This is a genomic window from Bradyrhizobium australiense, assembly GCF_013114825.1.
In the GTDB taxonomy this organism is placed as follows: Bacteria; Pseudomonadota; Alphaproteobacteria; order Rhizobiales; family Xanthobacteraceae; genus Bradyrhizobium; species Bradyrhizobium australiense.
In genome coordinates, this window is sequence record NZ_JAAVLX010000006.1 from 340,247 (window position 1) to 389,225 (window position 48,979).

46 protein-coding genes (1 of these 46 only partly in view) are annotated in these 48,979 nt (G+C 63.4%); 13 read left to right on the forward strand and 33 right to left on the reverse strand.

The window, feature by feature from the left end; genetic code table 11:
- The 7 genes from pstA to HCN58_RS20330 form a co-directional block, all read right to left on the reverse strand.
- Positions 1-255: the 5' portion of a phosphate ABC transporter permease PstA gene (gene pstA / locus HCN58_RS20300; protein WP_171581151.1), read on the reverse strand. The gene continues 591 nt to the left of window position 1, outside the view; 255 of the gene's 846 nt are visible here — the first part of the coding sequence; it begins with the start codon at positions 253-255; the stop codon falls past the left edge of the window.
- 1 nt (position 256) lies between these two features.
- Positions 257-1,255, reverse strand: coding sequence for a phosphate ABC transporter permease subunit PstC (gene pstC, locus HCN58_RS20305; protein WP_171581152.1), 999 nt, complete (start codon positions 1,253-1,255; stop codon positions 257-259).
- A gap of 205 nt (positions 1,256-1,460) precedes the next feature.
- Positions 1,461-2,471, reverse strand: a complete 1,011-nt coding sequence (gene pstS / locus HCN58_RS20310) for a phosphate ABC transporter substrate-binding protein PstS (protein ID WP_171581153.1) — start codon at positions 2,469-2,471, stop codon at positions 1,461-1,463.
- A gap of 139 nt (positions 2,472-2,610) precedes the next feature.
- The gene (locus tag HCN58_RS20315) at positions 2,611-3,912 is read right to left on the reverse strand and encodes an ATP-binding protein (protein ID WP_171581154.1); all 1,302 of its coding nucleotides are present in this window, start codon (positions 3,910-3,912) and stop codon (positions 2,611-2,613) included.
- Between the two features lie 44 nt (positions 3,913-3,956).
- Positions 3,957-5,015: a lysylphosphatidylglycerol synthase domain-containing protein gene (locus HCN58_RS20320; RefSeq protein WP_171581155.1), complete on the reverse strand. Its 1,059-nt coding sequence runs from the start codon at positions 5,013-5,015 to the stop codon at positions 3,957-3,959.
- A gap of 277 nt (positions 5,016-5,292) precedes the next feature.
- Positions 5,293-5,589: a hypothetical protein gene (locus tag HCN58_RS20325; protein WP_171581156.1), complete on the reverse strand. Its 297-nt coding sequence runs from the start codon at positions 5,587-5,589 to the stop codon at positions 5,293-5,295.
- A 2-nt stretch (positions 5,590-5,591) separates the two neighbouring features.
- Entirely contained in the window at positions 5,592-6,986 is a 1,395-nt protein-coding gene (locus HCN58_RS20330) for an OmpA family protein (protein ID WP_171581157.1), read from the reverse strand.
- 167 nt (positions 6,987-7,153) lie between these two features.
- On the opposite strand from HCN58_RS20330, the gene HCN58_RS20335 reads away from it, so the two are divergent.
- Together HCN58_RS20335 and HCN58_RS20340 are read left to right on the forward strand one after the other, a co-directional pair.
- The gene (locus tag HCN58_RS20335; RefSeq protein ID WP_171581158.1) at positions 7,154-8,212 is read left to right on the forward strand and encodes a polysaccharide deacetylase family protein; all 1,059 of its coding nucleotides are present in this window, start codon (positions 7,154-7,156) and stop codon (positions 8,210-8,212) included.
- Positions 8,213-8,377: 165 nt separating this feature from the next.
- Positions 8,378-9,178 carry an SDR family oxidoreductase gene (locus HCN58_RS20340; RefSeq protein WP_171581159.1) on the forward strand — a complete coding sequence of 267 codons (801 nt, stop codon included), beginning with the start codon at positions 8,378-8,380 and terminating at the stop codon, positions 9,176-9,178.
- Between the two features lie 166 nt (positions 9,179-9,344).
- On the opposite strand, the gene HCN58_RS20345 is transcribed toward HCN58_RS20340, so the two are convergent.
- The 5 genes from HCN58_RS20345 to HCN58_RS20365 form a co-directional block, all read right to left on the reverse strand.
- The gene (locus HCN58_RS20345; RefSeq protein WP_171581160.1) at positions 9,345-9,617 is read right to left on the reverse strand and encodes a hypothetical protein; all 273 of its coding nucleotides are present in this window, start codon (positions 9,615-9,617) and stop codon (positions 9,345-9,347) included.
- Between the two features lie 27 nt (positions 9,618-9,644).
- Complete coding sequence (boxB, locus tag HCN58_RS20350) at positions 9,645-11,081, reverse strand: benzoyl-CoA 2,3-epoxidase subunit BoxB (RefSeq protein WP_171581210.1); 1,437 nt, start codon at positions 11,079-11,081, stop codon at positions 9,645-9,647.
- A gap of 156 nt (positions 11,082-11,237) precedes the next feature.
- Complete coding sequence (boxC, locus tag HCN58_RS20355) at positions 11,238-12,926, reverse strand: 2,3-epoxybenzoyl-CoA dihydrolase (protein ID WP_171581161.1); 1,689 nt, start codon at positions 12,924-12,926, stop codon at positions 11,238-11,240.
- A gap of 321 nt (positions 12,927-13,247) precedes the next feature.
- Positions 13,248-14,066, reverse strand: a complete 819-nt coding sequence (locus tag HCN58_RS20360; RefSeq protein ID WP_171581162.1) for an alpha/beta fold hydrolase — start codon at positions 14,064-14,066, stop codon at positions 13,248-13,250.
- A 176-nt stretch (positions 14,067-14,242) separates the two neighbouring features.
- Positions 14,243-15,790: a benzoate-CoA ligase family protein gene (locus HCN58_RS20365; protein WP_311966842.1), complete on the reverse strand. Its 1,548-nt coding sequence runs from the start codon at positions 15,788-15,790 to the stop codon at positions 14,243-14,245.
- 12 nt (positions 15,791-15,802) lie between these two features.
- Here HCN58_RS20365 and HCN58_RS20370 point away from each other — a divergent pair, with 12 nt between their 5' ends.
- From HCN58_RS20370 to HCN58_RS20385, 4 genes are all read left to right on the forward strand, one after another.
- Entirely contained in the window at positions 15,803-16,822 is a 1,020-nt protein-coding gene (locus HCN58_RS20370) for a helix-turn-helix transcriptional regulator (protein WP_311966845.1), read from the forward strand.
- Positions 16,823-16,989: 167 nt separating this feature from the next.
- The gene (locus HCN58_RS20375; protein ID WP_171581164.1) at positions 16,990-17,349 is read left to right on the forward strand and encodes a PilZ domain-containing protein; all 360 of its coding nucleotides are present in this window, start codon (positions 16,990-16,992) and stop codon (positions 17,347-17,349) included.
- Between the two features lie 5 nt (positions 17,350-17,354).
- A complete protein-coding gene (locus HCN58_RS20380) occupies positions 17,355-17,576 on the forward strand; it encodes a hypothetical protein (RefSeq protein WP_171581165.1) in 222 nt (73 codons plus the stop codon).
- A gap of 99 nt (positions 17,577-17,675) precedes the next feature.
- The gene (locus HCN58_RS20385; protein WP_171581166.1) at positions 17,676-18,218 is read left to right on the forward strand and encodes a P-loop nucleotide/nucleoside kinase family protein; all 543 of its coding nucleotides are present in this window, start codon (positions 17,676-17,678) and stop codon (positions 18,216-18,218) included.
- Here the strand turns inward: HCN58_RS20385 and HCN58_RS20390 are convergent.
- Positions 18,199-18,990 carry an IclR family transcriptional regulator domain-containing protein gene (locus HCN58_RS20390; RefSeq protein ID WP_171581167.1) on the reverse strand — a complete coding sequence of 264 codons (792 nt, stop codon included), beginning with the start codon at positions 18,988-18,990 and terminating at the stop codon, positions 18,199-18,201. The genes HCN58_RS20385 and HCN58_RS20390 overlap by 20 nt on opposite strands.
- Positions 18,991-19,087: 97 nt before the next feature.
- Here HCN58_RS20390 and HCN58_RS20395 point away from each other — a divergent pair, with 97 nt between their 5' ends.
- Both HCN58_RS20395 and HCN58_RS20400 read left to right on the forward strand, forming a co-directional pair.
- Positions 19,088-20,446: an aromatic ring-hydroxylating dioxygenase subunit alpha gene (locus HCN58_RS20395; protein WP_171581168.1), complete on the forward strand. Its 1,359-nt coding sequence runs from the start codon at positions 19,088-19,090 to the stop codon at positions 20,444-20,446.
- 142 nt (positions 20,447-20,588) lie between these two features.
- Positions 20,589-22,025, forward strand: a complete 1,437-nt coding sequence (locus HCN58_RS20400; protein WP_171581169.1) for a glutamine synthetase family protein — start codon at positions 20,589-20,591, stop codon at positions 22,023-22,025.
- A gap of 44 nt (positions 22,026-22,069) precedes the next feature.
- On the opposite strand, the gene HCN58_RS20405 is transcribed toward HCN58_RS20400, so the two are convergent.
- From HCN58_RS20405 to HCN58_RS20435, 7 genes are all read right to left on the reverse strand, one after another.
- A complete protein-coding gene (locus HCN58_RS20405; RefSeq protein ID WP_235983747.1) occupies positions 22,070-22,798 on the reverse strand; it encodes an ABC transporter ATP-binding protein in 729 nt (242 codons plus the stop codon).
- Positions 22,791-23,558 carry an ABC transporter ATP-binding protein gene (locus HCN58_RS20410; RefSeq protein WP_171581213.1) on the reverse strand — a complete coding sequence of 256 codons (768 nt, stop codon included), beginning with the start codon at positions 23,556-23,558 and terminating at the stop codon, positions 22,791-22,793. Before HCN58_RS20410 ends, HCN58_RS20405 begins: the two co-directional genes overlap by 8 nt.
- 4 nt (positions 23,559-23,562) lie before the next feature.
- On the reverse strand, positions 23,563-24,510 hold the full coding sequence (locus HCN58_RS20415) for a branched-chain amino acid ABC transporter permease (RefSeq protein WP_171581170.1): 948 nt from the start codon (positions 24,508-24,510) through the stop codon (positions 23,563-23,565).
- Positions 24,507-25,424, reverse strand: a complete 918-nt coding sequence (locus HCN58_RS20420) for a branched-chain amino acid ABC transporter permease (protein ID WP_171581171.1) — start codon at positions 25,422-25,424, stop codon at positions 24,507-24,509. The genes HCN58_RS20415 and HCN58_RS20420 overlap by 4 nt, the downstream gene beginning before the upstream one ends.
- Positions 25,425-25,566: 142 nt before the next feature.
- Complete coding sequence (locus HCN58_RS20425; RefSeq protein ID WP_171581172.1) at positions 25,567-26,742, reverse strand: ABC transporter substrate-binding protein; 1,176 nt, start codon at positions 26,740-26,742, stop codon at positions 25,567-25,569.
- Between the two features lie 308 nt (positions 26,743-27,050).
- Entirely contained in the window at positions 27,051-27,938 is an 888-nt protein-coding gene (locus HCN58_RS20430) for an RNA polymerase sigma factor (RefSeq protein ID WP_171581173.1), read from the reverse strand.
- Positions 27,939-28,268, reverse strand: coding sequence for a hypothetical protein (locus HCN58_RS20435; RefSeq protein ID WP_171581174.1), 330 nt, complete (start codon positions 28,266-28,268; stop codon positions 27,939-27,941).
- A gap of 309 nt (positions 28,269-28,577) precedes the next feature.
- Here HCN58_RS20435 and HCN58_RS20440 point away from each other — a divergent pair, with 309 nt between their 5' ends.
- Entirely contained in the window at positions 28,578-29,852 is a 1,275-nt protein-coding gene (locus HCN58_RS20440; protein ID WP_171581175.1) for an NAD(P)/FAD-dependent oxidoreductase, read from the forward strand.
- A 36-nt stretch (positions 29,853-29,888) separates the two neighbouring features.
- On the opposite strand, the gene HCN58_RS20445 is transcribed toward HCN58_RS20440, so the two are convergent.
- The 4 genes from HCN58_RS20445 to HCN58_RS20460 form a co-directional block, all read right to left on the reverse strand.
- Entirely contained in the window at positions 29,889-31,469 is a 1,581-nt protein-coding gene (locus tag HCN58_RS20445) for a tannase/feruloyl esterase family alpha/beta hydrolase (RefSeq protein ID WP_235983765.1), read from the reverse strand.
- Between the two features lie 293 nt (positions 31,470-31,762).
- Positions 31,763-32,977 (reverse strand): ABC transporter substrate-binding protein, encoded by a 1,215-nt coding sequence (locus HCN58_RS20450; RefSeq protein ID WP_171581176.1) that lies wholly within the window; start codon positions 32,975-32,977, stop codon positions 31,763-31,765.
- A gap of 88 nt (positions 32,978-33,065) precedes the next feature.
- Positions 33,066-33,389 carry a 2Fe-2S iron-sulfur cluster-binding protein gene (locus HCN58_RS20455; RefSeq protein WP_171581177.1) on the reverse strand — a complete coding sequence of 108 codons (324 nt, stop codon included), beginning with the start codon at positions 33,387-33,389 and terminating at the stop codon, positions 33,066-33,068.
- 10 nt (positions 33,390-33,399) lie between these two features.
- Positions 33,400-34,635 (reverse strand): cytochrome P450, encoded by a 1,236-nt coding sequence (locus HCN58_RS20460; protein WP_171581178.1) that lies wholly within the window; start codon positions 34,633-34,635, stop codon positions 33,400-33,402.
- 80 nt (positions 34,636-34,715) lie between these two features.
- Between HCN58_RS20460 and HCN58_RS20465 the strand changes: the two genes are divergently transcribed.
- Positions 34,716-35,246: a MarR family winged helix-turn-helix transcriptional regulator gene (locus HCN58_RS20465; RefSeq protein ID WP_171581179.1), complete on the forward strand. Its 531-nt coding sequence runs from the start codon at positions 34,716-34,718 to the stop codon at positions 35,244-35,246.
- Positions 35,247-35,487: 241 nt separating this feature from the next.
- On the opposite strand, the gene HCN58_RS20470 is transcribed toward HCN58_RS20465, so the two are convergent.
- Positions 35,488-36,699 (reverse strand): ABC transporter substrate-binding protein, encoded by a 1,212-nt coding sequence (locus HCN58_RS20470; protein WP_171581180.1) that lies wholly within the window; start codon positions 36,697-36,699, stop codon positions 35,488-35,490.
- A gap of 112 nt (positions 36,700-36,811) precedes the next feature.
- Here HCN58_RS20470 and HCN58_RS20475 point away from each other — a divergent pair, with 112 nt between their 5' ends.
- Positions 36,812-37,327 (forward strand): MarR family winged helix-turn-helix transcriptional regulator, encoded by a 516-nt coding sequence (locus HCN58_RS20475; RefSeq protein ID WP_171581181.1) that lies wholly within the window; start codon positions 36,812-36,814, stop codon positions 37,325-37,327.
- A 192-nt stretch (positions 37,328-37,519) separates the two neighbouring features.
- Here the strand turns inward: HCN58_RS20475 and HCN58_RS20480 are convergent, their stop codons facing one another.
- Complete coding sequence (locus tag HCN58_RS20480) at positions 37,520-39,382, reverse strand: feruloyl-CoA synthase (protein WP_171581182.1); 1,863 nt, start codon at positions 39,380-39,382, stop codon at positions 37,520-37,522.
- A gap of 114 nt (positions 39,383-39,496) precedes the next feature.
- Here HCN58_RS20480 and HCN58_RS20485 point away from each other — a divergent pair, with 114 nt between their 5' ends.
- Positions 39,497-40,030 carry a MarR family winged helix-turn-helix transcriptional regulator gene (locus tag HCN58_RS20485; RefSeq protein WP_171581183.1) on the forward strand — a complete coding sequence of 178 codons (534 nt, stop codon included), beginning with the start codon at positions 39,497-39,499 and terminating at the stop codon, positions 40,028-40,030.
- Between the two features lie 207 nt (positions 40,031-40,237).
- Positions 40,238-42,046 carry an allophanate hydrolase gene (gene atzF, locus HCN58_RS20490; protein ID WP_171581184.1) on the forward strand — a complete coding sequence of 603 codons (1,809 nt, stop codon included), beginning with the start codon at positions 40,238-40,240 and terminating at the stop codon, positions 42,044-42,046.
- Positions 42,047-42,201: 155 nt separating this feature from the next.
- Here the strand turns inward: atzF and HCN58_RS20495 are convergent, their stop codons facing one another.
- The 7 genes from HCN58_RS20495 to HCN58_RS20525 all read right to left on the reverse strand — a co-directional run bounded on the left by HCN58_RS20495 (position 42,202) and on the right by HCN58_RS20525 (position 48,868).
- Positions 42,202-42,936, reverse strand: coding sequence for a GntR family transcriptional regulator (locus HCN58_RS20495; protein WP_171581185.1), 735 nt, complete (start codon positions 42,934-42,936; stop codon positions 42,202-42,204).
- Entirely contained in the window at positions 42,933-43,328 is a 396-nt protein-coding gene (gene hpxZ / locus HCN58_RS20500) for an oxalurate catabolism protein HpxZ (protein WP_171581186.1), read from the reverse strand. Before hpxZ ends, HCN58_RS20495 begins: the two co-directional genes overlap by 4 nt.
- 2 nt (positions 43,329-43,330) lie before the next feature.
- Positions 43,331-44,728, reverse strand: coding sequence for an AtzE family amidohydrolase (locus HCN58_RS20505; protein WP_171581187.1), 1,398 nt, complete (start codon positions 44,726-44,728; stop codon positions 43,331-43,333).
- 2 nt (positions 44,729-44,730) lie between these two features.
- Complete coding sequence (locus tag HCN58_RS20510) at positions 44,731-44,925, reverse strand: DUF4089 domain-containing protein (protein WP_311966843.1); 195 nt, start codon at positions 44,923-44,925, stop codon at positions 44,731-44,733.
- A 123-nt stretch (positions 44,926-45,048) separates the two neighbouring features.
- A complete protein-coding gene (locus HCN58_RS20515) occupies positions 45,049-46,830 on the reverse strand; it encodes a dipeptide ABC transporter ATP-binding protein (RefSeq protein ID WP_171581189.1) in 1,782 nt (593 codons plus the stop codon).
- Between the two features lie 115 nt (positions 46,831-46,945).
- On the reverse strand, positions 46,946-47,845 hold the full coding sequence (locus HCN58_RS20520; RefSeq protein ID WP_171581190.1) for an ABC transporter permease: 900 nt from the start codon (positions 47,843-47,845) through the stop codon (positions 46,946-46,948).
- Positions 47,846-47,854: 9 nt separating this feature from the next.
- Positions 47,855-48,868 (reverse strand): ABC transporter permease, encoded by a 1,014-nt coding sequence (locus HCN58_RS20525; RefSeq protein ID WP_171581191.1) that lies wholly within the window; start codon positions 48,866-48,868, stop codon positions 47,855-47,857.
- Positions 48,869-48,979: the final 111 nt, after the last annotated feature.

Below are 48,979 nucleotides of genomic sequence, written 5' to 3' on the forward strand. Positions count from 1 at the left end.
GAGCGGCGCGCCGATGCCGACCCCGATCACGGTCATGATGATCGAGCCGATGATCGCGTTGCGAAGCCCGCCCTCGGTCGATCCGGGCGGCGGGGTGTCCTGGGTGAAGACGGCGAGGTTGATGCCGGACAGGCCGTTATAGAACAGCGTGAACAGGATCAGCGCGAGCCAGGTCACGCCGAACAGTGCGGCGCCGACGCACAGCGTGCGGATGATGATGTCGTTGCGGCGGCGGGAGGCGTAGATCGGGTTCATGTCAGTTCCCCGCCTTCTTTTCCAGCCGCAGCAGCATCAGCCGCGCCGCCGCCAGCACGAAGAACGTCAGCACGAACAGCAGTAGCCCGAGCAGGATCAGGCCCGACTGGTGCAAGCCGTCGCTCTCGGCGAATTCGGATGCGATCGCCGCCGAGATCGTGGTGCCCGGCGCGAAGATCGAGGACTGGATCTTGAACGAATTGCCGATGATGAAGGTCACCGCCATGGTTTCGCCCAGCGCGCGCCCGAGCGCCAGCATGACGCCGCCGATCACGCCGACCCGGGTATAGGGGATCACGACATTGCGGACGACTTCCCAGGTGGTGCAGCCGACGCCGTAGGCGGCCTCTTTCAGCACCGGCGGCACCGTCTTGAAGACGTCGACCGAGATCGAGGTGATGAAGGGCAGCACCATGATCGCGAGAATCAGCGAGGCGTTGAACAGGCTGAGATAGGACGGGGGACCGGCGAAGATCGTGCCGAGCACGGGGACGCCGTCGAAGACGCTGATCATGAACGGCTGGAAGGTATTGGCCAGGAACGGGCCCAGCACGAAGAAGCCCCACATGCCGTAGATGATCGATGGGATTCCGGCGAGCAGTTCGATGGCAAGGCCAATGGGGCGGCGCAGCCATAGCGGACAGATCTCAGTGAGAAACACCGCAATGCCGAGGCCGACGGGAATCGCGATCATCATCGCGATCACCGAGGTAATCAGCGTGCCGTAGATCGGGCCGAGCGCGCCTAATACCGGCGGATCGGCCGACGGCGCCCAGCGCTGCGTCCACAGGAAGGCCAAGCCATATTCCCGGATCGCCGGCCAGGCGCCGACGACCAGCGAAATGATGATGCCGCCGAGGATGAGGAGAACCGAGATCGCGCAGGCGCGCGTGATCCAGTAGAAGGTGATATCGCCAAGCTTGAAAGCGCTGAGGGCCCGTGCGCGATCATAGGGTCCGGCAGCTTCCATTACGTCGCTTTCAACCGCCATCTCTGCCACGCTGGTCCCCTGTATTTACTTCAACGCCCGACAAATGTCGCTTCTGCTTTGAGCGATCTTGCTGACGATTTATCCCGCGTCATTCCGGGATGGTCCGAAGGACCAGACCTCAGATGCGTAATTGCGCATCGGGGAATCTCGAAATTCCGGGTTCGCGACTACGTCGCGCCCCGGATGACGGGGCGCGACGTGCTCAACGTCTGTCTCAGCTCTTGATCTCCGACGACCAGGTCTTTTCGATCAGCTTGACGACCGATTCCGGCATCGGGATGTAGTCGAGCTCTTCGGCCATTTTGCCGCCCTTCTCGAACGACCATTTGAAGAACTTGATGGCTTCCTGGGACGCCGCCTTGTCCGTTGCATCCTTGTGCATCAGGATGAAGGTCGCAGCCGTGATCGGCCAGGAGGCTTCGCCGGGCTGGTCGGTGAGGATCACGTAGTAGCCGGGCGCCTTGGACCAGTCGGCGTTGGAAGCCGCCGCCTGGAACGCCGCAATGGTCGGCTGCACGGTCTTGCCGGCCTTGTTGACCATCGCCGCATAGGTCAGCTTGTTCTGCTTGGCGTAGGCATACTCGACGTAGCCGATCGCATTCTTGGTCTGGCCGATATTGCCGGCAACGCCTTCATTGCCCTTGGCGCCGACGCCGGTCGGCCATTCGACCGCGGTGCCCGAGCCGACCTTGGCTTTCCATTCGGCGTTCGATTTCGAGAGGTAGTCGGTGAAGTTGAAGGTGGTGCCCGAACCGTCGGAGCGGCGGACCACGGTGATCGCGTCACTTGGCAGCTTCAGCTTCGGATTGAGTTTTGCGATCGCGGCGTCGTCCCACTTCTTGACCTTGCCGAGATAGATGTCGCCGAGCACCTCGCCCGACAGCACCAGTTCGCCCGGCTTGATGCCTTCGAGGTTCACGACCGGCACGATCGCGCCCATCACCATCGGCCACTGCACCAGGCCGTCCTTCTCGAGCGTCTCATGCTTCAGCGGCGCGTCGGTGGCGCCGAAGGTCACGGTCTTGGCCTGGATCTGCTTGATGCCGGCGCCGGAGCCGATCGACTGGTAGTTCAGACCGTTACCGGTCTCCTTCTTGTAGGCGTCGGCCCACTTCGAATAGATCGGGAAGGGGAAGGTGGCGCCCGCGCCGGTGATATCGGCCGCGAAGGCCGACGTCGACGCGGCGACCAGGCCGGCGGCGACGATTGTCCTGATGCAATTCATGGTGGTCTCCATTTCCTGAGCGAAGCGCCGTTGCGCCCGATCGCGCTCATGCCGCCCGTGGTAGAAGCGGTCGGTAGCGCTTTTACGAAGGTTCGATGACAGCTGGATGACAGCGGCAAGCGCTTGCAATCGCTTGTATTTACGCCGCCGTCGGCGGTTTCGCTGGGGGAAAACAGGCGGTGAAGGTGGCGCCGTTTTTGGGCACGCTTTCGATCAAAAGACGGCCGCGATGACGGTTAAGAATATGTTTCACCAGCGATAAACCGAGCCCGGTTCCGCCCTGCGCGCGGCTGTCGCCGACATCGACCCGGTAGAAGCGCTCGGTCAGCCGCGGCAGGTGTTCGGGCGCAATGCCCGGGCCGAAATCGCGGACCATCACGCGAACTTCCGGCGCGCCCTCTCCCGAGGCGACCTGGTTCAGCGAGACGACCACCCTCCCGCCGGAGGCGCCATATTTGAGCGCGTTCTCGATCAGGTTCTCGAACAGCCGCAACAGTTCCTCGCGATCGCCCGCAATCGCGACCGGCGCCTCCGGCAGATCGATCTCGATCGCGACCTGGCGTTCCCTCGCCAGCGGCTCCAGCCCGTCGGCGACCTGGCGAATGATCGGCACGATATCGACGCAAGCTTCGGGGCGGACATGCGCCGACAATTCGACCCGCGACAGCGACAACAGGTCGTCGATCAGCCGCGCCATCCGGGTCGCCTGCGTATGCATGATCGATAGGAAGCGATCGCGTGCCTTGGCGTCATCCTTGGCCGGGCCCTGCAGCGTATCGATGAAGCCTGATAAGGCGGCGAGCGGCGTACGCAGCTCATGGCTGGCATTGGCGACGAAATCGGCGCGCATTTCTTCGACCCTGCGCAATGGCGTCTGGTCGTGGAACGTCATCAGCATGCATCTTTCGGTGCCGCCGAACAGCGTCGGCACCGGTACCGGCGTGATGATCAGTTCCATCCAGCGGTCGACCGGCACCTGGTCGAGATAGTTGGCGCGGCGCGGCTCGCTGGTCGCGATCGCCTCGCGCAATGCGGTGATGATCTCGGGCGAGCGCAACGCGAACTGGGCGAGCTCGTTCTTGCGCAGCGCGGGTGCGAGCTGGGCAGCCGCCGCATTGAGATGAATGACGCGGCCGGCGCGGTCGAGCAGCACGGCCGGATCCGGCATGCCGGCAACGACCGCGCTCACGGCAGCAGACTCGACCGGACTGGCGGCGCGGACATCCTCGCGGGAACCAACGGAATCATGCAGCCGCCATGGCACCAGCGCTGCGGCGGCGATGCAGATGAAGACCGCTACCGCACGCGCCAGCGAGAGATCGGCCAACAGCACCAGCGCGCAAAGCGCCAGCCCGGCGGCCAGCAGGATGATGGCCGAATGCCGCAACCGGTCCGGCCACGGTGCAAAAAAGGAGGAAGGGTTGGAATCGTCTATCGCCATCGCGCAGGCCTTCTTCCTCTATTCGTGAAGCGCCCGCCGCATCATCAGGCGCCGGTGTCTCCACGCTCGCGCACATAGACGGGGGCCTCATGCCTCGGCTCGGGGTCGGCAGCAGGCGCCAGCTGGCGCAGGCGCTTCGAGCGCGCGCCGATGATAATCTCCCGAAGCGTCAGCAAGATTACAGATATGACAAACGGCCCGATATAATAGAGGACCCGGAACAACAGCATGCCGGCGAGCAGTTCCTCCCGATCCATCTGCCAGAGGCCGACCAGCATGGCGGCATCGAAGACACCCAGCCCGCCTGGCGAATGGCTGGCGAACCCCAACAGCGTCGCCGAGACGAAGATGACCGCGACGACGACAAAGCCGATATTGGGCTCGTCCGGCACCAGCATGTACATCGCCAGCGCGCAGAACCCGAGATCGATGATGCCGATGGCGATCTGCAACAGCGTCAGCGGGCCGCCCGGCAGGGTGACCGTCCACGGTCCGCGGCCGACACCGCGCGGCTGGGCCCAGACCCAGGCGACATAGCCGACCAGGGCGATGATGATTCCGAATGCCGCGATGCGGTTGAACCAGGCCGGCAGCTGATCGATCGAGGCGGCGGCTTCCGGGTGGTAGGCAATGCCCAGTCCCAATACCGCGGCATTGCCGAGCCAGAAGGTGAGCCCGGCAAGGAAGCAGATCTTGGCGACGTCGATCGCGTTCAGTCCCCAGGCCGAATAGATCCGGTAGCGTACCGCGCCGCCGGTGAAGACGCTGGCGCCGACATTGTGACCGATCGAATAGGAGGTGAAGGCGGCCAGCGCGTTGACGCGGTAAGGAATGTGGCCCTGGCCGATCGCACGGACCGCAAACCAGTCATAGAAGGTGAGCGTGAAATAGCCCGCCGCCACGAACAGCGCCGCCAACGCAACCTGGCGGGGCTCGGTGCTCTTGATGGCGTCAATCACCTCATTGGTGTCGATGCCGCGGAGCATGTGATAGAGCACGTAGCACGCAACGGCGATGACCGTGATGCTGATAACGACCCCGAGCTTATGCAGGACCTGTTTCTGGCGCAGAAACGAAATTGCCCTGCGTATTGCTTCCAGCATCTACACCTCGAATTGCGCTTCTGCGACGACGGCAATGGCGCGAACCCCGCCGCCGCTACGCGGCTCCCGTGCCCCTCTGGTACCGCGTTTTGGGCCGGAGTGGAATTCGCCTGACGACGATAAAACGCGCTTCTTCAACATATTAGGCGTAGCTGATGACGGCAGTAGCACGGTTTTGCTGCAATCCCGCCGCTCCGAAGCGGTTCCTGACCAGGGCCGGGCCCTGTCAAGAACCCGTGACAATGACGGCGGTGACGCGGGCCTGCTCATGGTGACGTCAGGCCGGCGGCGCACTGCGCGAGACCACCCAGTCGCGCAACCATGATCCGGCCGCACAACCGCAGAGGTAGAGCGCGAACATGATCAGGCCGAGGTCGAGCCAGTAGCCGAAACGGCCGGGCACCGCGCGCGCGCCCGCGGCAGCGATCAGCGCCGCGACCAAAGCCGAAAGCGCCCATCGCCATTTCCGCGGCACGCCTTTGCCGTGCTGAACCACGGAAATCCAGCCCATGGCGAAGCCGAGCAGCAGCGATACCAAGAGCCAGCCCCAGTAGAATGTGGTCAGATAAGCCATGCTCACTTCACCACGAAATCGATGCGACGGTTCTGCGCCTTGCCCTGCTCGGTATCGTTACCCGCAATCGGCTGTGTCGAGCCATAGCCGACCGCGCTGAACCGGTTGGCGGGCAATCCCGCCTTGACCAGATAGTCGGCGACCGCCTGCGCACGCTTCTCGGACAGCGCCTGGTTGGCCGCCTCGTCGCCGTCGGTATCGGTATGTCCTGATATCTCGATATTGGCGGCCGGACAGCGCAACGCGGTTTCAATCAGCCGGTCAAGCAGACCGGCGGAATCGGCGACGATGTCGGCCTTGCCGGGTTCGAAGCGGATCCGGGACTTGCCGAGCAGCTCGGAGAATAGCTGCTGGCAGACCGTCGCATCCACCGGCGCCGCCGCCGGCTTGACCGAGATCTCCGGCTTGAACTGCCAGCCCTGCGGAAAGTCCTTGCCGAGACCGGCGCGGATCTGACTGGCAGCGGCTTCATAGAGCGCATCGCCCGACAGCTTCACCTCGCGGTCGGAGACGACGAGCGTACCGGTCGACAGCCGCGACAGCGCGCCGAGCGCGGGCACCACCGCGCTGGCGAAGCCCGCAGGCGCGCCGACGCTCGCCTTGAGGTTGTCGACGACTTTTTCGCTGAAGAACTTGCGTCCCGCCGCCGCCACCAGCACGGCGTGAACGTTGTTGTCAGGCACATTGCCGGTCAGCGTCAGTGTTACCGCGACCGGATCCTTGTAGGCCTGGAAGATGTAGGGCGGTGCCTTGACCTCGTTGGCTGCGACGGAAAAACCCTCGGGCAGATTTTTCAGCGCGGCGGCGATGGCCTCCCGGCCGCCGAGTTCGCGCGCCATGCCGGACAGGCTGACCTTGGTGTCCGACAGCGTGATCTTGCCGTCCTTCAGCTTGCCTATCTGATCGAGCAGCAACAGCGCAGCATTATCGAAACGCGGCGGCGCCCCGCGCGCCAAATTCGTCCGGTCGACCACTTCGACGCCGCCGAGGCTGGCGCGTGCTGCCTCCATCAGCCGGCTCTTGCTCGCCGGCAGCGGCGAACTGCCCGACAGCATCACCCGGACGACATCACGTTCGGCCGACCAGACGAACGGCTTGGCTTCCGGAACGAGCCGGGTTTCGTCGTTAACCAGCCGCACGCCCGGCACCGTTTCCACCGAAGCCACCGCACTCTGCCGGCCGTCTTCCGAGAATGCATCTGCGGCCAGGGTCACGTCGCGGCCTGCAACCGAGATCCGCCGCTTATCGAGGATGGTGTCCTTGAGTGCTGTGGCTGAACGCTGCGCCAGGTCGGCTTCCAGCGGTTCGGTGCTCGTCCAGGCTGCGATAGCCCAGAAGATGACCAGCGGAATGACACCCGGCCACCATTTGTTACTCCACCTGAAAAGTCCGCGCATTCGAGTTCCCGCCGGGTCTGGAATGCAGAGAAAACAAACCCTTGCAGGACTGTCAAACCCGAAATGTCGCAGGCGTAAATGGACGCAGAAATCGGTCCGGCTAACAGTTTCTTCAGCGGTCTGTCGCTAGTTTCGCCCCGTAATTAACCGGGCAGCCCCGCATTTCGATGAAACTGCTTCGCAACACCGTCATTCGCGCCGGGCTGGAAGCGCTGTACTTCTCCGGAGCGCACTACCTGCTGCGACCAATCTTCGCAGGCGTCGGCGTCATTTTCATGCTGCACCACGTCCGTCCGCGCCGCGACGGCGAATTTCAGCCCAATCATCATCTCGAAGTCGAGCCGGAGTTCTTGCGGGCGATGCTGGCGCATCTTCGCACCCTCGACGTCGACATCGTCACCATGGACGAGGTGCATCATCGACTCCAGAAGCGGAGTTTCGCACGGCGCTTCGCCTGCTTCACCCTCGACGACGGCTATCGCGACAACCGCGATTATGCGTTGCCGGTGATGCGTGAGTTTGACGCGCCCTTCACCGTTTACGTCACCAGCGATTTCGCCGAAGGCACCGGAAGGTTGTGGTGGGTCTCGCTCGAGAAGGCGATCGCCAAGACCCCCTCGATCGAAGTCCCGATCGGCGGCACAGCAACCCGCCTCGAGACCTCGACGCCGGCAGCCAAGCAGGCCGCCTTCGACCGCATCCACGAATGGCTGCGCCGACTTCCGGGCGAACACGACCTGCAGCGCGAAATCTCCGCGCTGTGCACGCGCCATGATGTCGACGAGTCTCTCATCGCCCGCGATCTCTGCATGTCCTGGGAGGAGCTGAAGGCGTTCGCGGACGATCCGCTGGTGACGATCGGCGCGCATACGGTCACGCATTGCAATCTGGCGCGGCAGAGCGGAGAGACCGCCTCGTTCGAACTGACCGAAAGCCGCGCGCGGATCGAAGCGGCGTTGCAGCGGCCGGTGCAGCATCTCGCCTATCCCTATGGCGACCGGATCGCCGCGGGCCAGCGCGAATTCAGCCTGGCGAAAGCGGCAGGATTCAAGACGGCGGTCACGACTCGGCCGGGCATGATCTTCCCGGAAAGCGCCGGCTACATGACCGCGCTGCAGCGCGTTTCGCTCAACGGCAACTACCAGGACGCGCGCATCCTCCCGGTCCTGACATCAGGCGCCGCCACCGCCATGTGGAACGGCTTTCGCCGCATCGACACTGCGTAGGGCTTCAACCGTAGCCCGGATAGAGCGAAGCGCAATCCGGGGCCTTCTCACACGCTGAGGGATCCATCCCGGCTTCGCTCCATCCGGGCTACGGGTCGATTTCCCTTCCTTGACTCGCCCTGCTCTCACGCCCAAAACCTCCGGCAAAGCCAATGGAGGAAAGCAATGTTCAAGGATCTGTTCTCGCTTAATGGTCGCATCGCGCTGGTGACGGGCGGCTCGCGCGGCATCGGCAAGATGATCGCGGCCGGATTTCTCGCGCAAGGCGCGGCGAAGGTTTACATCACCGCGCGCAAGGCAGGTCCCTGCGAGGCAACCGCGAAAGAACTCACCGCCGCCTATGACGGCGAATGCATCGCGCTGCCGATCGACATCTCGACGGTCGAAGGCTGCGAGAAGCTGGCCGGCGAAATCATCAAGCTGGAGCCGAAGCTCGACATCCTCGTCAACAATGCGGGCGCGGCATGGGGCGCGGAATTCGACGAATTCCCCGAAAGCGGCTGGGACAAGGTCATGGACCTCAACGTCAAGTCGCTGTTCTTCCTGACCAAGGCGCTGGCGAAACCGTTGCGCGCGGCGGCCTCGCCCGATCGGCCCGCCAAGGTCATCAACATCGCGTCCGTCGACGGCATCTTCGTCAATCCCAGCGAGACCTATTCCTACGCCGCGAGCAAAGCCGCCGTGATCCATCTGACGCGGCGCATGGCGACGAAACTGGTCAAGGACAATATCAATGTCACCGCGATCGCGCCGGGCGCGTTCAAGTCGGACATGAACCGGGCCGCGCGCGACCACTCGGACGAAGTCGCAAAGCGTATTCCGGCGAAGCGTATCGGCACCGACGAGGATATGGCGGGGGTAGCGATCTATCTCGCCTCGCGCGCGGGCGATTACGTGGTCGGCAACACCATCGCGGTCGACGGCGGCGTGGTCTACGCAAATGCTGGGCTTGAGATCGCGGGGTAATTCACGGTCGTCATACCCCGCGAATGCGGGGTATCCAGTACGCCGCGGCTTCAAGTGGGTGACCGCGCCGTTTCTGTAATTGGCGCTGGCGTTTACTGGATCACCCGCTTTCGCGGGTGATGACAGCTTGTGCGGAAGGCGCGGGTTGCGCTTTTCATCTGTCGATTCACCCGTATTCGAAATCAGCCTTGGGCGCGTCAGGCAGCTCGCGCTCCAGCGCTTCGCGGTATCGCAAACATCCGCGCAAAAACTTCGGCCAGGGCGGCACGGCCACTTCGGGCGTGACTCGCTCGGGCAACAGGCCCCAGAGGTCGGGATGGTGCCAGCACAGGTCGTGACCGGTGCTGTCGCGGTGCGCGCGGATGCCCGCCCTAAGGCGTTTCACCTCCGCGACCAGTTGGTCGCGGTTCAGTGCTTCGAGGTCGCGGTCGGGGTCCATATTGCTGCTCCCCGATTGCGGGGCGGTTCAGGTTTCGATCTTCACGTACTCGAAATCGCCGGGCTTGTTGTCGATGCCGACCTTCGGCGGCGAAATCCAGGAGGCGTACTGGCCGGTTTCGGTGACCGGCTTCATCAGGGAGGCGATGAAATCGCCGTCCTGCGACGAAGGCAACCATTCGCCCTTGCGCTGGTTCCAGGTGGCGTCGTCGATCAGCACGCCGTCGGGCGTCGCATGCACGTCCTTGAACTCGCCGATCTGGCGATGGAAGGCGACGTTCGGCAGCGTCAGCTTGTACTGATAGCCAGCGGTCGAAATCACCTTGTTCCAGCGCAGCATGCCCTTGACGCAGTCCTGCGTGTAGTCGTCGCGCAGCCGCATGTTGAGCGCGGTCAGCGCGGGCTCATCGACTCGCTTGATCACGCCGTCGACCAGCTTCAGCACCGGATAGGTGGCGTTCTTGAGCTGGTGATCGTCGTCGATCTGGGTTTCCTTGTAGCGACCCTTGATGCCGGCGTTGAAAACATTCGCCGCGTTGGTCGAGACTTCGGAGCCGAACAGATCGAGCGACAGCGAATAGTGCAGGTTGAGCTTCTTCTGGATGGTCGGCAGGTCGATGACGCCGAGCGCGCGGACCCTGCCGACATCGGTGGGATCGGTGATGCCGGCCGCTTTCATCGCCTCGCAGGTGCGCTGCACGACGCGGCTGATGCCGGTCTCGCCGACGAACATGTGATGCGCTTCTTCGGTCAGCATGAAGCGGCAGGTGCGCGACAGCGGATCGAAGCCGGACTGCGCCAGCGAGTGCAACTGCATCTTGCCGTCGCGATCGGTAAAATAGGTGAACATGAAGAACGACAGCCAGTCCGGCGTCGCCTCGTTGAAGGCCCCGAGCATGCGTGGGCTATCCGCGTCACCCGAGCGTCGGCGCAGCAAATCGTCGGCTTCCTCGCGACCGTCGCGGCCGAAATATTTCTGCAAGAGATAGACCATCGCCCAGAGGTGGCGGCCCTCCTCGACATTGACCTGGAACAGGTTGCGCAGGTCGTAGAGCGAGGGCGCGGTCTTGCCGAGATGGCGCTGCTGCTCGACGGAGGCGGGCTCGGTGTCGCCCTGGATCACGATCAGGCGGCGCAGCGTGGCGCGGTGCTCGCCGGGGACTTCCTGCCAGGCCGGCTTGCCATAGTTCTCGCCGAAGGGAATGACGCGGTTTTCTTCCTGCGGCGCCAGCAAAATGCCCCAGCGATACTCCGGCATCTTCACGTAGTCGAACTTGGCCCAGCCGCGCGGATCGACCGAATAGGCGGTGCGCAGATAAACTAGCGACTGCTGAAAACCTTCCGGCCCCATGTCGCCCCACCAGTCCATATAACCGGGATGCCAGCCCTCCAGCGCTTTCAGCACCTGCCGGTCTTCGCTGAGATTCACGTTGTTCGGAATTTTGGTCGAGTAGTCGACGTTCATGTAATTCATGGCCTGCTCCTTGCTCGCTCTCGTGTCCCGGACGCGGCGCGACGCGAAGCGGTGCGCTGCACAACCGGGACCTGTTCAGTGACGGCCTAGATGGGTCCCGGTTCTGCACAGCGGCACTTCACGCCGCAGTGCGCCCGGGCCACGACATCAAACCCGCGTCATGTCGAATTGCGCCTTCTGGCCGGTGCCGTAGCGGCGCAGCGCGCCCTCTTCGCCGACCGCGTTGGGGCGCTGGAAGATCCAGTTCTGCCACGCCGTGAGGCGCGAGAAGATTTTCGATTCCATGGTCTCGGGACCAACGAAGCGCAAATTCGCTTCCATGCCGGTGAGGCCGTCGGGCGAGAAGGACGTGCGCTCCTCCAGGAACACCCGCACCTCGTCGTCCCAATCGATATCGTCGAGCGCGAAGGTGACGAGGCCGAGTTCTTCGGCTTCCTCGGCGTCAAGCGTTGTGCCGATGGTGGCTTCCGCGCGTTCCAGATCGGACGGATCGGCCTGGAAGCGCGATTGCAACCGGGTCAGGCCGTGGCTCATCGGGTAGGGACCGAAATTCAGCGCGGTGAGCTGGATTGCCGGCGGCGGCCGATTATCGCCCTGCCGCGAGCCGATCAGCATGTAGGAACGGTCGGCGGCGAACACGAGTTCGGCGAGCGTGCCGGCGAAGCAGGAGCCGGGCTCGACGAGCGTCACCAGCGTGCGCGAGGTGACATCGATGCGCTTCAGCACGCGCTTCCAGTAATGCCTGATCTCGTTGACCAGCCAGTGCGCCTTGTTGGCTTCGAGGAAGGCATCGCAAGCGACGACATTGGCGGGATCGCCATGCGACTTGAACAGCAGCATCGCGATTTCGAGTTCGTTGATGCGCAAGTGAAGAATTGCGTCATCGAGCTCGCGCGCCACCTGCAACGGCCAGAACGCGGCGCCTTGCGCGATCAGGCCCTCGATATCGGCTGGCGGCGCCGTCTCCGGCGCCTTGATCGAAATGGTCGCGATCCGCGCGGCGCGATCGATGTCGACATTGACAAAACCATAACGGATGCCGCTGTCGTCGATGGTGCGGTTGAGCGGCGAAAGCGTGATGCCCTTGCCGTTACCGTTGCGTTTCGAGCTGGCCGCGAATTCTCTTGCGCGCTCGGCAACCTTGGCTTCGAGCTTGGTGTTCGGCGCGATCTCGTCGACCAGCCGCCAGGCGACCGCACGCTTGCCCTTGATGCCTTCCTCGATGGTGCAGAAGAAGTCGGCATGGTCGCGGCGCACCTTGCGCTTGTCGACCACGCGCGTGAGACCGCCGGTGCCCGGCAGCACGGCGAGCAGCGGCACTTCCGGCAGCGCCACGGCAGCGGCGCCGTCGTCGGCGAGTATGATGTGGTCGGTGGCGAGCGCCAGTTCATAGCCGCCGCCCGCCGCGGTGCCATTGACGACGGTGATGAAGCGCTGCCCGGAATTTTCCGATGAATCTTCCAGGCCGTTGCGGGTCTCGTTGGTGAATTTGCAGAAGTTGACCTTATGGGCGTGGGTCGCGCCCGCCAGCATGCGGATGTTGGCGCCGGCGCAGAACACGCGGTTCTTGCCGGAACGCATCACCACCACTTTTACTTCAGGGTATTCGAAGCGCAGCCGCTGCACGGCATCAGCGAGCTCGATGTCGACGCCGAGATCGTAGGAATTGAGTTTGAGCTGATAGCCTTCGAACAGGCCGGCGTTTTCGTCGACGTCCATGGTGAGGGTTGCGACCTCGCCCTCGACGGCCAGCTTCCAGTGCCGGTAGCGCGACGGATCGGTTTGAAAATCGATGTATTTCGCGCCGCCTGCGAGGACACGATCTTCACCGGCCATGAGCCACCCTCTGTCGTTTTCTCAGGATTTGGTTGGTTTGTTGCATGCACAATAGTGCATGTTTTTGACTGAGTCCAGGCTAAAACGCCGGAATATGCATTTTGTTTCATGTTTGGCCGGTGGCGGAAAATGCCACCCAGTCAGCCCTGGCGAGCTGCGGCCGCTCCAGTTTCGCCTTTATGAGGCCCACCAACGCCGCAACCGGAAAACAATCGGCCCATTGCGGCAGCGGCAGATTGCCGGCCCCTGGGGCGGCGCGGTCATCGCCGCGCGCCGAGAAACCGGGAAGCGAACGCGAAGCAAAGCGTATGACGAAATGCCTTACGCGGCCCGTCCCTGCGAGCCGCTATCGACGTGCAACACCGCGTTTGCGAATTCCGAAATCGCATCGAGCGTCGCCTCCGGCGCTTCGCGATGCGGCTGATGTCCCGCGCCCGGAATCACAGTCACATCGACCGGACAATAGCACTCTTGCTGCGCGATCTCGACCTGGCGCATGGTCCCATACTGGTCGTCCACGCCCTGCAGGATCGCTACCGGCACGCGGATATAGGCGAGGTATTCGGAAATATCCCAGTTGCGGAAATCAGGATCTAGCCAGGCGCCGTTCCATCCGTAGAAGGCGTTGTCGACGTCCCTGTGCCAGCGCGAAAGCTTCCCCTTCAGATTCGTGGTCTCGTAGGCGCTCCGGATCTTCGCAATCGAGGCCACCGAAATATCCTCGACGATGAAATGCGGGGCGATCAGCGCGAGGCCCTGCACACGGTAGTCCTGATGCGAACCGGCATAGATCGCCGCGATCGAGGCGCCGTCGGAATGCCCGAGCAGCAGGCCGCGGCGAAAGCCGATCTTGTCGAGCAGTTTTGGCAAGACGTCGAGCGCCTCGACATGCATGTAGTCGAGCGGCCGCGGCAGTTTCACCGCCGTCGATGCGCCGTAGCCGGCGCGCGAATAGACGAATACGCCCGCGCCGGTCGCGGCCTGAAGCGTGTCCGGAAAGTCACCCCACAGCCTGGCCGATCCGAGGCCCTCGTGCAGCATCACGATGGTCGGCGCGTGCTCGGGCGACGGGCCGACCATGCGGTATTCGAGATGGGAGGCGCCGACGGTGAGAAAGCCCGAGGGGGTAAGGGTTGTCATGCTGTAAGCTTTCCGAAAGTGATCCAGACGTTGCACTCCTTGCTCATGTCGTCCCTGCGAAAGCAGGGACCCATAACCATCGGCCTTCGTTGTGGTCAAAGGTCTCGCACATCGCGCGTCGACGGATGAGCCGCAGCGTATGGGTCCCTGCTTTCGCAGGGACGACGTGAGAGAGGTTACGATGCACCATCCCGCAGCTTGAACCGTTGAATCTTCCCCGTTGCCGTCTTCGGCAGGCTGTCCACCACGTCGATCCAGCGCGGATATTTCCACGGACCGATCTTCTGCTTGACATGCTCCTTCAACACCTCGTGCAGATCATCGGTCCTGGCGCCGGCGCGCAGCACGACAAAAGCTTTCGGCTTCAGCAGTCCTTCGGGATCGGCCTCGGGCACGACGGCGGCTTCGAGCACGGCCGGATGGGTGATCAGCGCGCTCTCGACCTCAAACGGCGAGACCCAGATGCCCGAAACCTTGAACATGTCGTCGCTTCTGCCGCAGAAGGTGTAACGGCCGTCGGCGTCGCGGATGTATTTGTCACCGGTACGGGTCCAGTGACCTTCGAAAGTCGAACGGCTCTTGGCACGCTGATTCCAGTAACCCTCGCCGGCCGAGGGCGCATCAACCAGCAATTCGCCGACCTCGCCATCGGCCACCTCGCTGCCTGCTTCATTAACCAGCCGCACCTTGTAGCCGGGCACGGGCCGGCCGGAAGAGCCGTATTTGATGTCGCCGGGCGCATTGGACAGGAAGATGTGCAACAGCTCGGTCGAGCCGACGCCATCGAGAATGTCGACGCCGAAGCGCGCCTTCCAGGCGTTGCCGACCGATTCCGGCAGCGCTTCGCCGGCGGAGGTGCAGATACGCAAGCGGTTGCCGGCGCGGGCGTCCTTCAGCGTCTCGTCGTTGAGCATCGCGGCGAACAGCGTCGGCACGCCGTAGAAGATGGTCGGGTTGTATTTGTTCATCAGCGCGAACATCGCAGCCGGCGTCGGCCGTTCCGTGTGCAACACCGTGGAAGCGCCGACCGACATCGGAAACGTCAGCGCATTGCCAAGACCATAGGCGAAGAACAGTTTTGCTGCCGACAGACAAACATCGTCCTCGCGAATGCCGAGCACCTGTTTGGCGTAGGTTTCGGCGGTGGCGGCGAGATTCGCATGCAGATGCCGCACGCCCTTCGGCATGCCGGTCGAACCCGACGAATAGAGCCAGAACGCAGGCTCGTCAGGATGCGTCGCCGCGGTCGCAAACGTATCGCCCTCGCGCGCGAGCTCGTCTGAGAGTTTTTTGTGGCCGTGCGCGTCCTTGCCTGCCACGACGACGTACTCGAGATCCGGTATCCGGCTGACGATATCCTTGACGATCGGCAGCAGCGCTTCGGAGACGAACAGGACGCGCGCGCGGCAATCTCCGAGGATGTAGGCGTACTGCTCCGACGTCAGCAGCGTATTGAGCGGCACCGGCACGATGCCGGCGCGGATCGCGCCGAGAAAGACGGCGGGGAAATCGACGGTATCCAGCATGATCATCGCCACGCGCTCTTCGCGGCGGACGCCGAGCCGGCGCAACATGTTGGCGACGCGGCGGGTCTGCCTTTGCAGATTGCCATACGTGAGTTCGGTGACGGTGTCGGTGAAGGCGAGCTTGGCCCCGCGCCCCTCCTCGACATTGCGGTCGAGCAGCCATGTCACCGCGTTGTACGAACCGGACGTGCCGCTCACGACGCTCCTCCCCTGAGCTTTAAGAATTATAATTCATACAAAGACACCCGCTGCGCTTGCTGTCAATCCTCATCGGCATTATGTTTCCGAAATCCGTTCACCCCGACGCAATGCCGAACGAGGGAAATGACCGAGGCCAGCGACCCCGAATCCGGCTTTCTCGAGCAGCTTGGCCAGCGTGTGCGCACCATGCGCGCCCTTCGCGGCATGTCGCGAAAAGTGCTGGCAAAAGTTTCCGGAATTTCCGAGCGCTATATCGCGCAACTCGAGGGCGGCAAGGGCAATGTCTCGATCGTGCTGCTGCGGCGCGTGTCGAACGCGATGGGCGCGCATCTCGAAGACCTGATTCCTTCCGCCGAGCCCGCGCCGGATTGGGCTGTGATCCGCGATCTCCTGCGCAAGGCGACGCCAGCGCAAATTGCGCAGGCCAAGGATGCGCTGGCCGGCGGCGACCTTTCGGCGCAGCGGCGGATTTCGTTTGCCGGCATCGCCCTGATAGGCCTGCGCGGCGCCGGCAAATCCACCCTCGGCAGGATGCTGGCGAAGAAGATCGGCTGGAAATTCGTCGAACTCAACAAGGAGGTCGAGGCGCAGAACGGCCTGTCCGTCGCCGAGATCATCGCGCTCTACGGCCAAGAAGGTTTTAGGCGCATGGAGCAGGCGGCGCTGACGCAAATGCTGGCGCGGAAAGAATTGATGGTGCTGGCGACCGGCGGCGGCATCGTCTCCGAGCCCTTGACCTTCGACCTGATCCTGTCGTCGTTCTACACCATCTGGCTGAAGGCCGAGCCGGAAGAGCACATGGCCCGCGTCCGCCGCCAAGGCGATCTGCGCCCGATGGCGGACGATCGTTCCGCGATGGCGGAACTGCGCAACATACTGATCAGCCGCGAACCGCTCTACGCGCGCGCGTCAGCGGTGGTCGATACCGCGGGGCTTTCCGTGGATGCTGCGGCGGCGCGGCTGAGCGATGCGGTGGCCCCGGTGCTGCACGACAAGCACGCGTTCGGCTTGCGCAGCGCGGTCTCCTGATCGCTTTCACGAAAGCGCCATCCGCAACCGCCTGATTTCCGGCCAGGGCCACGGTTGCATCCGATAGCAAGCGCGACCGTTAACCACCGCACAAGTTCCATGCGAGCGACTGCTGTAATGCACGCTGAAGGAGTGTTACTAAATCATTAATGCATGGAGGACAAATCATGCTGGAGCGCCGTCAGGTACCCAGAAACCACGTCTACTATGGTGGATTAGTCGCGTTCAACGACCGCAACTCGACGATCGCCTGCGTCGTGCGCAACTTCAACATGTTCGGTGCGAAGATCGAAATTGAAGACGTGGTCCTCGTATCCGATGAGATCGATTTTGAGATCGAGCGCAAGGCAATCTCCTGCACGGCGCGCCTGGTCTGGCGCAACAGCGATGCGGCGGGCCTGGTGTTTGCCAACGTGCACGAGGAGAGTGGTGTTGTTCCGCTGGCATGGGCGCGCAAGCTACGCGCCAGCGAACGAGCCAACAGACGGCTGCAGTGGCGCCTCGATCAGCTTCTCTCCGAGCATTAGAACGCATGAGCAGCGTTGAAGGCGAAGATGACGCCATCCTTGCCGTCGCGCCGGCACCGAAAGTCCGGCGACGCCGCCTGCGCACGATCTTCCTGGCCGTGTTCACCGCGCAATACACGCTCGTGGCCCTCGCGGCCGGCCTCACCATCGCGGGCATCCTTCGCTATCTGGTGACGCCGAAGATCGTCGCCCAGTTCGAGGCGATCGCCGCGGCGTTCAAGCATTAGCGGGCGGCTGCGGCCGGCCGCATTCAGGATCGATCCGAATTGTTCGCCGCCGAGTTGCGCACCCTCGAACTCCGGACCCATTCACGATACTGATGGCGCATGAAGCTCGTTTTCCTCCATGGTTCACCTGCCGTCGGCAAGCTGACGGTTGCCAACGCGCTGCTCCGGATGGTGCCGGGACGGCTGATGGACAATCACGCCGCCATCGATTTCGCACGAACCATATTCGAGTTTGGCGCGCCCGGATTCTGGGAGCTTGTCCACGACGTCAGGTCTTCGGCGCTCAATGCCGCAGCAGCGAACGGCGTGCCGCTGCTGGTGATGACGTTCTGCTACGCCGAGCCGGACGATCGCGTGCAGTTCGCGAATTTCGAGGAGCTCGTGCGACGGCATGGCGGCGAGTTGCTGCCGGTCTTCCTGCACTGTTCGCGCGAAGAAGCGATGAAACGGGTCGGCAATCCCGACCGGATCGCGCGGCGCAAGATGGCTTCAGGCGAAGCCCTCACCAGATATCTCGATAGCTACGACTTCACGGCGGTGCCGCGGCCCGATTGTGTCCGGCTGGACACCGAACTGAATTCAGCGGAGGCAACCGCGCAGAACATCGTCTGCCATTTCGGACTCACACCAGCATCGACTTGACCGACGCCGCCGCCTCGCGCAATCGCGGCAGGAAGCGTTCAATCATCTCGGCTGACGACACGCGGTCGACATGCGCGCCCATGTTGATGGCGGCGACGATCGCGCCGTCGTAGCGGCGGACCGGCACGGAGATCGAGCGGAAGCCGGACTCGGCTTCGCGATCGACCAGCGAATAGCCTTGGGCGCGATCGGCGATGATGGTCTTCAGGAGCAGCTTCTTGTCGGTCACGGTGAACGGCGTCAGCGGCGCAAGCTCTATCCTGTCGAGCGCCGCAGCCAGTTCGTCGTCGGCCAGCCGCGACAGCAGCACGCGGCCGACCGAGGTGCAGAACGCCGGCAGCCGGTAGCCGATGTCGATCCCGGCGGAAAATATCCGCGTTGGGCTGGCGCGTGCGATGAAAACGACGTCGTTGCCGTCGAGGATCGCCATCGACGCGATCTCCTGCGCCTCGCTCGACAACTTATCCAGCGCCGGCTGCAGCACCGAGACGACATGGTTGGAGGCAAGATAGCTTGACGCCAGCACCAGCACGCGCGGGGTCAGGCGGAACAGCTTGCCATCGGTGGCGACAAAGCCGGCGCGTTCGAGCGTGAAGAGAATGCGCCGCGCGGTTGCACGCGGCAGCTCGGCGGCCTTGGCGAGGTCGCTGAGCGTCATTGGCTGACGGCCGCCGCCGAAGATTTCGAGCACGCGCAGGCCGCGGTCGAGGCTTTCGATGAAGTCGGTCGCGCCGCGGTTGTCTGCGTCCCCCGCGCGCTTCAGTTTGGGCATCGCTGCCTCCATAATCCGCTTGCCTAACGCCAAGCCTACGTTAAAATCGCACAAAAGTTCAATAGGCGAACAAATCTGGATCTCGGAGAGCCTCGCCATGATGAGCCAGGAAGCGAACGACCTGATCACCCGCACCGGGCGCAAGGACCCGTGCGGCAAACTGATGCGGATGTATTGGCAGCCCGCGGCGCTGGTCGACGAGTTGCAGGGGCCGCGGCCGGTGCGGCCGGTCAAACTGCTCGGTGAGAACCTCGTGCTGTTTCGCGACGAGCAAGGCCGCTATGGCCTGATCGACCGCCACTGCGCCCATCGCGGCGCCGACCTCGCCTTCGGACGGCTGGAGAATGGTGGGCTGCGTTGCGCCTTCCACGGTTGGCTATTCGATGCATCCGGTCAATGCCTGGAGACGCCTGCGGAGCCGAAGGACTCAAAGCTGTGCCAGGGCATCAAACAGCGCGCCTACCCCGTGGTCGAGAAGAGCGGCATCCTCTGGGCGTACCTCGGCGAAGGCGAGCCGCCGGCGTTTCCGGAGATCGACTGCTTTGTGGCGCCCGACAGCCATACCTTTGCGTTCAAGGGCCATATCAGTTGCAACTGGCTGCAGGCGCTGGAAGTCGGCATCGATCCGGCGCACGCCTCCTTCCTGCACCGCTTCTTCGAGGACGAGGATACGTCCACCGCTTACGGCAAGCAATTCCGCGGCGCGTCCGCCGGAAGCGACATGCCGATGACGAAGATTTTGCGCGAATACGACAACCCGATCATCAATGTCGAGCACACCGAATACGGCCTTCGTCTGATCGCGCTACGCGAAATCGACGAAGAGCGGACGCATGTGCGCGTAACCAACCAGCTTTTTCCGCACGGCTTCGTCATCCCGATGAGCACGGAGATGACGATCACGCAGTGGCACGTGCCTATCGATGACGAGAACTGCTACTGGTATGCGATCTTCACCTCTTACACGGCGCCGGTCGACAAGAAGAAGATGCGCGACCAGCGCCTCGAACTTTATGAATTGCCGGACTACAAGTCGCGCAAGAACAAGAGCAACGATTACGGTTTTGATCCGCACGAACAGGCGACTGCGACGTACACCGGCATGGGGACGGACATTAACGTCCACGACCAGTGGGCGGTGGAATCGATGGGCGCGATCCAGGACCGCACCAACGAGCATCTCGGCCAATCGGACAAGGCGATCGTGCAGTATCGCCGCTTGCTGCGGCAGGAGATCGAGAAGGTTGTCGGCGGCGAGAAGCCGTTCATGTTCCTGGACGCCGCGCATGCGCGCAGCATTCAAGGCCCGGCGACGATGGACGGCATCGGGCCGACGCGCGGCTGGGAAATCTACTGGATGGAAGTCGACGTCAAGCGCCGCCGCGGCGCGCCATGGGCCGTGCCGGTGCCGACGGAGATTGCCGGCAAGATCCGGCATCTGTCGGCGGCGGAGTGATGATGGCTCCCTCCCCGTCATTGCGAGGAGCGAAGCGACCAAGCAATCCATGTCGACGCTTCCGGCGCGATGGATTGCTTCGCTACGCTCGCACTGACGGCCGATATAGCATGCCTCGATTCAGACTCGCGGGAGCAACGCGTTGAGTTTCGTGAAACGTCACGGGCTGTGGTCTGGGGAGCAGCAGGAGGCGGCAAGCCGCCTGCGCAAGATCGTTGAGGAGAAAAACCTCGAAGTCATTCGCCTCTCATTCCCCGACCAGCACGGCATCCTCCGCGGCAAGACGCTGGTCGCGGCCGAAGCGATTGCCTCGCTGGAAGGCGGCTGCTCCATCACCACGACCATGCTCGCCAAGGACACCTCGCATAAGACGGTGTTTCCGGTGTTCACGGCCGGCGGCGGCTTCGGCATGAAGGAGATGGAAGGCGCCGCCGACGTAGTGATGGTGGCAGACCCCACCACCTTCCGCGTGCTGCCATGGGCGCCGACCACCGGCTGGCTGCTGTGCGACCTCTATTTCAACGACGGCCGCCCGGTGCCATTCGCGACGCGCAACCTCTATCGCAAGGTGATCGATCAGCTCGGACAGCGCGGCTACGATTTCGTTGCCGGCCTCGAGGTTGAATTCCACATCTTCAAGCTCGACGACGCGCACATGACGCCGGAGCATGCCGGCCAGCCCGGTACGCCGCCTTCCGTCAGCCTGCTGTCGCACGGGTACCAGTATCTGACCGAGCAGCGTTACGACCAGATGGAGCCGGCGCTGGAAATCATCCGCCGCGATGTGCTGGCACTGGGGCTGCCGCTGCGCTCGGTCGAGGTCGAGTTCGGCCCGAGCCAGTGCGAATTCACTTTCCAGCCGACCCAGGGACTGGCGCCCGCCGATAACATGGTGCTGTTCCGCTCGGCCGTAAAGCAGATCGCGCGGCGCCACGGATATCACGCGACCTTCATGTGCCGGCCGAAATTGCCAAATGTGTTCGCCTCCGGGTGGCATCTGCATCAGTCGCTGGTGTCGCGCGCGAGCGGCGAGAATGCATTCATGGCCGGCGACAAGGGCGAGGTGCTGACCCCGTTTGGGTTTGCCTATCTCGCGGGACTTCTGGAACACGCTCGCGCGTCCACCGTGTTCACGACGCCGACCATCAACGGCTACAAGCGCTACCGCTCCTATTCGCTGGCGCCGGATCGCGCGATCTGGGGCCGCGATAACCGCGGCGTCATGATCCGCCTGCTCGGGGGACCGGGCGATGCGGCCACGCGGCTGGAAAACCGCATCGGCGAGCCGGCGGCGAACCCATATCTCTACATGGCCTCGCAAATTCTCTCTGGGCTCGACGGCGTCGACCGCAAGCTCGATCCGGGTCCGTCGGCGGATACGCCGTACGAGACCAAGGCGGCGTTGTTGCCGAAGAGTTTGCGCGAGGCGGTGTTTGCGCTGCAGGACGATCCGTTCTTTCGGCAGGCGCTAGGCGCGGAGTTCGTGGATTATTACGTTCACATCAAAAACGCGGAGATCGAGCGGTTTCAAGCCGAAGTGTCAGACTGGGAGCACCGCGAATATTTCGAGATGTTTTGAGGAGAGCAGCTTTCTCTCGTCGTCCGTGCGACGACAGAGATGGATCAAATCCCGAGATACCGGTGCTGCAGATCCGGCTCCGCGATCAACTGCTCACTTGTCCCCGTCCACACCGTCCGCCCGCGCTCGATGATGTAGTGGCGGTCGGCAATGCGGGAGAGATTGGCCACGTTCTTGTCGATGACGAGCACCGATTGTCCGCGGCCTTTCAGCATCGACAGGCAATTCCAGATTTCCTCGCGGATCAAGGGCGCGAGTCCTTCGGTGGCTTCGTCGAGGATCAGGAGTTTCGGATTGGTCATCAGCGCGCGGCCGATCGCCAGCATCTGCTGCTCGCCACCCGACAAGGTCACGCCCATGTTGCTGCTGCGCTCGGCTAATCGCGGAAACAATGCGTGGATTTTTTCAATGGTCCAGGGATCGGGATTGCCAGCGCGGTTGCCCGAGGCCGCCACCAGATTCTCGTAGACCGTCAGGTTTGGAAAAATCTGACGGCCTTCCGGCACCAGGCCGATGCCGAGCTTTGCGATTTTGTAGGAGGGCAGGCTGCGCACCTGCTCGCCCGCGAAACGGATCGTACCTGATCGCGCCGCGGTCATGCCCATGATGGAACGGATGGTGGTGGTCTTGCCCATGCCGTTGCGGCCCATCAGGGCGACCATCTCGCCGGCGTGCACACACAGCGACAGGCCGAAAAGGACCTGGCTGAGGCCATAGCAGGTCTCGATCCCTTCGACTTCGAGCAGAGTTTCAGCCATTTTGGATTCAGCCATGGCTGACCACCACATGCTGGTCGCCGAGATAGGCGCGCTTGACTTCCTCATTGGTCCGGATGGCGTTGGGATCGCCCGAGGCGATCACGCGGCCATAGACCAAGACCGTGATGCGGTCGGCGAGCGCGAACACCGCCTCCATGTCGTGCTCGACCAGCACGATAGTGACTTCCTTCCGCAATTCCTTCAACAGCGCCACCATTCGCGCGGATTCGGTGACGCCGAGGCCGGCCATCGGCTCGTCGAGCAGCAGCAGTTTCGGTTTGGTCGCGAGCGCAACTGCGAGTTCGAGCTCGCGCTGTTCGCCGTGGCTCAATTCCGACACCAGCACGTCGGCGCGCCTGGCGAGCCCTACCCGCGTCAACGCAGCCTGCGCCGCGTCGCGCAGATGTCTCTCTTTGCGCGCAGCACCCCAGAAGCGGAACGAGTGGCCGTCATGCGCCTGCGCCGCCAGCGCGACATTGTCGGCCGCGGTGAAATCCGGCAGCAGGCAGGTGATCTGGAACGAACGCGCCAGGCCGAGCCGGCTGCGCTGATAGGACGGCAGCCACGTGATCTCGCGACCGGCGAAGTGAATGGTGCCGGAATTCGGCATCAACTGCCCGGTCAATTGGCTGATCAGCGTGGTCTTGCCAGCGCCGTTGGGGCCGATGATGGCGTGCAGTTGGCCCGGCAACACGTCGAGCGACAGATTGTCGGTGGCCTTGATGCCGCCGAAGCTGCGGACCAGGTTCTCGACACGGAGCAAGGGACCAGCCAAGGAATCAGGCACGGCTCAATCTCCCGAGCACGCCCATGATGCCGCCGTGCGCAAACAGCACGATCAGCAGCAACAGCGGGCCCATGATCAGCGCCCAGTATTCGGTGAATTGCGACAGCACTTCTTCCAGCACCAGGAATACGATGGTGCCGATCACGGGCCCGAACAACGAGCCCATGCCGCCCAGGATCACCATCACCATGAGATCGCCGGAGCGGGTCCAGTACATCGTGGCAGGGCTGATGAAATCGGTATTGTTGGCGAGCAGCGCGCCGGCCAGGCCGCAGATCGTGCCCGAGATGACGAAGCAGACAAGACGATATCGGTTGGCGTGAAAGCCGATCGCCTGCATGCGCTGCTCGTTGGAGCGCACCCCCTGCACCACCATGCCGAAGCGCGAATTGACAATGCGCCAGATCAGGTAAACGCCGCCGAACAGGCAGGCCAGGCACAGGTAGTAGAACTGAACGCGGTTCGACAGGTCGATCAGGCCTGCGAAATTGCTGCGCTTGTAGATGGTCAACCCGTCGTCGCCGCCGTAGCGCGACAGACCCGAGGTGACGTAATAGGCCATCTGCGCGAACGCGAGCGTGATCATGATGAAATAGACGCCGCGGGTGCGCAAGGAGAGCGCGCCGATCACGAACGCATAGAGCGCCGAGACCGCAAGCGCGACCGGCCACTGGATGAAGCCCGAGCCGATGCCTTCATAGGCTAGAATGCCGACCGCATAGCCGCCGATGCCGAGATAGGCGGCATGGCCAAAGCTCATCATGCCGCCATAGCCCATGATGAGATTGAGGCTGGCGGCAGCCAGCGCGAAAATGACAATGCGGGTGAACAGCGTCAGGATGAAGATATTGCCGGTCGCCGCGGAATAGAGCGGCAGCAGCGTGAGGCAAAGCGCCACGAGCGCCGCGATGACGTTGCTGGCGTTGATGTGAGGTTTCATCGCTTGGCGGCCGGAAACAGCCCCTCCGGACGCACGACGAGCACAATGGCCATCAAGAGATAAATCAGCATCGATGACAAGGCGGGCGCCGCGGTCGAGGCGGCGGCGGAACTCAGCACGGTGCGCAGAAGATCCGGCAGGAAGGCGCGGCCGAGCGTATCGATCATGCCGACGAAGATCGCAGCCAGGAAAGCGCCGCGGATCGAGCCGATGCCGCCGATCACGATGATGACAAAGGCGAGAATCAGGATGTTCTCCCCCATGCCGATCTGCACCGTGAGGATTGGCGCCTGCATCAGCCCGGCAAGGCCGGCGAGCGCCGCGCCAAGCCCGAACACCAGCGTGAACAACAGCTTGATGTTGATGCCAAGCGCGCCGATCATCTCGCGGTTGGAGGCGCCGGCGCGGATCAGCATGCCGATGCGGGTCCGCATCACCACGACATAAAGCAATGCCGCGACCGCCAGTGCGACCACAATGATCGACAGCCGATAGGCCGGATAGAATACGCCGGGAACGATCTGCACCGGCACGGTCAACCAGGCCGGCAGCGGCAGCGACAGGCCGGCGGGGCCCCAGATCAGCCGCACCGCGTCGTTGAAGAACAAAATCAGCCCGAAGGTCGCCAGCACCTGATCGAGGTGATCGCGGCCGTAGAGATGCCGTAGCGCGATGAACTCAAGCAGAATGCCGAGCAGCAGCGTGGCGCCGAGCGCCAGCAAAATGCCGAGCACAAAGCTTCCGGTCCACGCCACGAAGGTCGCCGCGAAATAGGCGCCCATCATGTAGAGCGAGCCATGCGCCAAATTGACGAAGTCCATGATGCCGAACACCAGCGTCAGGCCGGCCGCCAGCAAAAACAGCAGCAGGCCGAACTGCAGGCCGTTCAGCGATTGTTCAACGAGGACGAGCATGAACCTAAAACTCTGGACCTAACAAAACAGCGGCAGCACATCTGCGCCGCCGCCATTTTTTTATTGGGCGGATGATCTGTCGCAAACCGCCCCCGGGTCAAGCCCGCGGGCGCTTTTCCCGATCATGCACCGGTCATGCCAATCACTTCTTCATCGGGCATTTGTCGTGAAAGCGGTCCTGGTCGTCCTTGACGATAGTGGCCACCGTCTTCAGCGAGAGCTGACCATCGGCGTCTTTGACCACGTCCTGCAGATAGAAATTCTGGATCGGAATGTGGTTGTTGCCGTATTTGAACGGGCCGCGCACGGACTTGAAGTTGGCCTTCTCCATCTCGGCCTTCATCTCGTCCTTCTTCGAAGTGTCGCCCTTCACCGCGATCACTGCGCTGTTGATCAGGTTGGCGGCATCATACGACTGCGCGCCGTAGAAGGTCGGGCGGAGGCCCGTGTACTTTTTGCGGTAGTCCTCGACGAACTTCTTGTTCTCGGGGTTCGGCAGGTCGTTGACCCATTGCTGGGCGCCGGGCACGCCGATCGCATTTTCCTTCTGCAGCGGCAGCGACAATTCGTCGATGGTGAATGCCGTGTAGAGCGGGATCTGCCCCTTCAGTCCGGCCTGCGCATATTGATTGAGGAATTGGACGCCGGCCGCGCCCGGATAGAACACGAAGATCGACTCGGCCTTGGAATTCTTCGCCTTGGTCAGTTCGGCGGAGAAGTCGAGCTGGCTCGGCCACACTGTATATTCCTCGCCGACGACCTGGCCCTTGAACGTGCTCTTGACGCCGGCCAGCATGTCCTTGCCGGCGGCGTAGTTCGGGCCGATCAGGAACACTGATTTCACGCCCTTCTGGTTCATGTAGGTGCCGACCGCCTGTGGGGTCTGGTCGTTCTGCCAGGAGGTCGAGAATACGTAAGGCGAGCAGAGTTCGCCGGCGAGCTGCGACGGGCCGGCATTGGCCGAGATCAGGAAGGTTTTTGAATCGACCGCGGTCTTCAGCGAGGCCAGCAGGACGTTCGACCAGATGTAGCCGACGATGAAATCGACCTTGTCCGACTGGATCAGTTTTTCGGTCTTCTGCTTGCCGACATCAGGCTTTTGGCCATCGTCCTCGTAGATCACCTCGACCGGCTTGCCGCCCATCTTGCGGCCGAGATGGTCGAGCGCCAGCTCGAATGAGTTGCGCATGTCGTTGCCGATCACAGCGGTCGGGCCGCTGAAGGTCGAGACAAAGCCAATTTTGATGGTATCGCCGGCGAGCGCGGGCTGCGCCAGCGCCAGAATTGTCGCGCCCGCCAGCCAGAATGCCTTTTTCATAATCACTCCCCTCCTGTTTATCACTCCAAACCCGGTCAACCGGGCGACCGGCAACGCTTGCTCCGCGCGCCCTCTTATTAGGTGAGGTATTTTGTGCGCGAAGTGGCCGGTCAGCGGCAAGCATGAACCCAAGGCTCGGGTTAGAACCTTTGGCGCATGCTTAAGCCACCTGCACCATAATTCGCAGATGGCGGGGATGGCAAGAATTATAATTCAGGTTGCTGAGGGGACAATTGTCGCAGTTTTGGGAGAAAGCCGGATAGGCAGCTGCGGCCCCGCGCCGCACCCTGCGAAGGGAAGCGCCTTGTTCAGATCAGGTATTCAGCGCCATCAACGATATAAGGCGCGTGGCGGAAATCCCTGATGGTCGCGACCTTGCCGGCTGACCAGCCCAGCAGCACGAAATATTTCGGCTTTGCGTCGCCGTCGCTCGGATCAAACACAAGGATGGCGGGGCGTCCTTCCACCAAGCCTGGCACCAGATGCCAGTCGCTGACCTTGTCGTAATTGCCGAAATAGCGCGAGACTTCGGTCTTGCCGTTCAAGCGGGACTTACTGACGAGATCGAGCCGCACGTCGTCCGAGATCATGGCGCGGATCGCGTCGAAATTGCGCGCGTTGAAATTGGCGACATAGGCGCCGAGCCGCTCGCGATCGGCGTCGGATAGTTTTTGTTGCGGCGTGTCGTCCGGCTCGTCCGCAATTTCGCGCAGCTGCGCACGGCCGCGATGCAGCGCGGCCTTGGCCGCAGGCAGGCTGCAATCCATCACCTCGCAGATTTCCTTCAGCGAGCAGCCGAGCACGTCCATCAGGATCACGCTTGAGCGCTGCAAAACCGGCAGGCGCATGAAGGTGCGCAAGGAGGTGGCAGCGATCTGGCGGCTCTCCACGGCATCGAGCTGGTCTACGATCATGTCCGCCTCCTCCACCGAGCGGAGCGCTTCCTGGCGATTGCGCCGGCGCAGGAAATCCAGCGCGGTGTTGTGCGCAATGCGAAACAGCCAGCCTTCGGGATTACCGAGCGCGCCGGCGGCAGGCTGCGCCTCCACCGCCTTGATCATGGCATCCTGCAGCACGTCCTCGCCGTCGATGACGGATCCCACCATGCGCGCGCAATAGCGATGCAGCCTCGGCCGCATCGCCACCAGCAGGCGCTCGATATCAAACGCGGCGGACGTCTCGGGAACCACAGTCATTCAGACTCCGGCTAGCGCGCTCTCGGTCTCGCGCAACATGCGATAATTGCCGACGATGGTCACGCTTTTGGCCAGCGGCGGTTCGGCGCAACGCTCGCGAATGCCGTTCTGGAACGCCTGAAACGCCGCCAGTTTCGGCAGCGCGCTGGAGCCATCATCAGCCGCGGACTCGACGAAATGGATAAACGTGTCGTCCTCCAGCCGCAGCGACAAATACCGGAATCCCTCCGGCTGCGCCGCCTTTAGTTCCGCAAACACCGCGGCCACCAGTTCGGCATTCCTGTCGCTCATTTCCGGCTTGGTTTTATACCTGATTACGGTCCGTCTCATGGCTTTCTCCTGTTCTGCGGCCATCTCGACCCCAAGGACGTTTCGGAACAGGCAAAGGATGCGGCCCCCGCAAAAAATTGTTTTCTCTCCGGCGTCCCCGCGAAAGCGGGGACCCATAACCGCAGGGGCTCGTCGTTACGCCGCGCTGTCGCCACAGCTTTACCAACAATACACTCCTGTGGTTATGGGTCCCGGCGACAGCACGATACGCTTTCGCTATCGGCCGATTGACAACGACGTATTGGAGCGGAGCCGCAAATGGCTACATAATCCAATACGTTGAGCCATCAAAAACCGGAATCGCATCCCATGACCACAGCGCTGAAACAACCCCATCACGTGGTGATCGTCGGCGCCGGTTTCGGCGGACTCGAGGCCGCCTTTGGTCTTGCCGGGGCGCCGGTCCGGATCACGCTGATCGACCGCCGCAACCATCATCTGTTCCAGCCGCTGCTCTACCAGGTCGCGACCGCTTCGCTGGCGACCTCCGAAATTGCCTGGCCGATCCGCTATCTCCTGCGCGACCGTCCTGAAGTGACGACGCTGTTCGCCAATGTGAATGGCGTCGATGCCGAGGGAAAGCGCGTGCTGCTCGAAGACGGAGATACGATCTCCTACGACACGCTGGTGCTCGCCACCGGCGCCCGCCACGCCTATTTCGGCCACGATGAATGGGAGCCGTTCGCACCGGGGCTGAAGACGCTGGAGGACGCCACCACGCTGCGGCGGCGCATTCTCGTCGCCTTCGAGCGCGCCGAACGCGAGACCGACCCGGCGCGGCGCGCGGCGCTACTCACCTTCGTCATCATCGGCGCCGGCCCGACCGGCGTCGAGATGGCCGGAACCATCGCCGACCTCGCCAAGGACACGCTGCCGCCGGACTTTCGCAACATCGACACCCACAAGACCCGCGTCGTGCTGGTCGAGGCCGGCCCGCGCGTGCTCGCCGGCTTTCCCGAGGATCTCTCCGCCTATGCGCTGCGCTCGCTGCAGGAACTCGGCGTCGAAGTGGTACTGGGGCAGCCCGTCACCGAATGTGCGATCGACGGCGTCGTCTATGGCGGCAACAGGCTGGAAGCCAGGACCATTGTCTGGGCCGCCGGTGTGCGCGCCTCGCGCGCCGCGGAATGGCTGAACGCACCCGCCGACCGCGCCTATCGGCTCAAGGTCGAGCCTGATCTGACCGTGCCCGGCCATCCCGATATCTTTGCCGTCGGAGATACCGTGACGATCGCCGGCCCCGACGGCAATCCGGTGCCGGGCATCGCGCCGGCGGCCAAGCAGCAGGGACGCTATGTGGCGGCGCTGATCAAGGCCCGCTTGAGCGGCGGCACGCTGCCGCCGTTCCGCTACAAGCATGCCGGCAGTCTTGCGCAGATCGGCAAGCGCAAGGCCGTGATCGACTTCGGGCGCATCAAGCTGCGCGGCAATCTCGCCTGGTGGATCTGGGGCATCGCCCACATCTACTTCCTGATCGGCCTGCGCAACCGGCTCAGCGTCGCGCTGAGCTGGCTGTGGATTCACGCCCGCGACCAGCGCGCCGCACGGCTGATCACGCAAGGCTCGAGCAAGGTCACGGGTTAGGTTTCGCTTCGAACCGATCGCACTGGCGAAGACCCCTCACGGCGCGCAGGTAAAACTGGCCGCGCTACTCGTCGGCCCCGATTTGTAATGCGGCCACGCCGGCCATTGGCACAATGGCAGCGCGCGTGTCGTCTCGAACTCCGGCGCCTCAATCTTCTGCTCGATCACCTCGAGATCGCCGGGCGCCTTGCCGTTCTCGACCCAATCGACGAGCACGGTCAGCATGTCGACATTGGCGGGCGCCCCCGAGCCGACATGGTCGACACCGGGCGCGGTGTAGAGGCGGGCGAACTCAGCCGTCTTTTCGCGGCCCAAGGCGCGCTGCACGTTTTCGAAGTAGCGGATACCCGCGTAGGGGCTCTGGGCATAGTCGGCCATGTTCTCGAGGATCACGAGCTTGCCACCACGCGCGGCAAAACGGCTGAGGTCCGGATTGGTCGAATCCATCAATTGCGACACCTGCAGCAGACGCTCCTTGTGATCTTCGGGCCTGTAGGTCGTGACGTCGAGCTTCGGGTCGCGGGCGAAGACATATTGAATGCCGCCCGCGCCGTAGATCCAGGCGATGCCATTGGCAGGCAGCGGTGGCTGTGCAGGCGCCGCCTTGCCAAGCCACCAGGCGACCCAGCCGCCGGTCGGGCCGAACGCAGGGGTATTTTCGCCGGAGACGCCCCAGCCCGGATAATCATCAAGGCCGTTCTCCAGCGGAAACGAAAACTTGTACGTCGCATGCAGCGTCCTGATCGCCGCGATCTGCGCTTCCGTCAGGCACTGATCGCCGCTTTGCTCCGCCGCGCAGCGCAGCGACTCCGGCTGGAATTTCGCCTTGCAGCCGACCGGATTCAGAACGAGCTGATCTTCGGCGCCGTCCTCCTTGTCGCAAGCAGCAAGCACCGCCTTGGCAACGAGTTCGACCTGCGCGGGGCGGATCCAGCCCTCGCCCATGGTTGCGAGCCCCGACCGCGTCCCGGCGTGCTGCAATCCGACCCAGTTGATGACGGGCACGCGGGCAAAGATGCCGTCGAAATCATCGGGATAACGCTGCGCCATCGTCAGCGCCTCGCGGCCGCCTTCCGACGATCCCATGAAATACAGTTTGGCCGGCGGCTTGCCGTAGGCGCGCACCATCAGGGCGACGGCGGCGTCCCGCACGCGCTTGTAGGAACGATGCGCGAAATTCTCGAACGCCTCGTCGTTGAGCGCAAACAATTGCGGCGGCTCGCCCGGCCTGGTCTCGTGGCCGGAATCGGTGCCATAGGTGACGAAGCCCCGCGCCAGCGGCGACGGCGCGCCGAATGGATAGGCCGGCGGCAAGGCAAGACCGGTGATCAGCACGCCGTTGAAGCCGCCGCCGCCATATTGCAGCGAGCGACCGTTCCATTCGACCGGAAGATTCACCTGAAATTTGATCGGCGGCGCCCTGGGATCGGACGGCGCGATCTGGCCGAGCACCTTGCAGAATTCCGGATTGGGCGGCGCGATGCGCCCCGCCGGCGTTGGCGCCCTTTCGGCGACGGCAAGCTGGGACGGCGCAATCATGGTCGCAGAATCGATCCGGACGGCATTATCGGCCGGCCGGATCAGGTCGCTGCAGGTCGCTGCGGCATCGCCGACCATCTTTGCGGCCGTCGCGTCTACGGTAAGGAACCAGGTTGTGGCGAACAGCGAGGCCAACAGAGCGCCCGCGTGCATATCGAGTTTGAAGCGTTGCATAGTTTCCCCCACGCTGTTCCTTCAGCCGCCCTTTAAGCCGGCCGTTGGGCTTACAATGGTTCGCGCGACGCGGAGGTCAATCGAAATACGACCGGCTCCGCCTGCCTAGACGTTGACATCTGTTATGCGGCGCGACCCCCACCCCGGCCGTCCCCCGCAAGCGACCCGCAAGCGGGAGAGGGAGGCGGCAGCGGCTTTCACTTCACCAATGAGCAGCCGCCGTCTGCGAGCGGGCGGAAGGCCTGGTCGGCGGGAATGGTCGAGACCAGCTTGTAGTAGTCGTACGGATGTTTCGATTCTTCCGGCTTCTTCACCTCGAACAAATACATCGGGTGGATGACGCGGCCGTCCTGGCGGATGGTGACGTCGCCGAACAGCTTGTCCTTGCCCTTGAACTTCTTCATCTCGGGCACAGCATCCTTGGCATGGTCACTGCCGGTCGCAGCCACCGCGTTGAGATAGGCGAGCGTCGAGGCATAGACGCCGGCCTGGTTACCGCTCGGCATCTTGCCGTTCACGCCCGGCCGCGCGGCAAAGCGCTTGGCAAAGGCGCGGGTGTTTTCATCCATGTCCCAATAGAAGGCTTCGAACAGTTGCAGGCCCTGGCCTGCTTTCAGCCCCATGCCGTGGACGTCGTTGATGAACAGCAGGAATGCCACCATCGTCTGCCCGCTTTGCTGAAGACCGAACTCGGCCGCCTGCTTCACCGCGTTGACTGTGTCGCCGCCGGCATTGGCAAGCCCGATCACCTTGGCTTTGGAGTTCTGCGCCTGCAGCAATAACGAAGCAAAATCCGCCGTGTTGAGCGGATGCTTGGCCGAGCCCAGCACCTTGCCGCCGTGTTTTTCGATGTAGTTGGTGGCTTCGGCCTCGATGCCCTGGCCGAGGGCAAAATTCACCGTGATGAAGTACCATTCCTTGCCGCCCCGCGCCATCATCGCCGCCGCGGTGGAATTGCCGGTGGCCCAGGCGTCATTGACCCACTGGATCGTGTTGGGCGAGCAGGCCTTGCCCGTCAGGTCTGAGGTCGCAGTCGACGACGCAAGAAACGTCATACGGCTATCACGCAGCAGCGAATTGATGGTGAGGCCGACCGCCGAATTCGGCACATCGACCACGGCATCGACGCCGTCGATATCGAGCCATTTGCGCACGATCGCCGAACCGACGTCAGCCTTGTTCTGATGGTCGGCGTAGACGATCTCGACCTTGATGTTCTTGCCGCCGCCGTTGAAATCCTCCGCCGCCATGCGCGCGGCTTCCACCGAGCCCATGCCGTTGGTGTCCTGGAAGATGCCGGAAATGTCGTTGAGCACGCCGATGCGCACGACATTGTCGGAAATTTCCGCGCGCGCCGAGCATGACATCGCGCAAGACAAGACGAGCGTCAATCCGAACCTGAAACCCCTCATCGTTCTCTCCCTTCCAATATTTGATTTTGATCGTTCCCGGACTTCGCCGGGTTTGATTTCGTGCAGGCGATACCCGCCGGCCACGCGATCACAACTGCCGGTCCGGCAGATTGAGGATCAGCCCATCGAGATCGGCGGCGAGGTTGATCTGGCAGGACAGGCGGCTGTTGGCCCGCCGTTCGGCGGCGGCGCCATCCAGTAGCGCGTCCTCGTCGTCGCCCATGGCCGGCGGGCGGGCGAGCCAGCCCTCGTCGACATAGACATGGCAGGTGGCGCACATCGCGTTGCCGCCGCATTCCGCCAAGATTCCACTGACGTCGTGACGCGTCGCGGTCTGCATCGCGCTTTCGCCGTCGCTGGCGTCGATGCGTTGCGCACGGCCGTCAGGGTGAACAAACGTGATGTTCGGCATAGGCGGTCCGTCAGGCCGGAGAAATGGTGATGGGGAGGCTTTCGAGACCGCGCAGCGTGTTGTTGTAGCGGCGCTTCACCGGACCGGTGATCTCGATGCTGGCAACCTTGCGGGCGATTGCCGCCAGCATCACCTCGCCTTCGACGCGCGCGAGAAGCTGCCCGACGCACATGTGAATGCCCGAGCCAAAGCCGACATGGCCCGAAGTGCGGCGGGTCACGTCGTAGCGATCAGGATTTTCCCAGCGCCGCGGATCGCGGTTGGCGGCGCCGAGGAACATCAGAACCTTTTCGCCTTCGCCGATGCGATGGCCTGCGAGTTCGACCTCTCGCGTCGTGGTGCGGAAGAAGGTCTGCACCGGGCTTTCGAAACGGATCGCCTCTTCGAATGCGTTCCGCGCCAGCGTCGGATCGCTGCGTAGCCGCGCAAGCTGATCGGGGAAGCGCGCCAGGCAATAGACGGCAGCACCGATGCCGTTGACGGTGGTATCGAGCCCGGCCGAAAGCAGCGAGCGCACCAGTAGCGGCGCCTCTTCCGCCGTGATATCGCCGGCGTCGGCGCGCGCGTGGATACACGCTCCGAATCCGCCGGGCGTGAGATTTTCACGCTGGCATTGCGCGGCGACATAGGCCTGATGCGGCGCGGAGCGCTCGATTGCCTTCTGGCGCAACTGGTTCGGCGGCCCGAACGCGTTGAAGACGAGACTCGCATAGGGCAGCAGGTTCTCCCGCCCCTCCTGCTTCAGGCCCATCGCATCGGGAAATACCGAGAGCGGATAGGCCTCCGCGAGGTCGGCGACTGCATCGAAACTCCCTCGCGCCAGCAATTCGTCGACCTTGGCCGTGGCCATCGCCGTGAAATGTTCGCGGACCCCTTTCATGGCGGTCGGCGACAGCACTTGGGCGAGCACCGCGCGCGTCCTGGTATGCGCCGGAGGGTCCGCTTCAAGGATGATGCTTTGCGGACGCCACGGCTTTTCCTTGGCGAAATCGCTCAAGCCGACGCCGCGGCTCGAACAGAAGGTCAAGGGATCGTTGAGGACGCCGTGCACCTCGGCATAGCGTGCGACGCCATAGACCGCCCACTTTTCGAGCCAGACCACCGGCCCGGCTTCGCGGAGCAGGTCGTGGATCCGGTGCGGATCCTCGAAAAACTCGGTCGAGAACGGGTCCACGTCGAGATGGGGCACGCCGGCCGGCGCACTCCGCTCCGGGGTTGCAGAATCTATCCGGGATGTCGCGCTCATGTGGGTCTCCTGCATAATGTTCTTGCAGAGCGGTGTGCGCTGTCTCTATGTCTGGAACGCTGAAGCAGCGTCGGAAGAGCATGAGCAGGAACAGACAGGCGCGCGCCTCCCGTGCGAGCACGGCAGGCAGGAGCGGACGGGCCGAACAGGTGCTCGACCTCGACCGTTACGTTCCGGCGCTCATCACCTTCATCGCCAACAAATTGTCGCGCAGCGCGACCGTGGTCTATCAGAAGCGCTTTGGGGTCAACGTAACGGAATGGCGGATCCTGTCGCTGCTCGCGATCGAACCGGAAATTTCGGCAGCCCGGATCTGCCACGTGATCGGTTTCGACAAGGGACCGGTGAGCCGGACGCTGGCCGGCATGGAGGAACGCGGGCTGGTCAGCATCAGGGCCGACCGCGACGACGCGCGTACCTATTCGATTTCGCTGACCCAGAAGGGATATGCCACCCATGACCAGGTCATCGCGGTCGCGCTCGAACGCGAGCGCCGCCTGCTCTCCTGCCTGAGCAAGCCGGAGCGGGAGACCCTGATCGAACTGCTGCTTCGGGTGCACGGCAATCTCGACGCCGTGAAGGGCGCGGGCGAAGTCGATACAAGGAGCTGAGCGGCGCGTATTGGCTACCCCGCGGCCATCACACTGCGCACACGGCACCGCATTGCGTCGTGACGATCCGACACGCCAAAACATCCGTTTCTCCCTGTGCGGCCCGGCACTCTCTATGCTCTGCGATCGGCCACTTTGTGAAAGCACGCTCGCATGAATTAGTTGCTTTGGCAACATATACGACGTACTCGACGATCGATTTTCGGACTGGGCCGGTTGCTGCCGGCCGCCGCCGGTCAGGTCACCTCTTGACCAGCGGGCAGTTACCCTCGCTTTCGGAACGAAAAGCCTGATCGCCCGGAATCGTAGCGACGACCTTCAACAGGTCCCATTTCGATGTGGATTCGTCGGGCTTCTTCACCTCGAGCAGAAACAGCCGGTGAATCTTACGCCCGTCCGCGCGGATGGTTCCCTTGCCGAACAGCGGATCGTCGGTCGGCATCGCCTTCATCGCCGCGACCACGGCCTTCCCGTCCGTGGCGCCGCTGACCTTGTCGACGGCCTTCAAATAATGCAGCACGGACGCGTAGACGCCGGCCTGCATGTCGTTCGGATAATTCTTTTGCGGATGGCGTTCGGCGAACCGCTTGGCGAAGGCGCGTGTGCCGTCGTTCAAATCCCAGTAGAACGGATTCATGATCTGCGCGCCTTGCGCCGCCTTCAGACCGAGCGCGGGAATGCCGTTCATTCCGAGGATCAGTCCGACCAATTTTTGCTTCTGCGTCAGCCCGAACTCCGCCGCCTGCTTGATCGAGGTGATGGTGTCGTCACCGGCATTCGCCACCCCGACGATGTCGGCGCCCGAGGCCTGCGCCTGCAGCAGGAACGAGGCATAGTCGGCGGTGCCGAGCGGATGGCGCACGGCGCCGAGCACTTCGCCGCCGGAGGCCTTGACGCCTTCCATCGCCTGCTTCTCCAGATCATGGCCGAAGGCGTAATCGGCCGTCAGGAAGAACCATTTCTTGCCGCCCTGGGCGACCACGGCTTTGCCGAGACCGCGGCCATAGGCATAGGTGTCGTAGGTCCAGTGCACGGTATTCGGCGTGCATTTCTCGCCGGTGAGAAGCGCGGTGCCGGCGCCTGAGCCGACGAACACCTTGTTCTTCTGCTCGCTCATATTGGCAACCGCGAGCGCGATCGCCGAGTTCGGCAGGTCGAAGATGGCGTCGATGCTTTCGGTGTCATACCAGCGCCGCGCGATGCCGACGCCGATGTCGGTCTTGTTCTGGTGATCGGCCGTGATCACGTCGACTGCCTTGCCGGCAGCCTTGCCGCCAAAGTCTTCGACCGCCATTTGCGCGGCGATGACCGAGCCGATTCCCTGGTAGGTCGAAAACACGCCCGACTGGTCGTTGAGCACGCCGATCCGGACGCGATCCTGGGCGTGGGCGGTGCCGACAAGCATGCCGCCGAGTGCGGCAACGAGCATTGCTTTGCAAAAAGACTGTCGCATGCGTTCCCTCGTGAATGGAAAAGGCGGCCTTAGCGACCACTTCTAAATTACTTATAATTTATAAGCATTTTGAGGATTGTCAATTCACGTGATGCCATGCGAGCTATTGCCCATGGGAAGAATCGCCAAAGTTTCGACGCGCAAGGGCAACGGGGCAGCCAGAGTGGCCGAACAGGCTGCAGATCGGGAGCTGGATCTCACCGCGCTCCGGCAAACCCCGGGATTCATGATCCGGATTCTGCAACTACAGAATTTCGAGGCGTTCTATCCGTATTTCGAATCACTAAGACTTTCGCCGCTCGAATACGCTATCCTCGTCGCGGTGCGTGACAATAGGACGGTGACGCAGAGCGAGCTTGCCGGCGTACTGAAGATCCAATTGCCCAATCTGGTGAAGATCCTGTCGCGGATGGAAGAGACGGGAATCCTCAAGCGCAAGCGGTCGGCGCGGGACCGGCGCGCGGTCGAGCTCAGCCTCAGCGCGGCGGGCGAGCGGCGCGCCGACGAGGCCAGCCGGCTCGGCGAGAGTTTTAACGCGCGGACGCTTTCCGCACTCAGCAAAACCGAGCAAACGGCTTTTCTCCAGATGCTGGCGCGGCTGGTCGACGCCCACAAGAACGGGCTTTAGGGAACGCATCTTAGTTCTGCTGCGTCATAGCTGCTCAAACCGCCATCCTGAGGAGACCGCAGAGCGGGCGTCTCCAAGGATGTAGGCCACAGACGGGGCCTATGGTTCGAGACGCGCGGAGCCTGTTATCGGGCCGCGCTATGCGCAGACCGTTGGCGCTCCTCACCATGAGGGACTTATGACGCAGTATGGCTAGCCCGCGCAGCCGATCCATTCGGCCGAGGCGTCGTCGTCCAGCGTTGCCACGGCGCCGGCGCGCCGCGTCAGCACCGCGCGCTGGTTGATGTAGCCCTTGTCGGTGATCTCGCCGCCGTCGACGGAAGCTGGCTCCGCCAGCAGCAGCGCACGGGTCGCGTGCCCTGACGAGTTGCCGCTTTGGGCCTTCAGTTTCGCAAGGCCCTGCGCAATGGCATCGCGGACCTTATCGTGGCCGATTACCTCTTTCACATCGGCATCGTCTGATAGCCCTGCGTGCGCCCGGCAGGCCGCAATGTTCGGAAAGACGAGGAAGCGAACCTCGTCGCTGCCGTGGCCGGTCACGACAATGTCCTGCGCCAACGGCGCCAGAGCAGCGATGCCGGCGACGCGCAAGGTGCCGACGCTGACCCAGGTGCCCGAATTGAGCTTGAAGTCCTCGGCGACGCGGCCGTCGAAGAACAGTCCCAATTCGGGATGCGCCGGATCGGCAAAGGTCACGGCGTCGCCGATCAGATAAAAACCCTCTTCATCGAACGCCTGCGCGGTCAGTTCCGGCGCCTTCCAGTAACCGGGCGTGACGTTCGGGCCGCGCACGCGCACCTCCAGCTTGTCGCCCGACGGCACCAGCTTCAGCTCGGTTCCTGGGATCGGTACGCCGATATTGCCGGAGCGCTTGGCCTGAAAATGGCAGTCCGTCGCCAGCGGCGAAGTTTCGGTCGAGCCCCAAGCCGACACCATCGGCAGCGCGCGGCCGACCGTCTTGATCGAGAGCTCTCCAAGCGCATCCCAGAGATTCTGTGGCAGTGCGGCGCCGGCGTAGAAAGCGAACTTCACCTCGCTGAAAAACTTCTTTCGCAAGTCGTCATCGCCGCGCAGCGCTGCAATCAGCATGTCAAAACCGCGCGGCACGTTGAAATAAACCGATGGCATCACGCTGCGCAGATTGGCGAGCGAGGTCGCGAAAAGCCCGGGCGCCGGCTTGCCGCCGTCGACATAGAGCGTGCCGCCGTTGCGCAGCACCAGATTGAAATTGTGGTTGGCGCCAAAGGTGTGGCTCCACGGCAGCCAGTCGAGGATCACGAACTTGTCGCCGATATCCTCAAGGAACGTCCAGGTTTGTGCCTTGGCCTGCTGGCTCGAGGTCAGCATGCGTTGGGTGTTGATGACGGCCTTTGGGGTACCGGTCGAACCCGAGGTGAACAGGAATTTTGCGATCGTATCAAGCGTAATCGCGGCAAAGGCATTTTCGACGTCAGGCGTTTCCGGCGTTACCGCGATCGCGCGGAAGGAGATCGCATCACCATCGTCCGCAGTGCCGCTGACGAGGGTGGCCGAATGCAACGGCCTGATCGCCGCCAGCGCCCCTGCAAACGGTTTTGTGCCGGAAACATAGATCGCGCCAGGCCCGAGCAGCTCGATCATGCTCTTGAGCTTGTCGAAATCCTTGGACATCAGCGAATAGGCCGGTGAGATCGCGGCCGACGGCACGCCGACATGCTGGGCGGCGAGCGCGAACAGCGCGTGCTCGACACTGTTGTCGGACAGGATCACCAGCGGACGCTCGGAGTTCAAGCCTTGCGCAAGAATCCAGGCGGCGGCCGAGCGGACCTGTTTCAAGGCATCCTTGTAGGTGACGGTGGTCCACGGCGTATCAATGCTGGCGCGATCGGCGAGGAAGGTTCGGTCAGGCGCCAGCCGGGCCCAATGCTCCAGCCAGTCGCCGATGCAACGCGCACTCGGCTGCAGCGGCGTGGTCGACCTCACCAGAATGCTGCCGTCGGCGCGGCGATCGGCGACGATTGCCGGTGTCGCGAAAAGACCTTGGGAATCGGCACCGCTTATGGCGGCGATGGTCATGGGCTTCCTCCTGCCGCCTCAAACGGGCTGGCTTGACCGCTGATGTTGAGCACAACAATTGTTGTCGTCAACAACAATCTTCCCCTCGCCCGCGCGAAGCGCTAGAAGGAAACGATGACGAGGAACAGTCAGGCACCCAGAATTGCCAAATCACGCGCCGGTATCCGGCCGCGTCCCGGCCGCACGCGAAGTGGAAACGGCAACGCGCACAACGATCTAATGAATGGCGAGATCGGGCTCGACGCGCTGGCGGGCCACGCCGGCTATGCGGTGCGGCGTTTTCAGATCTGGATCTTTCAGGATTTCATTCGCACGCTCGGCGCCGTCGATATCCGACCCACCCAGTATTCCGTGATGACGGTGATCGGCGCCAACCCGGGGCTGAGCCAGATGGCCGTGGCCAAGCGGCTCGGAATCGAGCGCGCCAGGCTGGTGCACCTTCTCGACAGTCTCGAACAGCGCGATCTCGTCAGCCGCGTTAAATCCGCCACCGACCGGCGCTCCCACGCGTTGCACCTGACCCCGCGCGGCAAGGCATCGCTGGCGCAGTTCAAGCGGCTCGCCGCCGAACATGAGCGCCATGTGGCCGAAAAGATCGGCAAGGACAACCGCGAGCAACTGCTGCGGATCCTGTCCGCGTTCACCTGACCGGGCCATCGCCTCGCTTTGGGCCTTTCCGCCCAAATTTTGGGCAGACACTCGACTGCAATGGCCTCGCAGAGCACCCGCCATCGCGCAATAAGTTCCTGAGATTGCATATCTATCCTTAGAGGATATCCCGATCGAACCATTGTACACAATGGCACATCGCTTGCTTCAGTTCGCGTAACCTTAGCTCGCTGGAGTTTTGCCGCCATGGGGTCCGACGCGCCCGAAACCGTTGCCGCCGTCGTCGCCGCGCACCGCGCCGGCACCGTGACGCCGGCACAAACTGTTGCGCGCAGCTACCAGCGCATCCGCGATCACAACGATCCTGCCGTCTTCATCAGCCTGCGCGACGAGAAGGATGCGCTCGCAGAGACAGAAGCGCTGGCCTCGAAAGATCCGGCCGCGCTTCCGCTGCTCGGCGTGCCGGTCGCGGTGAAGGACAATATCGACGCGCAGGGCATGCCGACCACGGCGGCGTGCCCGGCCTTTTCGTATTCCCCGGCGCAGGACTCGACAGCGGTCGCAAAACTGCGCGCGGCCGGCGCCATCATCATCGGCAAGACCAATCTGGACCAGTTCGCGACCGGCCTGGTCGGCGTCCGCTCGCCCTATGGCGTTCCCGTCAATCCGATCCGCGCCGATCTCGTTCCGGGCGGATCGAGTTCGGGCTCGGCGGTCGCGGTTTCCGCCGGCCTCGTGCCGCTGGCGCTCGGCACCGATACCGCAGGCAGCGGCCGCGTGCCTGCGATGCTCAACAACATCGTCGGGCTCAAGCCAAGCCTCGGACTGGTCTCCAACGCCGGACTCGTCCCGGCGTGCCGGACGCTGGATTGCATTTCGGTGTTCTCGCTCACCGTCGACGACGCGATGACCGCACTGGTGGCAATGGCGGGACCTGACCGCGCCGATCCATTCTCGCGCGACCGGCCGCTCGGGCCGATGTCGACGTTTCCCGAAAAGCTCCGGCTCGGCGTGCCGCGCCATGGCCAATTGATCTTCTTCGGCGACGCGGCTTCCGAGAAAGCCTATGGCGAGGCGCTCAAGCGCTGGACGGCGCTCGGCGCCACGCTGGTCGAATTCGACCTCGAACCGTTTTATGAGACCGCGCGGCTGCTCTATGAGGGACCATGGGTCGCCGAACGTTATCTGGTAATCCGCGACCTTCTCGCCTCGTCGCCGGATTCGATCCATCCGGTGACGCGCGAGATCACCGCAGCCGGCGCGCGGCTAACGGCCGCCGACACCTTTGCCTCGCTCTATCGGCTGCAGGCGCTGCGATGCACAGCCGAGCGCGTCTTTGCCAATTTTGATGCGATGGTGCTGCCGACCGCGCCGACCGCCTATACGACGGCGCAGGTGCTGGCCAATCCGATCGAGCTCAACAGCCGGCTCGGCACCTACACCAATTTTGTCAACTTGCTCGACCTCTGCGGGCTGGCGCTGCCCGCCGCAATGCGCCCCGATGGCATCCCGTTCGGCATCACGCTGCTGGCGCCCGCGGGACACGACGCAGAGCTCGCCAGCATTGCCCGGGTCTTCCATGCCGACACGAAACTGAAGATGGGCAGCAAGGGCTTCGCGCAGCCGCCGCTCGCGCCAGTGCCAGCCCAAGCAAGCGGCGATGAAATTACCATCGCGGTCGTCGGCGCGCATCTCTCCGGCATGGCGCTCAATGGCGAGCTACGGGCGCTTGGCGCCCGCCTGCTCGAGGCGACCGCGACCGCGCCGGACTACAAGCTCTACGCGCTCGACACGACGCCGCCAAAACCCGGCATGCTGCGCGTGGAACAAGGCGCTGGAAATTCAATCAAGCTGGAGCTGTGGACGTTGTCGGCGGCAGCGTTCGGCAAATTCGTCGCCGCGATCCCGCCGCCGCTCGGGATCGGCACGATACGGCTGGAGGATGGAAGAGGTGTGAAGGGCTTTGTAGTCGAGCCGGTAGCGATCGACGGCGCGCGCGATATCTCGTCCTTCGGCGGCTGGCACGCGTTCATCGCAGAGAAGGCAGCAGTGTAATCGCCGTGTTCCGGACGCGGTACAGCCTAGGCGATGCAAGAGCATCGTCCGGCAACGCTGCTCCGCAGAGCCGGGACCTACGCGTATGCGGAAGGATAGACCCCGGCTCTGCAGCGCATCACTGCGTGCTGCGCTGCGTCCGGGGCACGACGAGGCTACACCGACACCGCGTAAATCTCATACTCCCCGCGCACCAGCTCGATATGCGCGCGCATCGCGGCCGCCGCGCCCGCCTTGTCGCCGCGCATGATCGCGACCACGACGCGGTCGTGCTCGGCGTGGGACTTTGCCAGCCGCCCGAGATTGCGGAACTGGGCGCGGCGGAACGGCTGGACGCGTACCCTTGTCGCCAGCGTCATCTCGGCAATATAGCTGTTCTGCGAGCCGGCATAGATCGCGTTGTGGAAGCGCTCGTTGACCGCGTGAAAGCGTTCGGGATTTCCGGCATGGCTCAGCACCCGCAACTCCTCGTGGATCGCTTCCAGCTTCTGACGATCCGCCGGCGGCATCCGCTCGGCGGCTAGCCCCGCGCACAGCGCTTCCAGCTCGGCCATCGCCTCGAACATTTCGGTCAAGCGGTCGAGCGACGGCTGCGCCACCACGGCGCCACGGTGGGCGCGGGCCTCGACCAGGCCGCTCGCCACGAGCTGGCGCAGCGCCTCGCGCACCGGCGTGCGCGACACCGAAAAACGCCGCGCGACATCGGTCTCATCGAGCGACGATCCCGGCGGCAGCACGCCGCGCACGATTTCGTCGGCGAGCTGCAGCCGCAACTCTTCCGCACGCGTAATCTTATCCCGCTGCGACAACGGGCGATCGACGCGGCGGACCGTCGTCTCGGGCTCGGCGCCGGACTGCGGCGTGCGCGCCGAGCGATCATCCAGACTCATGATTGCCCCTTCGGCTCATCGATGATGCTGACATGGGCTGCGACGATCCTCCACCCTTCCGGAAACCGCACCCAGGTCTGCATCTGCCGGCCCACCCTGCCCGGTGCGCCGTCGCGATAGAACAGCGTGGAGGCGACGGCGGCATCGCGGCCATAGGTCGTGATCACGGTCTTGTCGGTCCGCCGCATCAATCCGATCGGCGAGCGCGCGGCGCGGAATGCCATGATGGCGTCGTAGCCGTAGAGATTTTCGCCGATGCCATAGCGCAGCGTGCGGGGATCGTTACGGAACAGCTCGTCGAGCACGGCCACATCGTTCGACACCAGCGCCTTTTCATAGCGCTGGAATTGCGCGGTGACTTCGGCGTGCACGTCGGGAAGATCGATCTCCATCGTCACAGTCCTCTCGGCGCCGGCGCTGCGGCGGCACCCATCCGCTCCAGCGCATGCGCGACCCGCAGCGCGATATCCTCCCGCCAGGGCGCGGCGATGATCTGCACGCCGATCGGCATCGGCTCCAGCGGCACGGGCACCGCGACGACCGGCAGGCCGATAAACGAAATCGGCTGGGTATGGATGCCGATATTGGCGCGCACCGGCAGCTCGACGCCGTCGAGATTGAAATTGACCTGGCCCAATTTCGGCGCGATGCAGGGCGTGGTCGGCGCGATGATCACATCCACCGACTTGAACAGCTCCAGTACCTTGGCGCGATACCAGCGGCGGAATTTCTGTGCGCGATCGACCAGCGGCGCCGGAACCATGGCGCCGGCGATCAGGCGGTCGCGCACCGCGGGGTCGAAATCGTTCGGGCGCTTGCGCAGGCGATCGAGATGCAACGAAGCGCCCTCCGTCGTGGTGATCACGTAAGCCGCGGCGCGGGCGCGCGCGGCCTCCGGAATCTCGACCGTCTTGGACGCGTTCATCGCCTTGGCGATGCGCGCCACGGCCTCGACGGCTTCAGGAAAGACGTTCTTCTGAAAGTATCCACCGGCCACCGCGATCCGCAGGCCGTCGATACCCTGAGCCAGCAGCGGCGTGGCCGGTTCGATCGGCCGCGTCGTGCAGGCGGCGTCATCGGCATCCGGCCCCTGCATGGCGTCATAGGCCAGCGCGAGATCGCCGACATTGCGCGCGAACGGGCCGAGATGATCGAGGCTCGCGACAAAGGGAAACGAGCGCGCACGCGACAGCCGGCCATAGGTCGGCTTCAGGCCGAAGACGCCGCAGAATGACGAGGGCACGCGGATCGAGCCGTTGGTATCAGACCCCAGAGCGATCGGAACAAGAGCGCCGCCGACCGCACTTCCAGAGCCGCCCGAAGAGCCGCCGGTCATCCGCGTCGGATCATGCGGATTGCGCGACGGGCCGTCATGCACGTTCTCGCCGGTAAAGTCATAGGCGTATTCGCCCATGTTGAGCGCGCCGACCAGCACGGCGCCCTGCGCCTCCATCCGCTCGATCAGCGTGGCATCGCGCGGCGCCGGCGCGAGATCGCGGTTGATCTTCGATCCGGCTCGCGTGGCGAGACCCTTTACGTCGAACAGGTTCTTCACCGCGAACGGCACGCCGGCGAGTGGTCCAGTGTTCTGACCGGCGGCGATGGCGGCATCGACGGCGCGGGCCTTTGCGCGCGCACGGTCAGCGGTGATGTCGGTGAAAGAGTTCAGCACGGTATCGTGTTTGGCGATCCGCGCCAACGCGGCTTCGGTCGCATCGATTGCGGACAGCTTGCCGCCTGCGACGGCCTGCGCGATTTGTTGGGCCGATAGCCTGTCACTGTTCACGGTCATGTCTATCCCGCTGTGTAGACGCTGGCCGGCTCGGCTTCATCCGGCAGCGGAAATTCATCGACCAGCCGCGCCAGCCGCAATGACACTTCGAGGTTCGCCCGCACCGCAGGACGCCAGGCCTCCTCGACCGGCAGCGCGAGCGTCGTAGCAACGGCGTCGATGTAATCGTCCAGGGAGTTAGTAGTCTTGTCTGTCACTATCGTCTCCTTCTCCGTCATCGCCCGGCTTGACCGCGCGATCCAGTAAACACCGCGTCAGTGATTACTGGATGCCCCGCAGTAGCCTGTCATCCGGCCGGACCAGGTGGCGGGGCATGACAATTAGGCCGGCAACGGCGGATGCGGGATCGCCGTCAGCAACTCCTTTGTATAGCCGTCCTGCGGATCGCCGAGCACGCGCTCCGACGAGCCTTGCTCGACGATTCGGCCCGCACGCATCACGATGACACGGTCGCACAGCAAACGCACCACATTCAGGTCATGCGACACAAACAAATAGCTCATGCCCATCGATTGCTTTAGATCCTGCAGCAGATTGAGAGCGACCGCCTGAACGGAGACGTCGAGCGCCGCCGTCGGTTCGTCGAGGATCACGAGCTTTGGATGCAGCGCAATCGCGCGCGCGATGCCGACGCGGGCCTTTTGGCCGCCGGACAACTGATGCGGAAAGCGATCGAGCAGGTTGACGGGAAGACCGACGAGCCCGGCAAGTTCCTCGCAGCGGGCGCGGAGCGCGTCGCGTCCTTTGATATCGCCGAGCTGGATAAGCGGATCGGCAATGGCGCGCGCCGCGGTGAAACGCGGGTTGAGGCTGTCGGTCGGGTCCTGGAACACCATCTGGATGCTCTTGCGCAGCGGCAGCCGCGCAAAGGCCTGCGGCAGGACGGCGCCGATCTCCTCGCCGTCGAACACGATGCGGCCCGAGGTCTGGTCAAGCAGCCGCATCACCATCATCGACGTGGTCGATTTGCCGCAGCCGGATTCGCCGACAAGGCCAACGCTCTCGCCGAGGCCGACGGTGAAGCTGATGCCGTCGACCGCGCGGAATATTTCCGCCTCAACCGGCGGCTTGCGCGAGAACAGCTTGCCAAGGACGGCCGTGGCGCCCTGGCGCGGATATTCCTTGACGAGCTTTTCGACGAGGAGAACGGGTTTTGGATGCTCATCACCCCCGGGCTTGACCCGGGGGTCCACCGTCTTCGAAGAATCTTTTGAAGATTGACGGATGGCCGGGTCAAGCCCGGCCATGACGGTGGATGGGCGGGGAGAGGCTGGGACCTCTTCCTCCGGCAACAAATCCCGCAATGACACGCCGATCCGCGGCGTCGCTCGCATCAGTTTCTTGGTATAGGCGTGCTCGGGCCTGGCGAAAATATCCGCGGATTTCGCGGTTTCCACCACCCGGCCCTTCTCCATCACGACTACCCGGTCGCAATAGGCCGCGGCGAGGCCGAGGTCATGCGTGATCAGGATCGTCGACATGCGCCGGCGTTTCGTCAGCTCGACGATAAGATCCATCACCGCTTTTTGCGTAGTGACGTCGAGGCCAGTGGTCGGCTCGTCCGCAATCAAAAGCTGCGGATTGCAGGCCAGCGCCAGCGCGATCACGACGCGCTGGCACATGCCGCCCGAAAGTTCGAACGGATAGGCGTGATAGCGCTCGCGGGGATGGGCGATCTTGACCTGCTCCAGCGCCTCGATCGCCTTCTCGCCGCGGTCGCTGCCGGCGCTCTGTACGTGCTGACGCAGCACGTCCTCGATCTGGTCGCCGACCTTGCGGATCGGGTTCAGCGCGGCGCGCGGGTTCTGGAAAATCATCGATATTTCGCGGCCACGCAGATCGCGCATCTCGCTCTCGCTCGCGGCCTTGACGTCGATGCCGGAAAACATCACCGAGCCCTCGGCGATCCGCCCCGCCCGGTCGAGGATCCGCATCACGGCATAGGAGGTCACCGACTTGCCGGAGCCGGACTCGCCGACGATGCCGAGCGTCTCGCCCTTCGCCACGGAGATGTTGACGTGCTGCACCGCCTTGACGATGCCGCGGCGCGTGGTGAATTCGACGGTGAGGTCGTGAACGTCGAGCAGGGGCTGGACCGTCATGACGACCTCCGCAAAAATCTCGAAACCAACCCCATGCAAAGTAGAACGGTCAGCACTCCTGTCGCATTTCGTGCCCCTATGCAGGGGCCGAGACGAGCAAAGCTTGAATTAGCCATCACGTCCTCCGCTGCGGATCGACGATGTCGCGCAGGCCATCGCCGAGCAGATTGAAGCAGAACACGGCGATCATCAGCGCCAGCCCCGGAAACAGCGCGATCCACCATTCGCCCGACACCATGAAGGTGGCGCCTTCGGCAACCATGATGCCCCATTCCGCCGTCGGCGGCCGCACGCCGAGCCCGATGAAGGAGAGGCCCGCGGCATTGAGAATCGCGTAGCCCATGGTCAGAGACATCTGCACGATCATGATCGGCATGATGTTGGGTAGGATATGCACCAGCAGAACCCGCATCTCGCCATTGCCAGACAGCCGCGCGGCCTGCACGAAGCCGGCATTGCGACGGACATTGGCCTCAGCCCGGGCTACGCGGGCATAGAGCGGAAAGTTCACGATTGCGGTCGCGATGATGATGTTCTGCACGGTGTTGCCCAGCGCAGCGACAATGCCCATCGCCAGCACGAACAGCGGAAACGCCATGATGGTATCGGCGATGCGGCCGACGATGCGGTCGGTCCAGCCGCCGAAATAACCAGCGGCGATGCCGGCCAATCCTCCCATCAGGAACACCAGCGCCACGGAGGCGACCGCGATGAAGGTATCGAGCCTTGTGGCGATGATAACGCGGCTGAAGATGTCGCGGCCGAGCTGGTCGGTGCCGAACCAGTGCGCCGCCGACGGCGACTTCAGTGCCGCGGCGGTATCGCTGGCGAGCGGATCGTAGGGCACGATGTAGGGGCCGAAGATCGCGGCGAACAGGATGATGATCAAAAGGCCGAAGGCAAAGGCCGTGACGCGGTTCTCGCCGAGCACATAGCGGGTGTGTTCGAAGATGGCTGACAGTCCCGAGGTACGTGCGGGACCGGCGGGTTCAACGGCAGGCGCAACGCTACTCATCTTCCAACCTCACCCTTCAAGCCGCACGCGTGGATCGATCATGCCGTAGAGAATGTCGATGATCAGATTGAGCAGCACGTACATGACCGCCATGGTCAGCACGAAACCCTGCACCGGCGCGAAGTCCGAGGAGATCAGCGCTTCCACGGCGTAGGAACCGATGCCGGGCCAGGCGAAAACTTTTTCGACCAGCACGTTCGCCCCCAGCAGGAACGAGAACACCATGCTGAGCGTGGTGATGACAGGCAGCATGGCGTTGCGAAACGCGTAGGTAACGATCACGGTCGACGGCGACAGCCCGCTGGCGCGCGCGGTGCGGACGAAATCGGACGCCAGCACCGCCAGCATCGAGGCCCGCGTCATGCGCGCGATCGGCGCCAGCGAGAAGATCGCCAGCGTCGCCGCAGGAAGGATGAGCTGGCTCAGCGCCGAACGGAACGTCTCGAACTCACGCGCGATCAGGGCGTCGATCAAATAAAGTCCAGTCACGGTCGGCGGAGCGCTGTAGAACACATCGAGCCGGCCGAGCGGCGCCGGCGACCAGCCAAGCCTGAAATAGAACACGTAGACCAGCACGAGACCCGTGAAGAACACCGGCAGCGACACGCCGGCGGTCGTGGTGACGCGGCAGAGGTGATCGATCCAGGAGCCCGGACGCGTTGCCGCCAGCACGCCGAGCGGGATCGCGATTCCGATCGAAACGATGAGGCCGAGCAGCGTCAGTTCGGCGGACGCCGGCAGGCGGTTGCGGATTTCGGTCGCGACCGGCTGGCCGGTGGTCAGCGAGTTACCGAAATCGCCATGCGCGAGATCGTTGGTGTAGCGGAAAAACTGCTCGATCAGCGGCTTGTCGAAGCCGAGTTTCTTGCGGATCTGCTCGATCGCCTCCTTGCTCGCCGCAGGCCCGGCGAAATAGGCGGCCGGGTCGCCGGGCAATGCCCGCGTCAGGAGAAACGTGACGATCACGACCCCGATCAGCGAGGGGATCGCAAACATCAGCCGCTTGCCGATCATGGTCAACATGATGCGCTCCCGATGATGGGCAGAAGTGCTGCCGCATGCGCAGCTGCGCCCCCTCCCCACTTGCGGGGGAGGGCTGGGGAGAGGGGTAGCGGCAACGGCAGTGCGTGTGGC

Bases quoted from the DNA above. Each gene is read 5' to 3' on its own strand.
- HCN58_RS20415 (WP_171581170.1), bottom strand. From the start codon at position 24,510: ATGAAACCTCACATCAACGCCAGCAACGTCATCGCGGCGCTCGTGGCG.
- HCN58_RS20420 (WP_171581171.1), bottom strand. From the start codon at position 25,424: ATGCTCGTCCTCGTTGAACAATCGCTGAACGGCCTGCAGTTCGGCCTG.
- HCN58_RS20375 (WP_171581164.1), top strand. From the start codon at position 16,990: ATGCTGGAGCGCCGTCAGGTACCCAGAAACCACGTCTACTATGGTGGA.
- HCN58_RS20335 (WP_171581158.1), top strand. From the start codon at position 7,154: ATGAAACTGCTTCGCAACACCGTCATTCGCGCCGGGCTGGAAGCGCTG.
- HCN58_RS20320 (WP_171581155.1), bottom strand. From the start codon at position 5,015: ATGCTGGAAGCAATACGCAGGGCAATTTCGTTTCTGCGCCAGAAACAG.
- HCN58_RS20460 (WP_171581178.1), bottom strand. From the start codon at position 34,635: ATGAGCGCGACATCCCGGATAGATTCTGCAACCCCGGAGCGGAGTGCG.
- HCN58_RS20505 (WP_171581187.1), bottom strand. From the start codon at position 44,728: ATGACCGTGAACAGTGACAGGCTATCGGCCCAACAAATCGCGCAGGCC.
- HCN58_RS20380 (WP_171581165.1), top strand. From the start codon at position 17,355: ATGAGCAGCGTTGAAGGCGAAGATGACGCCATCCTTGCCGTCGCGCCG.
- HCN58_RS20450 (WP_171581176.1), bottom strand. From the start codon at position 32,977: ATGAGGGGTTTCAGGTTCGGATTGACGCTCGTCTTGTCTTGCGCGATG.
- HCN58_RS20440 (WP_171581175.1), top strand. From the start codon at position 28,578: ATGACCACAGCGCTGAAACAACCCCATCACGTGGTGATCGTCGGCGCC.
- HCN58_RS20425 (WP_171581172.1), bottom strand. From the start codon at position 26,742: ATGAAAAAGGCATTCTGGCTGGCGGGCGCGACAATTCTGGCGCTGGCG.
- HCN58_RS20345 (WP_171581160.1), bottom strand. From the start codon at position 9,617: ATGGACCCCGACCGCGACCTCGAAGCACTGAACCGCGACCAACTGGTC.
- atzF (WP_171581184.1), top strand. From the start codon at position 40,238: ATGGGGTCCGACGCGCCCGAAACCGTTGCCGCCGTCGTCGCCGCGCAC.
- HCN58_RS20330 (WP_171581157.1), bottom strand. From the start codon at position 6,986: ATGCGCGGACTTTTCAGGTGGAGTAACAAATGGTGGCCGGGTGTCATT.
- HCN58_RS20430 (WP_171581173.1), bottom strand. From the start codon at position 27,938: ATGACTGTGGTTCCCGAGACGTCCGCCGCGTTTGATATCGAGCGCCTG.
- HCN58_RS20325 (WP_171581156.1), bottom strand. From the start codon at position 5,589: ATGGCTTATCTGACCACATTCTACTGGGGCTGGCTCTTGGTATCGCTG.
- HCN58_RS20445 (WP_235983765.1), bottom strand. From the start codon at position 31,469: ATGGTCGGCGATGCCGCAGCGACCTGCAGCGACCTGATCCGGCCGGCC.
- HCN58_RS20315 (WP_171581154.1), bottom strand. From the start codon at position 3,912: ATGGCGATAGACGATTCCAACCCTTCCTCCTTTTTTGCACCGTGGCCG.
- HCN58_RS20485 (WP_171581183.1), top strand. From the start codon at position 39,497: ATGACGAGGAACAGTCAGGCACCCAGAATTGCCAAATCACGCGCCGGT.
- HCN58_RS20515 (WP_171581189.1), bottom strand. From the start codon at position 46,830: ATGACGGTCCAGCCCCTGCTCGACGTTCACGACCTCACCGTCGAATTC.
- HCN58_RS20495 (WP_171581185.1), bottom strand. From the start codon at position 42,936: ATGAGTCTGGATGATCGCTCGGCGCGCACGCCGCAGTCCGGCGCCGAG.
- hpxZ (WP_171581186.1), bottom strand. From the start codon at position 43,328: ATGGAGATCGATCTTCCCGACGTGCACGCCGAAGTCACCGCGCAATTC.
- HCN58_RS20470 (WP_171581180.1), bottom strand. From the start codon at position 36,699: ATGCGACAGTCTTTTTGCAAAGCAATGCTCGTTGCCGCACTCGGCGGC.
- HCN58_RS20390 (WP_171581167.1), bottom strand. From the start codon at position 18,990: ATGCCCAAACTGAAGCGCGCGGGGGACGCAGACAACCGCGGCGCGACC.
- HCN58_RS20455 (WP_171581177.1), bottom strand. From the start codon at position 33,389: ATGCCGAACATCACGTTTGTTCACCCTGACGGCCGTGCGCAACGCATC.
- HCN58_RS20405 (WP_235983747.1), bottom strand. From the start codon at position 22,798: ATGGCTGAATCCAAAATGGCTGAAACTCTGCTCGAAGTCGAAGGGATC.
- HCN58_RS20480 (WP_171581182.1), bottom strand. From the start codon at position 39,382: ATGACCATCGCCGCCATAAGCGGTGCCGATTCCCAAGGTCTTTTCGCG.
- HCN58_RS20475 (WP_171581181.1), top strand. From the start codon at position 36,812: ATGGGAAGAATCGCCAAAGTTTCGACGCGCAAGGGCAACGGGGCAGCC.
- boxC (WP_171581161.1), bottom strand. From the start codon at position 12,926: ATGGCCGGTGAAGATCGTGTCCTCGCAGGCGGCGCGAAATACATCGAT.
- pstS (WP_171581153.1), bottom strand. From the start codon at position 2,471: ATGAATTGCATCAGGACAATCGTCGCCGCCGGCCTGGTCGCCGCGTCG.
- HCN58_RS20360 (WP_171581162.1), bottom strand. From the start codon at position 14,066: ATGACAACCCTTACCCCCTCGGGCTTTCTCACCGTCGGCGCCTCCCAT.
- HCN58_RS20520 (WP_171581190.1), bottom strand. From the start codon at position 47,845: ATGAGTAGCGTTGCGCCTGCCGTTGAACCCGCCGGTCCCGCACGTACC.
- HCN58_RS20525 (WP_171581191.1), bottom strand. From the start codon at position 48,868: ATGTTGACCATGATCGGCAAGCGGCTGATGTTTGCGATCCCCTCGCTG.
- HCN58_RS20395 (WP_171581168.1), top strand. From the start codon at position 19,088: ATGATGAGCCAGGAAGCGAACGACCTGATCACCCGCACCGGGCGCAAG.
- HCN58_RS20435 (WP_171581174.1), bottom strand. From the start codon at position 28,268: ATGAGACGGACCGTAATCAGGTATAAAACCAAGCCGGAAATGAGCGAC.
- HCN58_RS20385 (WP_171581166.1), top strand. From the start codon at position 17,676: ATGAAGCTCGTTTTCCTCCATGGTTCACCTGCCGTCGGCAAGCTGACG.
- HCN58_RS20340 (WP_171581159.1), top strand. From the start codon at position 8,378: ATGTTCAAGGATCTGTTCTCGCTTAATGGTCGCATCGCGCTGGTGACG.
- HCN58_RS20465 (WP_171581179.1), top strand. From the start codon at position 34,716: ATGAGCAGGAACAGACAGGCGCGCGCCTCCCGTGCGAGCACGGCAGGC.
- boxB (WP_171581210.1), bottom strand. From the start codon at position 11,081: ATGAACGTCGACTACTCGACCAAAATTCCGAACAACGTGAATCTCAGC.